The sequence below is a fragment of the Streptomyces tyrfis genome (genome assembly GCF_037034285.1).
GTDB lineage: Bacteria > Actinomycetota > Actinomycetes > Streptomycetales > Streptomycetaceae > Streptomyces.
In genome coordinates this window covers 1-57671 of the sequence record NZ_JBAGJZ010000051.1, presented here as the reverse complement: position 1 = coordinate 57671, position 57671 = coordinate 1, and the positions used below count along the sequence as shown (strand labels likewise).

Genomic DNA, 57671 nt, shown 5'->3' with positions numbered 1-57671 from the left:
CGCGGCGCCTGGTGTGCAGCGCGCCGGACCGGCGGCGCATCTCCTCGGGCGGCGGGGGCGGTGGGAGCCCGGGGCCGGCGAGTCGCAGCAGCCCCTTCGCGAAGGCCCTGGTCCTCGGGTCGCGGACCGGGTGCACGGCGTCCTCGGGCGCCGGCTCCCGCTCCCAGATCAGCGCGGCCAGCAGGTCGAGGGCCTCGTACAGATCGCCCTCGACGTCGATGTCGCCCGCCACCCAGGCGCGGGCCAGACCCAGTTCGCCCGGCTTCCAGAGCAGCCTGCGCAGGGCGCGCCGGCTGCGGAGGACGAGGACGGGCGCACCGGGCGGTCCGGACTCGCTGCCGTCCCAGGCCCGGATCCGGACCGGCAGCCTCTCCCCCAGAAACTCCTCGACGAGAGCGGTCAGCCGCAATGCGGCGTCTGCCATGGCGCACACCTCCGTGATGGTGTTCCCAATAGGCCCAAACACGCCCAAACATGCCCGAACGGGACCGGGCATGTCTGGAACCACGCCGAACACCCGCGGCGTCACGGCGAGGCACATCACCCTCAACAGTCCGCCGAACGCCACCCATCCCGCTACAGCGCAATGGAACGGCAAAAACCTGCATGGCACACGCATATGACGGCGCGCCACCCGCCCGGCGGCCCGCGCCGACGCCCCACGGCCCGACGCCCCCGCACGGCACCGCCCCACGGCCCGGCACGGAACGTCGCAGGGCGGTACGCCGCCGTCCGGGCACGCCGAAGGGGCCGCCCGCACCACGGATGGCGGGCGGCCCCTTCGGGCGTCGTGCACGGTCCTGCGCGCGTCGCGGGCGAGTGGACCCGCGACGGGGCGTCAGGAGGCGGCGGCCTTCTCGCCCTCGGGCTTGACGGCGGCCGGGGCCGGGGCCGGCTTGGCGGCCTCGTAGAACTCCTCGCGCGGCGACTCGATGGCGCCGAGCGAGACGACCTCGCGCTTCAGGAACATGGCGAGGGTCCAGTCGGCGAAGACACGGATCTTGCGGTTCCAGGTCGGCACCGCCAGGCCGTGGTAGGCACGGTGCATGTACCAGGCGAGACGCCCCTTGAGCTTGATCTTCATCTTGCCCAGGTTGATCATCGCGACGCCCTTGTGCAGCCCCAGACCGGCGACGGCGCCCTTGTTGGCGTGGCTGTACTCCTTCTGCGGGAAGCCCCGCATCCCGGAGATGACGTTGTCGCCGAGGACCTTGGCCTGGCGCAGCGCGTGCTGGGCGTTCGGCGGGCACCAGGCGTTCGGGTTGCCGGCCCGGCGGCCGACCATGTCCGGGACCTGGGCGTTGTCGCCCGCGGCCCAGATGTAGTCGGTGCCCTGCACCTGGAGCTTCTCGCTGGTGTCCACGTGGCCGCGGGGGCCCAGCGGCAGGCCGAAGCGGGCCAGCGCCGGGTTCGGCTTCACACCGGCGGTCCACACGATGGTGCCGGCGTCGACCTCCAGGCCGTTCTTCAGCACCACGTGGCCGTCGACGCAGGAGTCCATGGAGGTTCCGAGGAAGACCTCGATGCCGCGGGACTCCAGGTGCTCGCGCCCCCAGGTGCCCAGCTTCGGGCCGACCTCGGGAAGGATCTTGTCGGCGGCGTCCACGAGGACGAAGCGCATGTCCTCGCGCTTCACGTTCGTGTAGTACTTCGCCGCGTCGCGGGCCATGTCCTCGACCTCGCCGATGGTCTCCGCACCGGCGAAACCGCCGCCCACGAAGACGAAGGTGAGCGCCTTGCGGCGGACCTCCTCGTCGGTCGTCGAGTCGGCCTTGTCGAGCTGCTCCAGGACGTGGTTGCGCAGGCCGATGGCCTCCTCGACGCCCTTCATGCCGATGCCCTGCTCGGCGAGGCCGGGGATCGGGAAGGTGCGGGAGACCGCGCCCAGCGCGATGATCAGGTAGTCGAAGGGCAGCTCGTAGGACTCGCCGACCAGCGGCGCGACCGTGGCGACCTTGCGGTCCTGGTCGATGGTCGTGACCCGGCCGGTGAGGACCTCGGCCTTCGGCAGTACGCGCCGCAGCGGGACGACGACGTGCCGGGGCGAGATGTTGCCGGCGGCGGTTTCGGGGAGGAAGGGCTGGTACGTCATGTACGAGCGCGGGTCGACGACCGTGACGGTCGCCTCTCCGTAGCGCATCTTCTTCAGAATGCGTCGAGCTGCGTACAGGCCTACGTACCCACCGCCTACTACGAGGATCCTGGGACGCTCCGTGGTGCTCATGCCATCGAGTATCCACCCCGCCCCGCGGACCCCCTCGTGAGCCCCTTCACAAGGTATCTACCCCCCTCTGCTACACTTCGCCGCCCACGTGACCGAGGTCATGGCACGAAAGGGGAACCAGGAGGCGGGGACGGACGTTGTCCACCGCCTGTGAGCTGGCCCTTGTGCCCGTCGCCCGGGTGGACCACCGCCCCCGGTCCGCGCCCCGGCGAGACCCCCGCGGCGACCGCGGGCCGACACGGACCGACGCCCCGGCGGGGCGGGGGCACCCGTAAGGACGAGAACCGCCTCCCCCAGGCCCGAAATCCTTGTGAAGAAGTTCACGAACTTTGTCGCGAAGCGCCCCGGCGGACCTCCCCCGAGGGCCCCGGGCGGCTCTCGAAAGGGCAGGCCGGAGTACGCATGAGCGGCCCCGGCCGGAGCCGGGACGGGGGCCGCCGCACGGCCCGCGGGCGGCCGACCGGCGGCCCGGGAGGAAGAACCGCCGACCGCCGATTCCGCAGGGGGTCAGGCGTCGGCGTCCGCCGCGTACCAGGCGATGCCGTCGAGGATGTCGTGCTCGCTGACGACGACCTCGCGGGCTCCGGCCCGCCGCATCACGGCGAGCAGGATCTGCGCCCCCGAGGTGATCACGTCGACCCGCCCCGGGTGCATCGGGCCGATGGCCGCCCGCTCGGCGTGAGTGGAGGCGGCGAGCCGGGCAGTGATCTCCTCGACCTGCTCCAGGGAGATCCGGGAGTGGTGGATCGCCGCGGAGTCGTACGCGTCGAGCCCGAGGGCGATCGCGGCGACCGTGGTGACCGTCCCGGCCAGGCCGACGAGGGTGGCGGCCCCGGTGAGCGGAACGGTCTGCTCCGCGAGGTCGAGGGCCGCGTCGACGTCGGCGCGGACGGCGGCGATCTGACCGGGGGTCGGCGGATCGCTCACGACGCCGTCGTGCACCAGATGCCGTTCGGTCATCCGGACGCACCCCATGTCCACGGAGCGCGCCGCCCGCACATGGTCGTCGCCCAGGACGAACTCGGTGGAGCCGCCGCCGATGTCCACGACGAGGTACGGCTTGGCGAAGTGGTCGCGGCCCGCGAGCTCCCTGGTCGCGCCGGTGAAGGAGAACTCGGCCTCCTGGTCGCCGCTGATGACCTCGGGCTCGACGCCCAGGATGTCGCGCACGCCCCGGACGAAGTCGTCCCGGTTCTCCGCGTCGCGGGAGGCGGAGGTGGCGACGAAGCGGATCCGCCGCGCCCCGTGCTCCTCGATCAGCGCCGCGTACCGGCGGCAGGCGTCGAAGGTCCGCTCCAGGGCCTCGGGGGCGAGCCGGCCGGTGCGGTCCACGCCCTGGCCCAGGCGGACGATCTCCATCCGGCGGTCCAGCTCGACGAACTCGCCGGTGGACGGGTCGGCGTCGGCGACCAGCAGGCGGATGGAGTTGGTGCCGCAGTCGATCGCCGCGACGCGGGTCACCGGTCGCCGTCCTCGGGGCCGGCGGGGCCGTCGGCGTCCTCGCCGTCGACGGGGCGGGCGGCGAACCAGCCGCCGTCGGCGTCCGCCACCTGCCACCCGTCACCGGACGGCGGCTCCGCGGGCGTCACGCACGGCCCCTTGCGCCACCACTCCGGCAGCATCGCGATCGCCTCGTCGCCCAGCGGGTTCACCCCGGGGCCCGCCGCCAGCGAGTGCGCGACCAGCACGTGCAGGCACTTCACCCGGTCCGGCATGCCGCCCGCGCTGGGGAAGCCGGCCAGCACCTCGATGGCGTCGCGCCGGGCGATGTAGTCCTCGTGCGCGGCCCGGTACGCGGCGGCCAGCTCGGGGTCCCGTCCGAGGCGCTCGGTCATCTCCTTCATGACGCCGTTCGCCTCCAGCGTGCCGATCGCGGAGGCGGCGCGCGGGCACGTCAGGTAGTACGTCGTCGGGAACGGCGTGCCGTCCTCCAGCCGGGGCCGCGTCTCGACCACGTCGGGGTTGCCGCACGGGCAGCGGTGGGCGATCGCGCGCAGCCCGCGGGGCGGACGGCCCAGCTGCTGCTGGAACGCGGCGATGTCCGCCTCGGTGGGCTCGGTGGACTCGGTCTGCGGAGGAGGGGTTTCCATGCCTGCCTAAGTTCTGTTTCCGGTTCTGGCCTGCTGACACCCCACTATGCCCCACGCGCGGCGAGGCGTTCCGGGCCCGCCCGGGCCCGGGAACGGGCCGACGGGCGACCGGGGCCGGCGCGGGAGGGCGAGCGGGGGCGAGCGGGGGAACGCCCGGGAGCGAGCGGGAGCGGGGCGGCCCGCCTCGGCCCGCCTCGGCCCGGCTCGGCGGCGGGTCCGGGTCAGCGGCGGTCGGCGCTGTCGACCCCGTCCCAGAGGTTGGCGTGCCACGGCCGGCCGGACGTGTCCGTCTCGCCGTTGCGCTCCTTGACCGCGTCGGGGTCGATCACCGTGTAGCCCGTCTCCCCGGGGAGGAGGTAGTGGAGGTGCTTGCGGGCCAGCTGCTTGATGTACGCGTCGTCGTGGAGCCGCGCCTTCTCGTCGCGCAGCTGCTCGGTGCGGGCCCGGGCCTCCCGGGCCAGCCGCTCCTGGTCGGCGATCTCGTCCCGCTGCGAGACGTACTGGCGCATCGGGTAGGCGAGCGCGACCACCAGGGTGCAGACGACGAGGGCGAGGAAGGCCGCCCGGCCGGTGAGCCGGGAGCGGCGGTCCTGCCTGCGGCTCTGCGACCGGTAGACACGGGCGGCGGTCTGCTCGCCGAGCAGCCGCAGCCGGGTGGCGGTGGAGAACCGGTCCCGGTCCTTCGCGGCCATCGTCCCCGCCTCCCCTTCACACACGTCCGTCCCCGCACACGGTACGGGACCGGGTGCGGGGACGGACGGAGGCGGGGGCCCTACGGCTCTTGCGGGACCGGTGAACCGGCCCCGCCGCGCGGTCAGTCGGCCGGACGGAACCGGGGGAACGCCGAGCGGCCCGCGTACACCGCGGCGTCGTCGAGGATCTCCTCGATGCGCAGCAGCTGGTTGTACTTGGCGACGCGGTCCGAGCGGGCCGGGGCGCCGGTCTTGATCTGGCCGCAGTTCACCGCGACGGCGAGGTCGGCGATGGTGACGTCCTCGGTCTCGCCGGAGCGGTGCGACATCATGCACTTGAAGCCGTTGCGCTGGGCGAGCTCGACGGCGTCCAGGGTCTCGGTCAGCGAGCCGATCTGGTTGACCTTGACGAGCAGGGCGTTGGCCGCGCCCTCCTCGATGCCGCGGGCCAGACGCTCCGGGTTGGTGACGAACAGGTCGTCACCGACGATCTGCACCTTGGCGCCGAGCCGGTCGGTGATGACCTTCCAGCCCGCCCAGTCGTCCTCGTACAGCGGGTCCTCGATGGAGACCAGCGGGTACGCGGAGACGAGCTCCTCGTAGTACTCGGTCATCTCGGCGGCCGAGCGGGACTCGCCCTCGAACTCGTACTTGCCGTCCTTGTAGAACTCGGACGCGGCGACGTCGAGCGCGAGCGCGATGTCCTTGCCCGGGACGTACCCGGCTTCCTTGATGGCCTCGACGATGAGGTCGAGGGCGGCGCGGTTCGACTCCAGGTTCGGCGCGAAGCCGCCCTCGTCGCCGAGGCCGGTCGACAGGCCCTTGGTCTTCAGGACCTTCTTCAGCGTGTGGTAGATCTCGGCGCCCCAGCGCAGCGCCTCGGAGAAGGACTCCGCGCCGATCGGGGCGATCATGAACTCCTGGATGTCCACGTTGGAGTCCGCGTGCGAGCCGCCGTTGAGGATGTTCATCATCGGCACGGGCAGCAGGTGCGCGTTCGGGCCGCCGAGGTAGCGGAAGAGCGGCAGGTCCGACGCCTCGGAGGCGGCGTGCGCGACGGCCAGCGAGACGCCGAGGATGGCGTTGGCGCCGAGCGAGCCCTTGTTCTCGGTGGCGTCCAGGTCGAACATCGCCTGGTCGATCAGCCGCTGCTCGGTCGCGTCGTAGCCGACGAGCTCCGGGCCGATCTGCTCGATCACGGCGAGGACGGCCTTCTCGACGCCCTTGCCCTGGTAGCGGTTGGGGTCGCCGTCACGAAGCTCGATGGCCTCGAACGCACCGGTGGAGGCGCCGGACGGCACGGCAGCACGGCCCGTGCTGCCGTCGTCGAGGCCGACCTCGACCTCGACCGTGGGGTTTCCGCGGGAGTCGAGGATTTCCCGGGCTACGACGACGTCGATGGACGGCACGAGGCATCTCCTTCTGGGATATGACACTGGTTCTGCAGGGTCACTTTGGCCTTGCGACAAGAGCCTAACCGGCCCCGCCCGCTCAGCCCGACGACCGCCCGCCCCCTGGGACGAAAAAGGACCCGAGAGGTCACGTTCCGGACAAACGGGCAGAAGATTACAGATCAGTAACTACAACAGTTGAACGAGCGGCCCCGCACACGAGCGCCGCCCGCCGGCGGCGTGCGCGGGCGGCATACGCCCGGGCGCGCCGCGCTTCGTACTCGGGCGCGGCGCACACCCGGGCGCGGGGCGCGTGGGGCCGCGTCGGCGCGCGGCGCGTGCGCCGAGCAGAAACCCCGGCCCGGCGCGCAGGGGAGCGCGCCGGGCCGGGGAGTCCGGAGAGGAGAGGGGTCCGGACTACTTCGTCAGGTGGAGCTGCTGACCCGGGTAGATCAGGTCGGCGTTCTCGACGATGTCCTTGTTCAGCTCGAACAGCCGCTGCCAGCCGCCCTTGACGCCGTGCTCGGCGGCGATCTTGCTGAGCGAGTCGCCGGAGGCGACCTGGTACTCGCCGTCGCCCTTCTTGACCTTCTTGCCGGTCGGGGTGGTGACGGTCTTCTTCGACTCGGCCTGCGGCGCGGCGGGGCGGTCGGAACGGGAGGCGGGGGCCTGGCCGCGCTCGGCCTGCTGCGGCTGGGCCTGGGCCGACTGGCGCTTCGGCTGCGTCTGCTTCTTCGGAGCCGCCTGGGTGCTCTGCTTCTTCGCGGAGGTGTTGACGCCCGGGTCGACGCCGTCGTTGCGCAGGTTGCCGGCGGAGGCGCAGCCCCAGGCGCCCGGGCCCTGCATGGCGAGGAGGCGCTCGGCGGTGGCGATCTGCTGGGCCTTGGTGGCCAGGTCGGCGCGGGGGGCGTACTGCAGACCGCCGGCGGCGGCCCAGCTGGACTGCGAGAACTGCAGGCCGCCGTAGTAGCCGTTGCCGGTGTTGATGGACCAGTTGCCGCCGGACTCGCACTGGGCGACGGCGTCCCAGGTGGCGACGGAGGCGGCGGAGGCGCCGGTCGCGCCCATCAGCGGAACGGCGACGGCGGAGCCGGCGACACCGGCGAGCGTGGCGACACGGACGGCCTTGGACGGGCGGCGGTGCTTGCCCTTGCCGGAAAACAGCATGGAACGTCTCCTCACCGACGCCTACGAGGTGAGCTGTCGGGTTCGGGCGAGTGAGTTGCCCGGTCGCGCGTCCTAGCGCGCGACTTCACCCCAAGCCGGTCCTGACGCGTCTTTCGACGGTCCGGGCCGGCGCCTACCTGGTTCCCCCGCTCCTGCCTACGGCGCTTGACGCGTCTGTGTCCCTCCGACCGACGGCAGGATTCGGCGTGACGGTCGACGGGGCCCGCGGTGCGAGCGGTTCCGACCGTAAACACATATAACCCTCATATTCAAAGATGGACACATCGGACAATCATCCCGTACTTGCATCTGAGGAACCGTCGTTTTCGCAGGTCGGAGCGGACACGGACAACTTCGGCGAACGCGACACGCCAGCGAACGCAAAGAGACCCATGTCTCACTTACACATAAGCGGACATAGGTCTCTGAACTACCCCAGGATTTGAGGCCCCCTCAGCCGGTCGACCGGCCCTCTCAGTCGGCGTTCACACCGAGATCGAGGCTCTGGCCGGGGAGGATGAGGTCCGGGTCGTCGCCCACGACATCCTTGTTGGCGTCGTAGAGCGCGGGCCATCCGCCGGGAACTTTCTGTGCGTCAGCAATTGCCCAGAGATTGTCACCCGGACGGACGGTGTACGCGTCGTCGGCCGCCGGGGCGGCCGCGTCGCGCGCCCCGCCCTCGCCGCGCGAGGCGTGGCGGCCCGACTCGCGGTCGAGGCCGCCGTCCGAGTCGCCCCGGCCCTCCTCGGCGGCCGGCGCCCCCCGATGCCTGCCGCCCGCGCCCGACGCCTCGTCGGACTCCCCGGACGGAGCCGAGGGGGTGAGTGAATCCGTCATATCCCCTGATTCGGGCGAACGGTGCGTATCGGAGGGCGGGGTGGCCGACTCTCCGGACGGGGACTCCTCCGCCGTTCCTGTTCCGGCGTCCGCCCCCGCGGCGCCGTCCGACGGCGTGGCGCTCTCGCCGGACGGGGGCGCCGAAGCCTCGCCGGACGCCTTCCCGTGCTTCTGCGAGGCATCGTCCGCCGGCCCGGCGTCCTTCTCCGTCCCGGCGCCCTTCGAGGCTCCGCCGGAGGGGGCCGCGCCCGGGTCGACCCCCGGCTGCGCCCCGTTCACGGCGAGCCCGGAGAGGGTCGCGCAGCTCGGCCACGCCTTCGGCCCCCGGTCGGCCAGGACCTTCTCGGCCACGGCGATCTGCTGAGCGCGGCTGGCGAGGTCGGCGCGCGGGGCGTACGCCTCACCGCCGTACGCCTTCCAGAGTTCCGGGGTGAACTGGAGGCCGCCGTAGGAGCCGTTCCCGAAGTCGGCGCTCCAGGAGCCGCCGCTCTCGCACTCCGCGACCCGGTCCCAGGTCACGGAGTCGGCCGCCTGCGCGGCGCCCGCCCCCAGCAGCGGGAGGGCGATGGCGGATCCGGTCACACCCGCGGCGACGACGATGGCGGGTGCCTGACGGGGGCGGCGGTGTCTGCCGTTCGCGGAGCCCATGGGGTTGCCTTCCGTGTGACGGACGAGTTCTGACGAGCGACTGGTGAGTCGAACGGTGAACCTAACCGGACTCGAACGCGCGTCACAAGTCGATGCAGCACGGATCACGCGAACATCACAGAATTGACGTTCCGTCAGAAACGGGGGTCATGGCCGGGCCTCGAACTCCACGGGGAGGGTGCGCAGTCCGCGCATGATGAGCCCGCCGCGCCACCGCAGATCGGCGGGTTCCACCGCCAGTCGCAGGTCCGGCAGGCGGCGCAGCAGCGTGGCCAGCGCGGTCCTCCCCTCCAGCCGGGCGAGCGGCGCGCCCAGGCAGTAGTGGATGCCGTGCCCGTATCCGAGGTGCTGGTTGTCCCGCCGAGCGAGGTCGAGGGTGTCGGGGTCCGTGAAGCGCGCCGGGTCGCGGTCGGCGGCGGCGAGCACGACGAGCACCGGGTCGCCGGGGGCGATGTCCTGTCCGCCGAGGGCGAGCGGCTCGGTGGCGAACCGCCAGGTCGCCAGCTCCACCGGTCCGTCGTAGCGGAGCAGTTCCTCGATCCCGGTCTCCAGCAGCCCGTCGTCCCCCGCGTCGAGGGCGTGTTGCAGCCGTATGCGTTCTGCGGGGTTGCGCAGCAGCGCGTAGACGCCGTTGCCGATGAGGTTGACGGTGGTCTCGAAGCCGGCGAAGAGAAGGATGAAGGCCATGGCGGCGGCCTCGTTCTCGGTGAGGTGCTCGCCGTGGTCGCTCGCCCGGATCAGCCCGGAGATCAGGTCGTCCCCGGGGTTCTCGCGCTTGCGGTGGATGAGCTCCGCGAGGTAGCCGCGCATCTTCTTCACCGACCGGGCGACGCCGCCGCGCGGGCCGCCGCCGTGCCGGATCATCATGCCCGCCCAGTCCCGGAAGTCGTCCTGGTCCTCCGGCGGGACGCCGAGCAGGTCGCAGATCGCGTAGATGGGGAGCGGGAACGCGAAGTCGTGGATGAGGTCCGCCCGGCCCTCCGCGGCGAAGCGGTCGATGAGCCGGTCCGTCAGCTCCTGGACGCGCGGCGCGAACGCGGCGACCCGGCGCGGGGTGAACGCCTTGGACACCAGGCGGCGCAGCCGGGTGTGGTCGGGCGGGTCGATGTTCAGCAGGTGCGTCATCAGCTCCGCCTTGCGCTCGCCGGGGATGCCGGTCTTCCCCTTGGCGTGCGCGGGCTCGGCGTGGTGCGCCGGGTTCTTGGAGAGCCGGGCGTCGGCGAGCGCCTGCCGGGCGTCCGCGTACCGGGTGACCAGCCATGCCTCGACGCCGCTGGGCAGGGTGGTGCGGTGCACGGGGCTGTGCTCGCGCAGCCAGGCGTAGGCGGGGTACGGGTCGGTGGCGAACTCCCAGGTGAAGAGTTCGGGGGCGCCCGCCGGGCAGCCCGTGGGGCCGTCTCCGGGACGGTCTCCGGGGCGGTCTCCGGGGCGGTCTCCGGACCGGTCGGCGGGGCGGTCTCCGGACCGGTCGGCGGGAGGGCCCTCGGGCTCCTTCCCGGACTGATCGGCGACACGGCCCGCGGACCGGTCTTTTGGCTGGTCGGCGGGGCGGCCCTCGGGCTCTTTCCCGGGGCGGTCGGCGGGGGTGTGGTTCACCCTGTGACGTTATCCGTTGCCCTCGGCCGCCCGGATGGCGTCCCGGTAGGCGCGGCCCGCGGCCCTCAGCGCGGCCTCGGGGTCCACGCCGTCCTGTTCGGCGCGTACGGCGAGGGCGAGAAGTTCGTAGCCGATGCCCTCACCGGCGGGGAGCGGCACATCGAGCCCGGCGGCACGGACCCGGGAGGCGAGCTTCGCCGCCAGCGCCAGCCCGGGCTGGCCCAGCGGCACCCCGTCGGTGACGGAGGCGCGCCGCTTCTCGACGGCCTTGGTCCGCAGCCAGTGCGCGCGCACCTCCTCCGGGGTCTCGGCGGTCTCGTCGCCGAAGACGTGCGGGTGGCGGTGGATGAGCTTCTCGACGATGGTCGCGGCCACGTCGTCGACGGAGAACGGCTCGTCCTCCTCCCCCGGGCCGCCCTCCTCGGCGATCCGGGCGTGGAGGACGACTTGGAGGAGCACGTCGCCCAGTTCCTCGCGGAGCTCGTCGCGGTCGCCGTCCTCGATCGCCTCGACGAGTTCGTACGCCTCCTCGATGGCGTACTTGGCGAGGCCCTCGTGGGTCTTCTGCGAGGTCCACGGGCATTCGTCCCGGATCCGGTCCATGACCTGGACCAGGTCGAGGAGGCGCGCGCCGGGCAGGTCGTACGAGCCGGGCAGCAGCTCCAGGTCCGGCATCTCCTCCCGCCCCGAACCGGCGAGCCGGGCGAGCCCGTCGGTCAGCGGCCGGTTCCCCTCGCCGCCGGTGAGGACGACGACGCTCCGGCCGCCCGCGCAGGCGTCCACGAGCTCCCGCGCGGTGGGCGCGGCGTGGTCCACGGCGACGCCCGCCTCCCGCAGATACGGCAGCTGCGGGTTGTCCGGCTCGGCGCAGAGCACCTGGTCGGCGGCGTGCAGCGCCTGCCAGGCGGGCCAGGACAGGAGCCCGGGGGCCACCCGGTGGCTGGCGGTGAGCAGGACGATACGGCCGGGGGCTTCGGCGCGGCCGAGGTCTTCGGCGCGGCCGGGGGCTTCATCGTTCACCGTTCGAATCTACCTCCGGCCGTGCTGCGCTACGCGCCGGACTCCGGGGCCGCGTCGGCGGGCTTGGTGACCTGGGTGATCCAGGGGGCCTGGTAGGCGGCGAGCTGGGCCTGCTCGTCGTTCCAGGTGCCGTAGCGCGGGTTGACGTCGACCTTCAGCGCCTTCGACGCCTTGCCGAGGGCGTCGCCCACGAGCTTCTGCCCCTCGGGCTGCCGCAGGTCGGCGCCGAGCGCCTGGGCCAGCTTCGTCAGCTGGACCTGCTCGCGCAGCACGGCGTCGATCTGGCCGGGCGCGACCCAGCTCTGCTGGAGCATCGCCGCCCGCAGCCGCTCCTCTCCCCCGGACTGGGCGACCGCGGCCTTCCGCATCTCCTGGACCTCGTTGCGGTCGACGGTCACGCCCGCGTCCCGCGCGGCCCGGTCCAGGACCCGGTCGAAGATCAGGCTGTGCAGCTTGGCCCGGCCCAGCTGCCCGGACTTGTCGATGAGCTGGGCGGCGTCCGGGGAGTCGCGCTGGGCCTCGCGGACCGCCGCCACCTGGCCCTGCACGGCGGACACCTCGATCCGGTCGCCGCCGACGAGGGCCGCGGCTCCGGGATGGGCCTGGCTGCCGCAGGCGGTCAGCAGCGGGGCGCCGGCCAGCAGGGCGGCGGAGACGACGAACGCGGTGCGACGGCGGCGGTGCAAAGGAACCTCCCGGGGAGACTTTGTGCATCAGCGCACAAGACCTTGCGGTGATCGATGGTAGGCAGTGGACGTGATCGGGGCCACTGGTTCGACCAACGATTCCGGGAGAGTTGGGGATGTGGTGCCCGCCGGGGCGTCGCGTCACGGCCCCGGCGGACCGCTTCCGTCCACGGGACGGGCGGGGCCGGCCGCCGCCCGCGCACCGGGTTCGGGCGCCGTCCGGGCTCAACATGATCACGCGCGAGACGACGAACGTGATCGGGACGGCCGCCGCCGCCGCGACGAGCGGCGCGTACCGGCTGCCGAACCCGGCGAGGTCCACCAGCACCCAGACGCCGCCGGTGGTGATGAGGAAGTTGGCCGCGTTGGTGAGCGGGAAGAGCAGGAACTTCCGCCAGGTGGGGCGGGTCCGGTAGGTGAACCGGCAGTTCAGGAAGAAGGAGCCGGTCATGCTCAGCACGAACGCGGCCGTGTGGGCGGCGAGATACGGCAGAGGGTTCAGCAGCAGGAGGTAACAGCCGTAGTAAGTACCCGTGTTGACCACGCCGACGAGTGCGAACCGGGCCATCTGCGCGGTGACCGTCATCGCCGCGCGGACTCCCGCCGCCGCGCCTCGCCCGCCGCCGGCCCGGTGTTGGCGGCCTTCACCAGGAAGTGCGGGCGCCGCTTCACCTCGTAGTAGATGCGGCCGACGTATTCGCCGATCACCCCGACCAGCACCATCTGGACCCCGGCGAGGGCGGTGACCACGACGAGGAGCGTGACATAGCCGGGGGTCTCGACGCCCTCCACCAGTGCGACGCCGACGATCCACGCGGCGTACGCGCAGGCGACGGAGAGCAGCAGCAGGCCGAGGTAGAGCGCGGCGCGCAGCGGTTTGTCGTTGAAGGAGAGCAGCCCGTCCAGGCCGTAGTTGAGCAGCTTTCCGAACGTCCAGGCGGAACGGCCCTGTTCGCGGACGGCGTTCTGGTAGCCGAACGTGGTGGTGCGGAACCCCACCCAGGCGAACAGGCCCTTGGAGAACCGGTTGTACTCGGTGAGTTCGAGCACGGCGTCCACGGTGCGGCGCGACAGGAGCCTGAAGTCCCCGACTCCGTCGACGAGTTCGACGTCGACCATGCGGTTGATCAGCCAGTAGTAGGCGCGGGCGGCGAGGGTGCGGGTGACGGCCTCGCCGTTGCGGGTGCGGCGGGCGATCACCTGGTCGTAGCCGTTCGCGTGCTCCTGGAGCATCCGGCCCACCAGTTCGGGCGGGTGCTGTAGATCGGCGTCCATGATGACGACCGCGTCCCCCTCGGCGTGCTGGAGACCGGCCAGCATGGCCGCCTCCTTGCCGAAGTTGCGGCTGAAGGAGACGTAGCGGACGCACGGGTCGGCGGCGGCGAGTTCCTGGAGGATCGCGGGCGTCCGGTCCGCGCTGCCGTCGTCGACGTAGAGCAGCCGGAACTCATGGCCCAGCCGGGCCATTTCGTCCGTCACGCGCCCGTGAAAGCGCTCCAGGATCTCTTCCTCGTTGAAACAAGGCACCACCAGCGAGATCAGCACAGACGTACACCAACCCGCCCACATGTCGGAACTTGACGCTCCGAATGACCGGTGGGCGTCCATCAGGTGAACTAGCCCGTTTCGTAAGGGATTTGGGTGTTCGATGCTGGCATATTCCCGCGTATGCCGATGTCTCGCCCCCGCCGGCGCGCGGGCTCGCTCGCCGCGCTGATCACCGCCGTCGCCGTGTGCGCGGGCGACGCCGCGGCGCGCTCCTTCCCGTTCGGGTCGCACACCCGCAGCGTCAACGACCTGGGCAACCAGTTCGTCCCGTTCCACGCGAGACTGTGGGACCTGCTGCACGGGAACGCCGACGGCGGGCTGCTGTTCAACTGGTCGTCGGGGTTCGGGACGAGCTTCCTGCCGGATCTGGGCACCTATCTGACCAGCCCCTTCGCGCTGCTCGTCGGCGTCTTCCCGCGCGAGAGGATCGACCTCGCGGTCTATGCGGTCACCGTCCTGAAGACGGCGTCGGCCGCCGCGGTGATGGCCCTGCTGCTGCTGACGCTGCGCGGCGGCCGGTGGTGGGCGGCGGGGGTGCTGGGCGGCTCGTACGCGCTGTGCGGCTGGTCGGTCATCGAGGCGTCGTACAACCCGATGTGGCTGGACGGGCTGATCGCCCTGCCGCTGCTCTGCCTGACCGCCGAGTGGGCCCGCACGGGCCGGCGCCGGGTCGCCGCTCCGCTGCTGGTCGCGGTGGTGTGGGCGGCCAACTTCTACACGGCGTACATGGCCACGCTGGGGGCGGCGCTGGTCCTCGGGCTGCGGCTGTTCACCGAGCGGGCGGACCGGCGGACGACGGTCCGGGCGCTGGGGCGGGCGGCGCTGACGGTCGTCCTGGGCATCGGGATCGCGGCCCCGGTGCTGCTGCCCGTGTACCTGGGGACGAAGCACGCCTACCCGGGCTGGAACCGGACGTTCGCGCCCGCCGCCTGGCCCGATGTGTTCGCCCGGCTGCTCCCCGCCACGTACAGCTTCTTCACCCCGGCGCTGTTCGTCGGCACGGGCACCCTGCTGCTGGCGGGGACGCTGGCGTTCCGGCGGGCGGCGCCGCGCCGCGAGCGGTGGGCGTGGCCGGCGCTGGTCGCGGTGGTCGCGCTGTCGTTCCAGTGGGGGCCGACGCATCTGCTGTGGCACGCGTTCACCACCCCCAACGGCAGCCCCTACCGGCAGACGTTCGTGCTGGCCGGACTGGTGGTGATCACCGCCTGGATCTCGGTGTCGTACGGCTGGCCGGAGCGCCGGGCGCTGCTGGGCGGGGCCGCGGTGCCCTGCCTGGTCGCGGCCGGGGCGGCGTCCAGCGCGCTGGTCACGGGCTGGACGTACCCGCTGTTCGCGGCCGGTCTGCTGGCGGCGGTCGCGGCGCCGGCCGTGGCCGGGAGGGGGCGGCGGTTCGCGGCGCTGGCCGCCGTCCTGCTGATCGGCGCCCAGGTCGGCCAGGCCGCGGCGACCACCGCGTACGGCGACTGGCAGAAGCGCCGCCGGCTCGACCGCTACGCGCCCTGGGGCGAACGGCAGCGGGACCAGGCGGCGGCCGTCGCCGACGCCGAGGGCTGGCCGCGCTACCGCACGGATCCGGGCCGACAGCAGGCCACGGCCAACGACCCGTTGCTGGTGGGCGGTCAGGGCGGCGCGTACTACAGCAGCCACACGCCCGCCGTGCTGACCCGCACGCTGCTCGCGCTGGGCGGCGGCTGGACGTCGAACGGCCGGGCCGTGCAGAGCCTCGACAACCCGGTCACGGACGCGGTCTTCTCCGTCGGCGCGCGGCTGCGCACCACCCGCGCGCCGGAGCGCACGGCGGGCGCCCCGGCGCGCTGGACGGTGGCGACGCACCGCGCGGAGGTGCCGCCGCTGGTGACGGTACGACAGCCGGGCGGCCCGGCGGCGTACGGCCGCTCCCCCTTCCGGAACCAGGAGAAGCTGCTCGGCTCCACGGTCTACACGGTGCCGAGGACGGTGCTGCGCACGGCGGACGGGACCGCGGTGACGAACCGGAACGGGCGCGACTACCGGGTGCGCGGCGGCGGGTACACGCTGAGCGCGACGTGCCCGGCGGGCTCGGAGGCGTATCTGTGGGCGCCGGACCTGTTCGGCACGGCCCGCGTCGGCGACGGCCCGATGGTCGTCCTCAAGGGCGAGCTCCCGGCCCGGCGCGCGGCGATGGAACGGCTGGGGACGCTCGGCGGTGCCTCCTCCGTGCGGATCGCGCTGGCCCCGGTGCGCGAGGGGTCGGTGCCGGTGGACGCGATCGGCTGCCTGGACCGGGCGCGGCTGGCGTCGGCGGTGGCCGGGCTGAGGCGCACCGGCGCGACGGACGTCCGCGTCACCTCCCACGGGATCCGGGCCGCGCTGCCGCCCGGCAGCACCGGAACGGCCGTGATCGCCGCGCCCCGGATCGCGGGCTGGAGCTGCCAGGGACGGCCCGCCGACAACCGCCTGGGCCTGGTCGCCACGCCGGTGCCGCCGCACGGCGGGGTGATCGACTGCACGTTCCGGCCGCCGGGCCTGCGCGCGGGCGCGGCGGCGGGGACGGGGTCGGCGCTCGCGCTGATCGCGGTCACGGCGTGGGGTGCGCGGCGGCGCGGGCGGTACGCACCGGAGGGGCGGCCGGCGCCGGCCGGGCCGCCGGAGCCGGGCGCCGCGGACGCGCCGGCCGTACCGAATGCGCCGGGTGCGCCGGCCGTACCGGACGGGCGTTGAAGCGTGTCGCGGAAGGCCCTGAGACAGGGCCTGGGCCCTGTCTCAGCCGCCCACGATCGCGACCGGGGCGTCCCAGGCGTTCCGGTCGATGGTGAGCGTGCCGCCGGTGTGCGTCACCTTCTTGTTGACGGCGTACTGGTGGCCCCGGCGGTGCCCGGTGTACAGCGTCGGCGCGTACGGGAACCCCTTGGTGGTGGAGTAGACGTCGTCGTAGCGGGCGTACCAGAGGATCTCGGGCAGGTCCGTGCGGTCCTTCGCGCCGGCCACGACGGCGGCGCTGGAGTCGCTGAAGCCGTAGAAGCCGGTCCAGTACCCCTTGGCCTTGACCGTCTTGTCGAACGACCGGATGTACGCGAGGACGGTGTTGACGCAGGAGGTGTTCTTCGGGTCGAAGTACTCCATGTCGAGGTAGACCGGGCTGCCCGGCTTCATGCCCAGCGCGGCCTCCTTCGCCACCGCGTCCTTGGCGTCGGCGGCGCCCAGCGGGACGGCGTCGGCCGCGGTCATCTTCTCCGGGTTGGCGCTCTTCTGGCACGGCGGCTGCGCCCCGACGTACAGCGGGACCAGCTTCCAGCCGACGGCGCTGACGGACTTCACCCAGGAGGCGGTCAGGTTGGGCTGTGCGCAGCCGCGGTTCTTCCCGCCGACGTACACGGCCGCCCCGTGGTAGACGGAGGAGCCGTACCAGCCCTTCATGGTGGTCAGCGACGGCGCGGTGCAGGTGTCGAAGACATGCCCGGTGTAGATCTCGGGGGCCGGCCGGGAGGCCGTGGTGGCGGTGGCGGACTCGGCCGCGAAGGCGCCGCCGACGAGAACGGCGGCGGCCGCCGCGGCGAGGGAGACGCGGCGGTGCTTCTTGGACAGGCGGTGAGAGGGCACAAAGACCTCGGCGGTGCTCGATGAGGTGAGAGGAAGAGTGTGAGGCCGACGGGGCAGGCGGGGTCGTCAGCCGCCCCGGCGGCAGAACACGATCTCATGTCGTCGGGGGCCCGACCGGCACTCCGTGACATTCCATTGCGCAACTTTGGCGTGTCCATTACCTCCCGGCTCGCCGGGCGGTCGCGCCCGTCGACAGCCCTCAGGCGCTGTGGGTCCGCGCCGTCCGGGGGTCGAGTCGCCGGCGCAGTTCCACCGGGAGCGGGTGGTGCGGCCCGTAGGCCCGTTCCGCGTCGTACAGCAGTCCCTGGAACTGGACCCGCGCGCCCGCCTGGTCGCCGAGCGCGAGCAGCAGCAGCCCGATGCGCTCCCGGATCTCGAAGGAGCGGGCCGGGTCGCCGCCCGTGGCCCGGTGGTTCTCGCAGTACGGGAGGACCGCGCGGTACTCGGCGAGCGCGGCGGCCGGGTCACCGAGCTGTTCCAGGCACTGGGCGGCGTCCTGGCGGAACCGGAGCAGTTGGGCGTCATGCGGTCCGGCCTGCGCGGCGCGGTCGTCGACGAGGCGGCGCAGCTCGGGCAGGGCGCGGCGGTACTGGCCGTCGTCCATCAGCGTGGCCGCGTACTGCTTGCGCAGGATGTGGACCACGGCCGAGCCGTCGCCGTGCTGTTCGGCCGCGACCGGGAGGAGGGAGCCGAGGAGGTCCACGGCCTGGGTGACGCGCCCCTCACCGAGCAGCCGCTTGACGTCGTCGACGGCGGCGGCCACATCGGTCGGGCCCGGCCCGGGGTCCGCGGACGGCGGCGTGGACGCGGACGCCGACGAGGCCGGGGACGCGGCCGGAACCGACGGAGGCGGCGACAGCGGCGGCGACGGGGCGGCGCCGCGCTCGGGCCAGGGGGCGTGCGGGCGCAGGAAGGGCCGGGTGGGGTCGAGCGGCCGGGCGGGCAGGCCCGCGCCCCGGACGGGGAGCAGCGGGGCGAGGTGTTCGTACACCTCCTGGGCGTCGGCCGGGCGGTGCCGCGGGTCCTTGGCGAGCAGGCGGAGCACCAGCGCTTCGAGCGGTTCGGGGATGTCGGGCCGCACCTGGCGGACCGGCAGCGGCGGTTCGTGGAGGTGGCGGTGGAGCACGCCGAGGGCGGTGGAACCCGCGAACGGCACGTCGCCGCTGAGGAGCTCGTGGAGAAGCACCCCGAGGGCGTACAGGTCGGTGTACGGCCCGACGGGGCCGCCCATCGCCTGCTCGGGGGCCATGTAGGCCGGGGAGCCGATCGGGGAACCGGTGTGGGTGAGGCGGGTGGTGTCGGCCCCCAGCACGGAGGCGACGCCCAGGTCCAGGACGGTGACGGCGCCGTCCGGACGCACGATCACATTGCGGGGCTTGAGGTCCCGGTGGACGATCGGGACCGCGTGCACGGCGCACAGGACGGCGCACAACTGGGCGGCGACGGACACGGACCACTGCCAGGGGTACGGGTCGTGCTCAGCGAGGTGGTCGGCGAGGTCCGCCCCCTCGACGTACTGCATGACGAGGTACAGGTCCTCGCCGTCGCTGCCCGCGTCATGGACGGTGACCAGGCCGGGGTGGTCGACCTGCGCGGTGACCCGGCACTCGCGGACGAAGCGGCGGCGCAGCTCGTCCGCGCCCTGGCTCCCGGCGGGGCCGGCGACCCGGTCGGGACGGAGCAGCTTCACCGCGACCCGCCGGTCCAGCCGCTGGTCGTAGGCCGTCCAGACCTGGCCCATGCCGCCCTGTCCGATGACGGTCGCCAGTTCGTACCGCCCGGCGACGACGCGCCCGCTCACCGTTCCTCCTCCTTGCGGAGGTAGGCGCTCAGCTCGTCCAGCTCGGCACGGACCTGATCGATGCGCTGGGACTGCTGCGGAGGCGCCGGACGCGGCGGCCGCGATGGCTCGGACGTCCGCGACGGATGCGGTGGCCGTGACGGATGCGGAGCGGGGGCCGGTGCGGCGGCGGAGGCGGAATGCGGGTGCGGCACGACGGGTGACCGCGGCGCGGCGGGCGACTGCGGCGCGGCGGGCGACTGCGGCACGACGGGTGACTGCGGCGCGGCGGGCGACTGCGGCTGATACGGCTGCGGAGGCGTGGGAGCCGGGGCGGGCGCGGGGAAGGGCACGGGTGTCGCGGCGGCCCCGGGGGCGGGAGCGGTGGGCGGCGCGGGAGCGGTGGCCCCGGGAACGTGCGCGGCGGGCGGCGCGGGAGCGGTGGGCGGCGCGCCCATCGACCGCATGAGCGGGTATCCGTATCCCGGTACCGTCGGGTCGCCGTACCCGATCACGGGCCTCGGCCGTGTGAGCCGCTCGTAATGGCGGATGTCCTCGACCACGTAGTACCCGACCGCTGCCGCCAGCACCGCCAGCAACAGCGATATGAGGACGTAGTCGATGCCGGCGGGGTCCTCGTCCCCGTCCCTGCCGAGGATGGGCAGGAGTACGCAGACGAACAGGAAGCCCGCCCCGGTCAGCCACCAGTCGGTCCGTCGGCGGCGCACGATCGCGAGCCGGAGCAGCGGGGTCCACAGCAACAGGCCGAACGAACACACCGCGAGCACGATGAACAGCACACGCATCGAGACGATCCAGGCCCTGCTGGGGACCCGACGCGGCGGCGTCGGGAGATGACCCGGGGCGTACATGGCTGCTCCTGGAGACCTGATCGTGGAACGTCCGCGCACACACTCCACCGTGTACGCGGATCCGAGCGTAAAGGGCGACACCGACAACCGGCGCCGGGTTGTGCGGAACCGTTGTGGTTCCGATCACTTCCGCGCGCCCGCTCACGTCCGCGCGCCTGTTCGCTCCGGCGCGCCCGTTCACATCCGCGCGCCCGCTCACTCCAGCACATCCTTCCGCTCCGGCGCACCCGTCCGCTCCGGCGCACTCGTTCACATCCGCGCGCCCGCTCACTCCAGCACATCCTTCCGCTCCGGCGCACCCGTCCGCTCCGGCGCACTCGTTCACATCCGCGCGCCCGCTCACTCCAACGCGATCGTGCCGTCCGTCAGTCCGTCGTACATCCCCTGGACCAGCCGGCCGCCGAGCCTGCCGATCAGCCTGAGCGCCTCCTCGAAGTCGGCCAGCGCGCGGAACCGCTCCCCGTACCCGCGTTGTTCCGCGAGGGGCAGGCGGGGCAGTTGGAGGCGGCGGGCGTCGAGCCGGGTGGCGGTGGAGGCGTAACTGCTGGCCTGGCGGTTGTTGGCGGTGCCGCGCAGGAACCCGGCGAGGAACCAGGGGTCGAGGGCGGCCGGGTCCGGGCGCAGCAGCTGGAGGTTGCGGCCCAGGGCCGCCCCGGCGGTGGCGTCGTCGACGACGCGGACGACGGAGCCGCCGCCGAGCACGGGCACCACGACGTCACCGGCTTCGACCAGGACCGGTTCCTCAACGGGGCCGTCGGCGGGGAGGCTGCCCGAGGGGGCGGCGGAGCCGAGGACGTCGTGCTCCGTGAGGACGGGAACGGAGGCGTGGGCGGGGCCCGCGCCGGAGCCGCCGGTGTACAGCCGGAGCGCGCCGGCGCGGGCGAGTTCGCCGACGGTGGTGAGCGGCCAGTGGGCCGGGGCGGCGGGGGCCACGGGCGGCGGGGGGAGGGTGCCGGTGAGGCCGAGCGTCTCGGTCAGCCGTTCCCGTACCCGGATCAGTTCGGCGGGTCCGCTCGTGGCCGCCGGCGACGGGAGATGGCGGGCGGGGGCCAGGTCGACGTCGTCGTCGAGGAGTTCGATGACGGGAACGACCCGACCGCCCTCCCCCCGGCTCCCGCCCGTGCCCTCTCCTGCGCCTTCGCGCCCGGCGGCCCCCTCGCCCTCCCCCACGAACGACTGCCAGGCGCCGAGCACGGCGGCGTGCACCGCCTGCCAGTCGAGCCGGTCGCGCCCGCCGACCGGGGCACCGGCCGCCTGGCCCGGCGCGACCGGTTCGGCCGGTTCGGCGGTGTCGACGAGCAGTACGTGCGGCGAGGGGCGTCCCCCGCTCCCGGGCCTGCGCAGCACCCAGAGGTGGAGCGGGATGCCGTACGGGGGTGCGGCGCCGGCCGGGAGCGCGATGACGGCGCGCAGGGCGCCGCGCCGCAGCAGATCGGCGCGGATACGGCGCCCGGAGCGGCGCGACGCGGCGGCGGGCGGCATCAGGAGGACGGCGACGCCACCTTCCCGCAGGCGGGCCAGGGAATGCTGGACCCAGGCGAGTTCGGACTCGGTGCGGGCCGGGAAGCCGTACTCCCAGCGCGGGTCGTAGGCGAGTTCGTCGTGGCCCCAGTTGCGTTCGTTGAACGGCGGATGGCAGAGCACCACGTCGACGGCGAGCCGCGGGAAGGCATCAGCGAGGAGGGTGTCGCCCGTACGGACGCGAACGGCGCGGCCGGTACCGGCACCGACGTCAGTACCGGCACCGGCGTCGGTGTCGTCGTGGAGCGCGAGGCGGAGCGCGGTGAGCGAGGCGAGGTCGGGGTCGGACTCCTGCGCGTACAGGGCGTCGCGGCGACCGGCCGCGCACAGCAGGGCGCCGGTGCCCGCCGCGGGGTCGAGGACGGTACGGGCGGGCCGTTCCCCGGCGTCCGCCAACGCGGCCATGAGCGCGGCGAGTCCGGGGGGTGTGAGGGTGTACTGGCGTGGATTGGCGTCCAGTTGACGGCCCAGCAGGAACTCGAACGTGTCCCGGGCGCCGTTCTCGGCGGCGAGTTCGGCGACACCGCGGAGCAGTGCGACGGACGGGAGCAGCTCCGCGCGCCCGGGGATGTGAACCGCCCGCCCGCGTTCCTCGGCGGGCCCGAACCGTTCGGCGAGCACGTCGTCGAGGACGAGAGACAGCACCCCGGCCATCGCCTCGTCGGGCACGGCGGCGATCTCCCGCCAGGCGGCGGGGTCGTCCCGCAGCACCAGCAGGGCGCAGCCGGCGTGGACCAGGGCGGGGACCGGGCCGAGCGGATGTCCGACGAGTTGCTGCCAGACCCGTTCACGGAGCGGGATCTCGGCGAGTTTCCCCTGGTCACGCAGCCATTGCTCGACCTCGGACAGCAAGAAGGACGGACTGGTCTCGGTGCCGCCGACAGGCTTGGGGAAGTCCGCGTGACGGCGCCGCCAGTTGCTGACGGCGGCGCGCCCCACACCCGCGAGTCGGGCGATCCCGGCAGCGGTCACCTCTGTCGAGTTCTCCGGCACTGACTTTCTCCTGGTCCTGGCCCTAGGGGTGTCTGACACATACCTGCGGCGTCGCGGGGGCCGGCACGCTCGCGGCGTTGCCGAACCGCCCACGTGGCTCCGCCACGCAGACACTCCGGCGCCTTGCGATCGCACGCACCGGACCCCGCTCCTTCTCCCGCACTCATTTATCAGACACCCCCCAGTCCTGGCCTTCGTCGTGGTGCGGTGACGGCGAGCATACCGATGCCGCTCACACGAAACCGATTCACAGCGTGCACCAACTCGTTCATTGTGAATCGTGTTGACTCGGTTCACAAGCTCTGATCTTATTGACTCGCTGCCACACGACCTCGGCGCACCGATCCACTCACACGCTTCCTTTCATCCCACCCTTCACCGGAGGGCACACTTATGTCTGAATTCACGCAGCCCCCGCACCCCCAGCAGCCGTACGCCCCTGCCCAGACACCGGGCGTGGGCCCCGCGCGCAACGGACTGGGCATCGCAGCGCTCGTCCTGGGTGTCATCGGTGCGGTGTCGGGCCTGATCCCGCTCCTGTTCTGGCTGGCGGGCATCCTCGGCGTCATCGCCCTGATCCTGGGCCTGGCGGGCCGGGGCCGGGCCAGGCGGGCCGAGGCCACCAACAAGGGCGTCGCCACCTTCGGCGCCGCCCTCGGCCTGATCTCCCTGATCCTGGCGGTGGTCGGCGCGGTGATCACGTTCAAGGCCGTGGGCGACGCCGTGGACGAGATCGACAAGGCGGTGTCGGGCACCACGGCCTCCGCGAAGCCGAGGCCCGGCGGCGACGGCGCCAAGGGCGGCGCCGACAAGAAGAAGGACGACGGCAAGGCGCTGACGGCCGGCGACTCGGCCGCATACGACGACCAGCTGACGGTCACGGTCGGCGACCCCGCCCCGTACACCCCGGACGAGTACGCCGTCGGACACAGCGACGGCAACAAGGCCTACCGCGTCTCCGTCGTCATCGAGAACGCGGGCAAGAAGAAGTTCGACGCGGACCTCGTCACCGTCTCGGCCCGGGCCGGCGAGAACAGCGTGGACGCCGAGCAGATCTTCGACGACAAGGTCGGCGGCGGCTTCAGCGGCACGATCCTGCCGGGCAAGAAGGCCACGGTCGAGCTCGCCTTCGACACCCCCGCGGACGCCCGGAACCTGACCGTGGAGGTCAGCCCCGGATTCTCCTACGACGCCAGCCAGTGGGACCTGAAGCTCTGACGCACTCCCAGGCTCCGTCCGCCCCCTGCTCCACTTCCTGCTCCGCTCCCTGCTCCACCTCGTCTCCGCCCCCGTCCCCTATCCCCGTCCCCCTCCCCACTCCCCCTCCGCTCCGTTCGACATCTCCGGAAAGTCCTCCGCCATGCGCCTTCTCGCCCGCACCACCGTCAACACCCTCTGCGCCCTCACCCTGCTCAGCCTGGCCGCCTGCGGCACCGACGGCTCCTCCTCGAAGCCCGCCGGCCCCTTCGCCGACCTGTCGGGCCCCGAGGTCGTCAACAAGGCGATCAAGGCGACGAAGAAGGCGAAGTCCATGAACATCACCGTCGAGACGAAGACGGAGGACGGCCCGGTCACCGCCCACCTCACCGCGGCTCTCCCCGGCGACTGCGCCGGGACCATGTCCATCGGCCCGGCCGGGACCATGGAGATCCGCAAGACCGGCGGCACGGTCTACACGAAGTTCGACGAGGCACTGCTGCGCGAGCAGTCCAAGGGCGAGCCCGCCGCGGACGTCGACGCCGCGGTCAAGATGCTCGCGGGCCGCTGGATGAAGTCGAAGGCCTCGGACCCCGACAGCAAGGACATGCTCGAACTCTGCGACCTGGCCACGATGTTCAAGGATTTCGAGGCCAACGACAACGCGGCCGAGAAGTCCGGTGAGACCACCGTCGACGGCAGGCGCGCCCTGCGCCTCGTCGAGAAGGACGACGAGGGCACCTACACGATGGCGGTGGCCACGGAGGGCGAGCCGTACATCCTCGGGGTCGACATCAAGGGCAAGGACCCGGTGAAGATGACGCTCTCCGACTTCGACAAGCCCGTCGAGGTGAAGGCGCCCGACGCCAAGGACATCGTCGACCCGGAGAAGCTCGCCGGCTGACCGCCCGGCTCTCACCACCCCCGGACCGACCCACCGGTGGACGCGCGGGGGCGCCCATCGGCGGGCGGACGGACGGCGCCGGCGGGCGGGGGGACGCCGGTGCCGTCCGTCCGCCCGCCTCGGCTGATCAAGGATTGGCCCCGAGCGGGGCCCGGTGTCCGTCACCCACCGCAGGCCCGCCCCCGGAAAGGCCCCTCGGATCCCGCGACGTCTGCACCGATACACATGCCAATGCACATGCCGAGGTCTACCGGCCGTCACCCGAGCCCAGCACAATCACCCGTATGACGACCGCCACGGGTGCGCCGCCGCCCACGCACAACACGCCCGTCGCGCTCGCCCGGGGGTTCCTGACCGGCGGCGTGGCCGGAACGTCACTGGCGGCGCTCGTCGTGGGCGCGGTCGTCGAGAACGTGCCGCTGTTCGCCGCGGGGCTGGTTCTGCCCGCGGTCTACGGGCTGCTGTTCTTCCTCGCCGGTATGCCGAGGCGTGCCCGGGAGGCGGCGGTGGCGCCCCGCACGGCGCTCGCGCTGATCGAGAGCCGGGAGGCCATCGGGGGCGAGTCGAGCGACATACCGGTGCGGTTCGAGCTGACCGTCGTACCGGACGACGGGCCGGCGTACCGGGTAGAGATCACGCAGGACATCAACCTCGTGGAGCTGCCCGACTACCGGCCGCGCGGCGTCCTGGTGGTCCAGTACCCGCCGGACCGGCCGTGGCGGGTGCGCATCGTCAAGCGGCCGACGCCGGAGTGGGAGGACCGGGCGGCCTCGGCCCGCCTCGACCCGGCGCCTGGGACGGCCAGGGTGGTCGAGCCCCCGCAGGGCCGTGCCTTCGGCTTCGTCGTGCTCCTCGGCCTGCTGCTCGGTGCGGTCGTCGTGGTCCTGCTCTTCCGCGCCGACCTCTTCGACCGGGGCGACACTGCGAAGCCGCCCTCGGCCGCGCGGCCGTCCGTCTCCTCCACGTCGTCGACCGCGGTTGTGTCGTCGGCGTCCGGAACGGTCGCCCTGGGCCCGGGCCAGTCGTTCCTGGACAAGGGCGAGCTGGACCGGGCCCTCGGCTCGCTCACCAGAGGCGGGGACACACGCCAGGCGCTCACCGTCGTCGTGCAGGAGCGCCTGCTGTCGGTCGCGTTCTCGCCGACCGACACGCAGACCCCGGGGTTCGGCCCCCGCACACTGCCCTATGACCGTTTCCCCGCCCTGGTCGAGGAGGCCACGACCGCTCTCGGCGTCCACTCCCCACGGACCTGGCAGATCGTCGCTGACCGTCTCACCGGTTCCCTCGTCATCAGGGTCGTCGTGACCGGGCCCGAAGGAACGGCGTCACTGGAGGCGGACGGACGGGGCAAGGTGGTGCGGCGCGCCCCCGCGCGGTGAGGCGCCCTGGCACCGCACTGTTCCGGACGGCAGGGGTGTGCTCGGCGGCCGTCCCCGAAGCGGCAGGAGGAAGGACGGATGGACTGGCACGGATATCTAGTGCTGTGGTGTGGCGTGTTCGGCGCGGTCGCACTGGTCGGGTACGGGAGGTCGCTGGCCGGGATGACCCGGGCGCAGCGGACGGTCCGGGCGAGGGGGCGGATCGAGCGGGTGGGGGAGCCCTGGCACGGAAGCTCCCCGAACGACGGGATAGCGGTGGTCGTCTCCTTCCAGGACCCCTCCACCGGGCGGGAGTTCACCGTCACCAACGACGGTGGGCGGGGCGAGAGGATCAGCGCGGCCTGGACGGGCCGGGAGATCGGCGTCCACTACCCGCGCGGAAGACCCCACGCCTTCCGGTTCACCGACGACCTCTCCGCGGGCGGGCGCGGTCTCGGCCCGCCGACCTTCGCGGTCTTCCTCGTCTACGCCGGTCTGGTCGCCGCCGCCGCGATCGACTGGGGCTGGCCGTGGGCGCTGCTCGGCTTCTGCGGGCCGTGGGCCCTCTCCGGCGTGTACCACCTGCCCGGGAACGTACGCGACAGGAACCGCCGTCTCGACGCGCTGGCCGCCATGGCCGCCGTACCCGGCCGTGTCGTCGCCGTGCTGCAGAGCGTCACCGTCGACGCCGACGACGGACACACCTCCACCCGCGTGGTGCCGGTCGTCGCCTTCACCACCCTCGACGGTACGGCCGTCACGGCCTACTGCGAGTCAGGACTGCCGGACCCCGCCGGATCGCGGGGCCTGGATGTCACGATCCACTACGCCCCCGACGACCCGGCCGTCTTCGTCCTGGACGTCGAGGCCGAACGCCGTTCCTGGAAGTGGGACATGGTCGTCAACGCCGTGGGCCTTCTGGTCGTGGCGGCGGCGGCCGTGGTGGGGGCGGTCGCGCTGTGACACGGGAGCGGGGTGGCCCCCGGAAGCCGGGCCGGCCTCCCGCCGTGGATCCGCTCGCGTTCGACCGCGACGACCTGCGTCCACGGGTGGACCGGAGGTACTCGAACCGCCCGGCCCGGGCAGTCCCGAGAACGCCTTTCTGGCCCCGCACCCGCCGGCCCGGGTGACGGTGCGCGCCGAGGCGGTCCGCCCCGTGGCCGCCGCAGTCGAGCGCGCCCGGAAGGCCGGCAGCGCATCTCCTTCACGTCCGCCGACGCGGACGGTCACTCCGGCGTGAACTCGTACTGCAGCTCGTACAGGTGCCCCGCCTTGACCATGACGGTCGCCTCGATGGGGCGCCGCTCGTCAGCGGGCCGGGCCGGCCGGCGGTCCAGCGGCTCGACGCCGACGCCTGCTCCGGGCGCGGGCTGTGCCTCGTGGCCGGAATCGCCGACGGCTTCGGAGTCGATCAGCACATCGTGGGCAAGACCGTGTGGGCCGCCTTCAAGAACCCCGGCCCGTCCCTCGCGCCATGACGCCTCCGGGCCCCGCCGCGTACGTGCGTACGCACTCGCGGCGGGGCCCGGCAGCGCGGGCGGGGGCGGCTACGAGCCCAGGATCGTCGTCAGGAACTCGCCCGTCCACGCCAGCAGTTCGCGGCCCACGACCGGCTTGCCGCCGATCCTGGACGTGGTGGGGCGGGGGACCAGGATCTGGTGGACGGCGGGCTTGACGACCGACTTGGGGTGGAGGCGCTTGAGGCGCAGCTCCTGGGACTCGCGCAGTTCGACCGGGGCGAAGCGGATGTTGGGGCCCTGGAGCACGATCTCGCCGACGCCGCAGGCGCGGGCCAGCATGCGCAGGCCGGCGACCAGGAGGAGGTTCTCGACCGGTTCGGGGAGCTTGCCGTAGCGGTCGGTGAGTTCCTCGCGGACGGCCCTGATGTCGTCCTCGGAGTTGGCGGACGCGATGGCCCGGTACGCCTGGAGGCGCAGCCGCTCGCCGGGGGCGTAGTCGTGGGGGACGTGGGCGTCGACCGGGAGCTCGATCTTGACCTCCAGCGGCGGTTCCTCCTCGACGCCGCCTTCGAGGGAGGCCCGGTAGTCGGCGACGGCCTCGCCGACCATGCGGACGTAGAGGTCGAAGCCGACGCCCGCGATGTGGCCGGACTGCTCGCCGCCGAGGAGGTTCCCGGCGCCGCGGATCTCCAGGTCCTTCATGGCGACGTACATGCCGGCGCCCATCTCGGTGTGCTGGGCGATGGTGGCGAGGCGTTCGTGGGCGGTCTCGGTGAGCGGCTTCTCCGGCGGGTAGAGGAAGTACGCGTAGCCGCGCTCGCGGCCCCGGCCGACGCGGCCGCGCAGCTGGTGGAGCTGGGAGAGGCCGAAGTTGTCGCCGCGTTCCACGATCAGGGTGTTGGCGTTGGAGATGTCGATGCCGGACTCGACGATCGTGGTGGAGACCAGCACGTCGAACTTCTTCTCCCAGAAGTCCACCACCACCTGTTCCAGGGCCTGTTCGGACATCTGGCCGTGCGCCGTGGCGATCCGCGCCTCGGGGACGATCTCGCGGAGCCGGGCGGCGGCGCGGTCGATCGACTCGACGCGGTTGTGGATGTAGAACGCCTGGCCCTCGCGGAGCAGTTCGCGGCGGATGGCGGCGCCGATCTGCTTCTCCTCGTACGGGCCGACGAAGGTGAGGACCGGGTGGCGCTCCTCCGGGGGCGTGGTGATCGTCGACATCTCGCGGATGCCGGTGACCGCCATTTCGAGGGTGCGGGGGATGGGGGTGGCGGACATGGTGAGGACGTCCACGTTGGCGCGGAGCTTCTTCAGCTGCTCCTTGTGCTCGACGCCGAAGCGCTGCTCCTCGTCGACGACGACCAGGCCCAGGTCCTTGAACTTCGTCTCGGAGGAGAACAGGCGGTGGGTGCCGATGACCAGGTCGACGGAGCCCTCGCGCAGCCCTTCGAGGGTGGCCTTGGACTCGGTCTCGGACTGGAAGCGGCTGAGCGCCCGTACGTTGACCGGGAACTGGGAGTAGCGCTCGGTGAAGGTGCCGTAGTGCTGCTGGACGAGGAGGGTGGTGGGGACGAGGACGGCGACCTGCTTGCCGTCCTGGACCGCTTTGAACGCCGCCCGGACCGCGATCTCGGTCTTGCCGTAGCCGACGTCGCCGCAGATCAGCCGGTCCATCGGGACGGACTTCTCCATGTCCGCCTTGACCTCGGCGATGGTGGAGAGCTGGTCCGGCGTCTCCGCGTACGGGAAGGCGTCCTCCAGCTCGCGCTGCCAGGGGGTGTCCGGGCCGAAGGTGTGGCCGGGGGCCGCCATCCGGGCCGAGTACAGCTTGATCAGGTCGGCGGCGATCTCCTTGACGGCCTTCTTGGCGCGCGCCTTGGTCTTGGTCCAGTCGGCGCCGCCGAGCCGGTGCAGGGTGGGGGCCTCGCCGCCGACGTACTTGGTGACCTGTTCCAGCTGGTCGGTGGGGATGTAGAGGCGGTCGCCGGGCTGGCCGCGCTTGGCGGGGGCGTACTCGACGAGGAGGTACTCGCGGGTGGCGCCCTGCACGGTGCGCTGCACCATCTCGATGTACCGGCCCACGCCGTGCTGTTCGTGGACGATGTAGTCGCCGGTCTCCAGTGTCAGCGGGTCGATCGTCTTGCGGCGGCGGACCGGCATCCGGCCCAGGTCCTTGGTGGCGGTGCGCTGGCCGGTGAGGTCGGTCTCGGTGAGGACGGCGAGCCGCAGCCCCGGGTCGACGAAGCCGTGGTCGAGGGCGCCGCAGGAGACATGCACCACGGACGGCGAGACCTCGGCCAGGTCCGGGTCGAGGCGGGCCGGGACGCCCTCCCCGCCCAGCACCTCGACGGTGCGGGAGGCGAGGCCCTGCCCCTCGGTGACGTAGACCGCGCGCCAGCCGTCCGCGAGCCAGCCCTTGGTGTCGGCGAGCGCGCGGGCGGTGTCGCCCCGGTACGCCTCCGGGGCGTGCATGCCGAGCTTGAGGGTGTCGTCCTCCTCGTCGGCGGCGTCGGCGGCGAACGGGGAGACCGACCACCACATCATGCCCAGCTCGCGGGCCCGGTCCCGGATGTCCGCGATGCCCCACAGCGAGGCCGCGCCGACATCGATCGGGGCCTCTCCCCCGCCGGCGGTGGCCGCCCAGGACGCCTGGAGGAACTCCTGGCTGGTGGCGACGAGGTCGGCGGCCCGGGTGCGGACCCGCTCCGGGTCGCAGACCAGCGCCATCGACCCGGCGGGCAGCACGTCGAGCAGCAGCTCCATGTCGTCGACGAGGACCGGGGCGAGGGACTCCATGCCCTCCACCGCGATGCCCTCCGCGATCTTGCCGAGGAGTTCGCCCAGCTCCGGGTGCTGTTCGGCGAGGGCGGCGGCCCGCTCGCGGACCTCGTCGGTCAGCAGCAGCTCACGGCAGGGCGGGGCCCACAGGCCGTGCTCGGCGACCTCCAGCGACCGCTGGTCGGCGATCTTGAAGTAGCGGATCTCCTCGACGTCGTCGCCCCAGAACTCCACCCGCAGGGGGTGTTCCTCGGTCGGCGGGAAGACGTCCAGGATGCCGCCGCGCACGGCGAACTCACCGCGCTTCTCGACCAGTTCGACCCGGGAGTACGCGGCAGCCGCGAGCGCGTCGACGACGCTGCCCAGATCGGCGCTCCGCCCGGTGCGCAGCGCGACCGGCTCCAGGTCACCGAGGCCCTTGACCTGCGGCTGGAGCACCGAGCGGATGGGCGCGACGACGACCTTGACCGGGCCGGTCTCCGGGTCGTCCGCGCTGGGGTGCGCGAGCCGGCGCAGCACCGCCAGGCGGCGGCCCACGGTGTCGGAGCGGGGCGAGAGCCGCTCGTGCGGCAGGGTCTCCCAGGACGGGAACTCCGCGACGGTGTCCGGCGGCAGCAGGCTGCGCAGCGCGGCCGCCAGGTCCTCCGCCTCCCGGCCGGTCGCCGTGACGGCGAGCACGGTCCGGCCGGTCTCGCGGGCCAGCGCGGCCACGGCGAAGGGGCGGGAGGCGGGCGGGCCGACGAGGTCGACGTGCATCCGGTGGCCGTCGCCGGCGGCCTTCACCGCTTCGGAGAGTGCCGGGTCACGTACGACGACATCCAGCAGACCGTGCAGACTCATGAAGGGCTTCCGTCCGGGTAACGAGGGCAGTCCTGGCGGCCGGCTGCTGCCAGGATCGAGGGCAACGCGAATGACCCGGCACGTGGGTACGAGGGACGGCTTCCGGGTCGGACCGGGCCTGGCGGGGGCCGGAACGCACGGGTCACGGGGCGGCGGAGAGCGCCCGCGCGGCACGCGGACGGCCGACGGCCGCACCCCGGACGCGCGTGCCCGCCCTCACGGGTCCGGCGTGATCCAGGAGCCATCCCCCGGCGGGCCGGGAGAATCCCAGCCTACGACTCCCCTGTGACAGCCGCGCCCGCAATTGTCCGGAGCCGGGCGCGGACGACGGCCCGGCGACCGCCCGGCGACGCTGGCGAGGGCGCGCGTCTCCGTCCCGGAGCGGCGGGCGCGGACGGCGGTTCCCGGGCGTCCGGCGGGCCCCGCCCCGACCATCCGTCGCGCGCACGGCACCGTTCGTCCCCGGACAACACACCGTTCGTCTCCGTCTCGCACACAGTTGTGTTCGAGGCCCTCACAGAAATGATCTCAGCGTCTACGCTTTGGCCGAAAGATTACTCAAACAGTTGCACGGGCAGTGAGTACGGCAGCCGTCGGCAGACACTCACGGGCGATGCCCGGGGGTACGCGGCCGCGCAGGGACCAGGCAGCGGGGGCACACATGGGCGAGAACGAGATGTCCATATTCGGGGTCTCGGAGGCCGAGGAGGAGATCTACCGGCACTTCCTCCGCGCCCCCGGAACCACGATCGACGATCTGCATCTCCTGCTGCGCACGGACCCACAGACCGCGCTCGCCTGCGTCGACCGGCTCCGGGAACTGGGCCTGCTGCGCACCGACGGTCCCGGCGCGCGCGTCTTCCCGACCGATCCCGAGGTCGCGGTGGCCCGGCTCACCGACTTACGTCTGCACGCCCTGCACCAGGAGCTCCAGCGCGTCACCCGGTCCCGGCACGTCGTCGACGGTCTGCGCGCGGAACAGGGGGCGCGAAGACCGCCGCCCCCGGGCATCGAACAGCTGGAGGGACTGGCCCAGATCCGCGACCGGATCGACGACCTCGCGTTCTTCGCCCGGGACGAGATCCTGTCCGTGGAGCCGTACACCAAGCTGTCGCCGGAGAACATCGCCCGCTCGCGACCGCTGGACCTGCGCTGCCTCCGGCGCGGCGTGAGGATACGGAATGTCGTGATCCGCGCCGCGCTGGGAGACCCGGCGACCGCCGCTTATCTGCGGGAGCTGGCCGAGAACGGGGCCATGATCCGGGTGACCGAGCACAGCGCCGAGCGGCTGCTGGTCTACGACCGCAAGGCGGCGCTGGTCCCGCTGGACCCGTACGACACCTCGCGCGGCGCGCTGCTGGCCCACCGCAGCGGCTTGGTGCGCAACATCATCGCCCTGTTCGAGAAGATCTGGGACCAGTCCGACGACCTCGCGCGGGTGGGCGACGCGGACGGCGGGAAGCCGGACGCCCGCCTCTCGGAGATCGAGCAGCGGGTGCTGGTGTCCATGTGCACGGTCGGCAAGGACGAGGCGGGCGCCCGCGACCTGGGCGTGTCGGTACGGACGTACCGGCGGTACGTGGCCGATCTGATGCACACCCTGGGCGCGGCCAGCCGTGCCCATGCCGCTCTGCTGGCCCGGGAACGCGGCTGGATCTGACCGCCCGCCGCCGCGCCGCCGCGCCGGGCGTCACGGTTCCGGCGCCCGGCCGTCCCACGCGCCGTCGGGCACGCCGTCCCCCGCGCCGTCCCGCGTGCGGCCCCCCGTTCCGTCCGGCGCCCGGCCGTCGAGCGCCCAGCCGTCGAGTGCCCGGTCGGCGAGGGCATCGGCGGCGGCGCGACGGACCGTGCGGCCGTCGACGACGTGGGTCAGGGCGACACGCAGGGCGATCCGGTCGGGGCCCACGGACCGGGGGGCGCAGACCCAGTGGGCGGGGAGCAGGCTCAGCAGCCGCACGACGGTGGTCTCGCCGGTCGGGGCGGCGTCGTCGCGGCGGACGGCGACCAGGTCGACATGGCCCCGGCCGGGACCGCGATCGTGCCCGGAGCACGGGCCGGGGCACGGGCACGGGTCGGGGCACGGGCCGGGGCCGGGGCCGGGGCCGGGGCCGGGATCACGACCCTGGTTCTGCGGCTGGGGCCGGCTCCGGTCCTGGTTCTGGTTCCGGTCCTGGTCCTGGTTCCGGTCCTGGTCCTGGTTCCGGTCCTGGTCCTGGTCCTGGCCGTGGGCGCGGCCCGGGCCGGGGCCGTGTGCCGTCTCCCCGGCGGGGCGGGTCACCGGGCGCCCCCTTCCGGGGCCAGTAACCGCCGGGCGGCCGACGCCATGGCCGCGATCCCGGCGGGCAGGGCGGCTCGCACGTCCGGGGCGAACTCGGGCGCATGGTTGGGCGGCACCGGCGGTCCGCCCTCGCGGGCCCGGCGCCACTGGCGTACCCCGGTGACACCGAGCAGCCAGTACACCGTCGCCACGCCGTCCGCGCCGAACCGGGCGAAGTCCTCGGTGGCGGTGAGCGCGGCGCAGTCGGCGACCCGTTCGGGGCCGAACAGCTCCTCGTGCGCGCGGCGCACGACGGCCGTGGCCGCCGGGTCGGTCAGCAGGGCGGGCGAACGGGCGGTGACGGTGAAGTCCGGGTCCCGGGGGCAGCCGGAGGCGGCGCTCTCGGCCCGGACGATCCGCAGCGCGGCGGCCGTCATCCGCTCCACCGCCTGCTCGGACGACGCCCGTATGCACAGGGTGAGTTCGGCCTTCTCCGGGATCACGTTGCCGGGTCCTCCGGCGCGCAGCGCGCCGACCGTCAGCACCGCCTGCTCGGCGGGGGCGGTCTCCCGGGAGACGACGGACTGGAGCCGCAGCACCGTGGCGGCCGCCGTGAGGACCGGGTCGACGGTGAGGTGCGGGGTGCCGGCGTGGCCGCCGCGCCCGTGCAGGGTGATGTCCACCGCGGCGCCGGCCGCCATCAGCGGCGTGCCGAAGTCGGCGGCGTGCGCGAGGGTGCCCGCGGGCGCGGGCGAGGTGTGCTGGGCGAGGACCGCGTCCGGGGCGCCGAACCGCTCGTAGAGGCCGTCCGCCAGCATCTCCCCGGCGCCGGTCAGGGTCTCCTCGGCCGGCTGGCCCGTGACCAGGACGGTGCCGCGCCACTCGGAGCGGGTGCGGTCGAGGTCGGCCGCCGCCCCGGCGACGGCGGCGAGGTGCAGGTCGTGGCCGCAGGCGTGCATCACGCCCGGTACGACGCTGGCGTAGGCGAGACCGGTGCGCTCGGTGACGGGCAGCGCGTCGAGTTCGGTGCGCAGCATCACGGTCGGGCCGTCGCCGTTGCGCAGCACGCCGACGAGCCCGTGTCCGCCGCCGACCCCCCGGGTGACCTCGCAGCCGCTCGCCGTCAGGCGGGCGGCGAGCAGGTCCGCGGTGCGTTGCTCGGCCCCGGACAGCTCGGGGCGGGTGTGCGCCTCCAGGTACAGCTCGATCGCCGGGCGCAGGACCTCGCGCTCCACCGCCGGGGCCGCGGGCCGGGCCGCGGGCCGTCCCGCGTCCGCCGGGGAGGGGTCGGGGGAAGGACGCGTGAACGGGGCCGGGGGCGAGCTGCCGGGTGGGGTGGGGGCGCCAGGAGGGGGGGTGGGGGCGCCAGGAGGGGACGGGAGGGTCTCCCGCATGTCAACTCACCTCGTTCCGCTGGGCGGGCGGGGCTGTCGCCCGCGCCCGCCGGGCACGTGTGGGGCCGGCCGCATCAGACTGCGCCGCCCCGGCTTCAGGAGGGCGGCGTTCCGCTGTCAGGGGGTGCCAGCGAACTGACAGTGAAACCGGGGCCGATCTGACAGCGGCGTTCGCTGCAATGGCGTCAGCGCAGGGGAACGGAGCCGGAGCCGCCGGCCCGTCCCCGTGACTCAAGGGAGAAGACCATGGCCCCCAAGACCGAGCTCGCCACCCTCGCCGACGAGATCCTGGAGCTGGAGTCGGAGACCTTCGAGATCTCGGACTACTCGGACGCCGCCGAGGTCGTGCTCGCCGGTTCGACGTCCTGCTCCTCCACGTCGACCTGCTCCAGCACCACCAGCACCACCTCCTGCTGCGCCTGATCGCGTCTTCGATCGCGCGCCTTCCGCACGTCCGCAAGCCCTCTCCGCGCCGCGAGCGCGGAGGGGGCTTGTGTGCTGCGGGGGCCGGGGCGGGCGCGGCCCCCGCCCCGCGCGCGGGGGCCGGACCGGTCACGGGAGCCGGACCGCACGCGGGAGCCGGACCGGTCACGGGAACGGGTGCGGGACGCGTTTGATCCCGGACTCCGGCAGGTCGTCGGCCCGCCGCCCGGCCTTCCGCAGCGCGGTCCGCAGCCGGGGCATCAGCAGGACGCGCTGCCGCGTCCAGCCGAAGTCCAGCGGCAGCAGGCCGGGGACCACGGCGGCGATGGTGTGCAGTCCCATCCGGCGCTGCTCGGGGGTGGTCTGGTCGACGGCGATGACGTCGTGCCCGGCGGCGACGAGCTGGTCCCGCAGCAGGTTCAGGTCGTCCAGCAGGTCCCCGGTGCGGGGGCGCCGGGGCTGCCAGTCCGCGAAGGCGTCGGCCAGCGGGCGGACCTCGACCGGCTTCAGGTACTCCTCGGCGTGCACGGCCATCTCCGGCAGCCCGTAGAGCTGGGCGTGGTCCTTGAGCTGCCGCACCAGGCCGAAGTCGGCGGCCATGGCGGTGAGTTCGGCGTGCCGCTCGGCGACCTGGTAGGGCAGATGGGGGATGTAGGTGAGGACTTCGGAGAGCGCCGACTCGACGGTGGCCTCGGGGTCGAACCCGGCGGCGGCGGCGAACGACAGCGTCCCGTACCCGCCGTCCCGGCGTACCGCGAGGGCGGTGACGACGGGCACGGCCAGGTCCATCCGGGTGTCGAAGGCGTGGACGTCGTAGCCGTGCAGGGCGGCCCGGTCGATCATGCTGCGGACGTCCGGGGAGCGGCAGGTGCCGAGGTCGATCGCGGTGAGCGGGGTGCGGCCGTGCCAGGCCAGCAGGAAGGCGTCGCGCTCGACGATCTCCAGCAGCCCGTAGAGGATCGCCTCCTCCAGACTGCCGCCGGTGGCGCAGCCGTTGGAGCATTCGAAGACGAAGTTGTCGGCCTCGACCCCGGCGCTGTAGTGGGCGAGCCGGGCGGGCACCAGGACCGGGCGGTCGTCGCGCAGGGAGTGGCCCCACACCCAGGGGATGGGCCGGTCGGGGTCGAACGGGGAGACCATGGGGTCGGTGGCGTAGGTCTCGGGGGCGTAGAAGCCGCAGGCGGCCGGGTCCAGGGCGCGGTCGGCCAGTTCGCGGTAGCTGCCGATCACGGGCGAGGTGCCGCGCCGGCGCGTGGTGCCCGCGTACCGTTCCAGGCCCTCCAGCTGGGCGAGGACGCGGCTGGTGTCGTAGCCGTTGGCCTGCCCGCTCCAGGTGACGTCGTTGAGCCCGGCGTAGCCGCGTACGAAGTGGGTTCCGGCGGCCGGTGCGGTGGTGGTGGACGTCGGGTTGATCCAGAGGTCGGAGCCGAGGGTCCCGCACACCGGGTTGACGAGCGCGGCGGTCGGCAGCGGGTACGAGGACAGCGGCCGCAGCCGGTAGCCGTCGGGGTCCGGCTTCGGGGCCGGGCCCAGGTCCATGCGGGCCGCCTCGGCGGTGTCGGGGACCTCCTGGACGCAGGCGGGGCAGAGGGGTTCGGGCAGGACCGGGAAGGTCGCGGTGGCGAGGGTCACCAGGTCGACCCGGGTGACCCGGGGCAGCGCACGGTCGGCGGCGGTGACGTCGGTCAGGTCGTGGCCGCCGTCGTGGACCGCGCGGTGGACGGCCCACACGGCGTCGATCGCGTAGGGGGTGAGGACCGGCCAGTGGACGGCGCCTTCGGGGCGGTGGCCGAGCTCCAGGGCCTCGCGCTCCGAGCGGCTGCGCAGCCGCTGCCAGCGCATGGCGAGGCACTGGCCGCAGGCGGCGGCGTCCGGTGCGCCGCCCCAGGGGCCCAGCAGCACGGCCCGGGAGGTGAGCTGGACGTTGGCGGCCGGGCGGACGTCCGCGTACGGGTCGGGGCTGCCGTGGCCGAGCGTGTCGGCGGCGCCGAGCGGCACCACCGACGGCGCGGGCACGGCCGACCGGTCGGCCGACTGCCCGTGGCGGGCGGTCAGTCCGGCCTGGAGGTCGGCACGGGCGGCCTCCAGCGGCGTCTCGCCGCGCACGGGCGGCACGGCGGGGGCGGGTGCGGGGGCCGTCATGACTTGTCGCTCCAGCGGAAGGTCTTGAGCGCGATCGCGCCGAGGACGAGGGCGAAGCCGGCGAGCACCGCGCAGTCCAGCCAGATGTCGCCGGTGGCGCCGCCGCCGGTGAGGGCGCGGGAGATGCCGTCGTTGAGGTAGCGCAGCGGCAGCACGCGGGAGAGGTTCTGCATCCAGCCCGGCATGGCGTCCAGCGGGAAGAACGAGCCGGACAGGAACGCCATCGGGATCATCAGGCAGTTGGCCACGGCGGCGACGGCCTCGGGGGTCTTCGCGTAGCTGCCGACGATGACGCCCAGGGCGAGGAAGGCGGTGATGCCGATGACGAGGACGGGCAGGGCGAGCGGCCAGCGGCCGTCCAGCTGGAGGCCGAAGGAGGGCAGCAGCGCCACGGACACGAAGACCACGGACTGCACGGCGCCGATGCCGAGCGCCAGCACGTAGCGGGAGGCGAGGACGGCGGAGACCGGCGTCGGGGTCATCCGGATGAGGCGGAGGATGTCGTCGCGCCGCCACTGCATGAGGACGAAGCCGACGCCGAACACGGCGGCGTTGCCGACGCCCCAGGAGAGGACCCCGGGGGCGATGTAGTTGATGTAGGGCTTGCCGCTCTGCTCGACGGTCTGGCCGTGGAAGATCAGTCCGAAGACGACCAGGAAGATGAGCGGGAAGGCGAAGGTGAAGAAGAGCGTGGTCTTGTCGCGCGTGTAGGCCCGGTATCCGGCCTGGCTCAGCGCCGCGTATGCGCTCATCGGGGGCGTCTCCGTATCACTGCTGGGGTGCGAGGGGTGCTGGGGGCGGGGGTCGCCCGGGAGGGGGCGGGGCGGGGGTCGCCCGGGAGGGGGCGGGGCGGGGCCGGCCCGGTGCGGTGCGCGGGCCGGCGGGCGGGGCGCCCGGGGCCGGCGGGACCGGCCCGGGGCCGCGGGGGCGGGGGCCGGGGCGGGCTACGGCCGCGGGGAGCCGGTGCCGTCGGCGGCGCCGGTGAGCGCCAGGTAGACGTCCTCCAGGTCGGCGGTGCGGGTCTGCACGCCCCGGAGTCCGGCCAGGGCGTCGATCGCGGCCAGGACCTTGCCGGATTCGAGGGTCTCCAGCACCAGGGCGCCGGGCTCCTCGGTGACCTGGTCGACGCCCTCGATGGCCCGGGCCTGGTCGAGGGTGAGCCGGTCGTCGGGGACGACCAGCCGGGTGGTGGGGGCGGCGGCGGCGATGAGGTGGGCGGGGCTGTCCAGGGCGACGACGGAGCCCTCGACCATGATGGCGACCCGGTCGCACAGCGCCTCGGCCTCGTCGAGGTGGTGGGTGGTGTAGACGATGGTGCGGCCCTCGCCCTTGAGGTCGCGCAGCACCTGCCACAGGGCGCGGCGGGCCTGTGGGTCGAGGGCGGCGGTCGGCTCGTCCAGGAAGATCAGTTCGGGTTCGTGGACCAGCGCGGAGGCGATGGCGAGGCGCTGGCGCTGGCCGCCGGAGAGGTCGTCCACCCGGGTGTCGCCCTGCTCGGTGAGGCCGACGGACCGCAGGGCCCGCTCCGCGGCGGCGTGGTCGGTGCGGTAGAGGGCGGCCATGGTGCGCAGGTGTTCGCGGGCGGTGAGGCGGACGAAGAACGCGGAGGTCTGGGTCTGCACGCCGAGCCGGGGCAGCAGCGAGGGGTTGCGCGGCCAGGGACTGGCGCCGAGCACGGTGACCGTGCCGGAGTCCGCCTTGCGCTGGCCCTCCATGATCTCGACGAGGGTGGTCTTGCCCGCCCCGTTGGGGCCGAGCAGGCCGAAGAACTCGCCGCGCGGCACGGTGAGGGACACCCCGTCGACGGCGTGCCGCGCGCCGTACGTCTTGCGCACGGCGTCGAGGACGACGGCCGCGCCGGCGCGGGCGTCGTCGTCCGGGCCGGGCTGGTTCCCCGGGGAGGCGGTGGGGACGGTGGGGCTCATGGAACTTCTCTCCTTGTCCGCCGCTGATCGGCGGGTCGGACCTTCGGGGGACGGCCGGCGGGGGCACCGGGCGAGGCGGTCGGGGGCGGTCTGGGGGCGGGGGCCGGCCGGGGCGTGGCCGGCCGGGTGCGGTCGGCGGATGTCAGGGGGCGGTCAGCAGATGGTGGGCGGCCGCCACGACGGCGGCGGCGATGCCCGCGAGGGCGAGCACCGCGCACAGCCCGTAGGCGCGGTAGGCGGTACGGGCGTGGCGCGGGTAGTCACCCGCCGCGGGGTCGCGGCGGGCGGCGAGCCGCAGATAGGCGCCGGTGGAGGCGGCCAGTTCGGTGGCCCCGCACAGCTGGCTCGCGATCCGGTACCCGTCGAGCGGCGGAAGCGGGACCAGCATGGCCAGCGCCTGCACGCTGCCCAGGAGCAGCAGGGCGCCGAGCGCGTCGTGGGTGGCGGCGTCCAGCGGGGCGAACAGCCACAGACCGCAGAACGGCAGCAGGAAGAGCAGGTTCATCACCGCGCCGGCGAGCGCCGTCTGAATGCGTTGCCAACGGGAGCCCAGATAGAGGTAGTTATCGACTGTGCAGTACATGATGACCACCGGCAGCCGCCAGCGCAGGCCTATTTCGGCCACCGTGCCGCCGTGGTGCCGGGCGACCACCCCGTGAGCCAGTTCGTGCAGCGCGGTGCTGAACCAGAGCAGGGTGGCGGCGCCCACCAGCAGCACCGGATTGGTGAACAACTCCCTTGTCGCCACGAGCAGTTCACCGGATCTGACGGCGACCACGGCCTCCATCGCCAGGACCAGGGCCAGCAGCGGCGCCAGCCATCCGGGCGACAGCAGGAAGCCCACCGCCCGGTGCAGCCGGTCCGTGGTGGCGTCCGCGTCGGCGACCAGCCGGACGCTGCCGCGCAGCACCCCGCGCGCCGGCCGGCCGTCGGCGGCCCCCGGCCCGGCCCCCGGGCGCCCGGACGGCCCGGCCCCGCCCCCGACCCCGGTCCCGCGACCGTCGGCGGGCCCGGGGGCGGCCCCCGTCCCGCCCGGTCCGCCGGCCAGCAGTCCGCGGGTGCCGAGCATCCGCAGGATCTGCTGCCAGCGGGCCGCGTCCAGCCGGCGCCCGTACTCCCGCGCGTACTCCTCGCCGATCTCCCCCAGGCTGTGCCGCCCGTCCATCCGGGCGATCAGGAAGTGCTCCTTGGGGCCGACCCGGAAGGAGCCGCCGGTGGCGGTGTCCTTGATCAGGTGCACGGTGGCCGCCCCGTGCAGCAGGGCGTCGCTCAGCAGCACCTGGGGCCTCAGTTCGGGCCGGTACTCCGCGAGGCCCTCGACGGCGCCCGGCGGGGCGGCGCTCATCCCGTCTCCCGCAGCGCCCGGCCCAGGACGTGCGAGAGGTACGCCTCGTCCCGGATCGTCACATGCAGCCGGTTGTTGGTCATATGCATGTACGGGGAGAGCAGCAGCGGCAGCGAGGCCGCCGGGTCGGTGACCAGTTCGTCCCGCTCGCCGTCCCAGGAGCGGAAGACCAGGTCCCCGTCGAGGGTGAGCTCGACCGCCCGGTTCCGCAGTTCGACGCAGTGCTCGGCCCATCCGGCGAGGAATCCGGGCAGCCCGGCGGCGCCTTCCGCGTCCTGGCCGGGCCCGAACGCCTCGCCGTCCCGGTCGGCGACGGCGGCCACGGCGGCCCGGATCCGGGCGAAGCGGGCGGCCAGTCCGGGGGCCATGGCGGCGTAGTTGCGGTCGTACTCGTCGCTGCCGATGAAGCCGGTGCCGGGGAACGCCCGGTGCCAGAACTCGTAGTAGCTGTCCAGGTAATCGGCCAGTTCCCGACGGTCCGGCAGGAACGCGGCGGCCATCACCATCATCAGCTGCGCCGAGGTGCCCAGCAGCACGGTCCGCAGATGCAGGTTCTTCGTCCGGAACGCGTCGATGACCAGGTCGCTGGAGCGCCGGAAGTGCCATTCGGCCAGCTCGATCCCGGCCGGACCGCCGTACTTGCCGTACTCCGGCTCGTACGGCTCGGCGCTGCGCGAGTTGTTGGGGCGCAGCCGCATCCGGCCCTGCTCGTCGGTGTAGTGGCCGCGTTCGGCGCCGGGGAACTCGATGTCGAACAGGGTGTTGTAGAAGTCGTTGAGGAACCCGGAGTCGACCTCGTACAGGGCGGGCCGCTCGGCCAGGAACGCGTCGACGGCGGCCTCGGTGCGGCGCCGGACCTCGGCCTCGGCGTCCGGGGAGGAGGGCCTGATCCGCAGCCGGACGTGCGGGCCCTCCAGCCAGTAGTTGATGAAGAAGTAGCCGTCGAGCAGGCCGTCCGCCTCCAGCTCCTCGATCAGCGGGCGGACGCACTGGGTGAGCATGGGGCGGGGGTTGGCGGCGTAGAAGATGTGTGTGGCCTGCCAGGCGCCCGCCCGGCGGGTCCGTACGTCGGCCGTGGTGGTGGGTGGTGCCGGGTTCATGACTGGTTGCTCCTTCGGGCGGGGGCGGCGGTCTCCACCGCGAGTTCGGCGACATGGCGGCCCCGGCCGGAGACGGTGTGCAGTCCGTCCTCGTCGGGCAGCATCTCCCGGAACACGATCCGCGCCCCGGACGTCTTGATCAGGGCCTCGAACGCGGCCAGCGAGAGCGGGCTGTCGAAGTCGACGTAGGCGGGCTTGCCGCCGGTCGCGCCGCGCGCCCCGCTGTCCGCGACGGTGGCGAAGACCCGGTCCGGGAGCCCGTGGGCGCGGCGGAAGGCGTGCCAGCCCAGGAACCAGGCGTCGTCCCCGGCCCCGGGCGCGCGCAGCGGCAGCACGGCGGCGGGCGCGCTCCAGCTGCGCCGGCTGAGCACCACGCTGCCGTGCCGGACCCGCGGCCGGGTGGTGACCCCGCCGGCCGGCGCGCCCTCGGGGACGCCGCCCCACACGTTCAGCGGGGACATCGAGGTCGGGGACAGCAGCAGCAGGGTGCGGGGCAGTTCGGGCAGGGCGAGCGGGACGAGGTAGCCGAGGTAGACCGGCACGACCTCCTTGCCGAGCCGGGTGGAGCGCAGGACGAGCCGGTCCGCCTCCAGGTCGTGGACGAGGTGGAGGTCGTCCAGGTGGATCCGGTTCGGGGCGGGCAGGGTGCCGCGTTCGCCGGGGCAGACGATCTCGTACGCGGTGAGCCGGCCGTGCAGGTTGAGGTTGCTGGTGACCGGTCCGCCGGTGACCTCCGCGAGGACGGCGTCGTCGGGCAGCAGGTCCGCGGTGGCGGCGAGGAGCTGTTCGTCGAGGCCGTCGAAGAGGTGGGTGAACCTGCTGAACGGGAAGGAGACGCCGCCGTAGGAGCGGTTGAGGACGACGAGCGGGTCCCCGGGCCGGTCCACGATCTGCACATGGTGCGCGAGCGGGGTGAACTCGGAGCGCAGGGTGTCGAGTTCGCCGGCGACCTCGTCGAGGAGGTCGCCGCCCACCTGGATCTCCGGGGCGGCCGGGTCCGCCTCCCAGGCCGCCCACCGGGCGCGCATCCGTTCCACGAAGGTCTGCCGGGCCGTGTCCAGGGCCTTGAGCTGCGGCAGGGAGAGCCAGTTCTCCTCCGGGACGTAGTCGCCGTTCTCGTCGAAGGCGGTGCGCTTCGCGGTGAACGACATGTACTGGTCGAAGAAGTCCTCGTGGAAGTCGTGGACCAGCTTCAGCAGGTCGTCGCAGCGCCCGCCGCGCCCGTGGCGGGCGAGGAAGAAGCCCTTGAACGTGACACGCTGGGGAAGCGTCAGGTCGAAGGCGGGCAGGACGCGTTCCACCGCGCCGAGCGGCCCGGCGGCCAGCTCCTCCCAGGCGGGGGCGGAGAGTTCGGTGCGGCGCCCGGCCGCCACGTCCTCGTAGAGCAGGGTCTGCGGAACGCGCGCCCGCTCGGCGCCGAACTCCTCCTCCTGGAGGGCGCGCAGCGAGGTGCGCAACTCTCCCATGAGGGCGCGGCGTTCGGCCGGTTCGGCGTCCGCGAACCGTTCGACGCGGGAGGCGGGGCCGTCGAGGCGTCCGGCCAGCCGGTCGGCCCAGGGGCGGCCGAGGTCGCGCAGCGAGCCCTGGAAGGCGCGCAGCGGGTCGGTGTCGTGGACCTCGGTGCGCAGGCACGGCACCTGCACCATGCCGACATCCAGGAGCGCCTGGAGGTACTGGGCGCACTCCTCCGGGCCCGCGCCCCGGTCCTTCGCGAGCCAGTCGGCCAGTTCCCCGTAACGGAGGGTGTCGCGGTTCTCGAACAGGCCGAGGAGGCGTTCCAGGGTGCCGCTGCGGCGCAGGAAGAACAGCCGGTCCTTCACCGCGTCGAAGGTGACGGCGGTGTCCTCGTCGCCCTGGGTGACCCAGCGGCGCACATAGCGGACCCGGTCGTCGTCGCGCCCCCAGCCGGAGGCCGGGGCGACCGGCAGGTCCGCCCGGCGGACCGGGTCCGCGATCAGGGCCTCGGCGAGCCGGCCGACGGCGGCGACGTTCAGCCGCAGCCGCCCCTCCCAGGCGTCGTCGACCCGGACCCGCAGCCCGCGGCGCGGGTCGCCGTCGCCGCGGCCCGGGTCGGTGAAGGTCCCGAGGGCGACCCCGGTGAACGTGGAGAACGGGCTGGTCTTGCACGCCGTGCGGTAGAGGTACGAGAGGAGCGAGCGCTCGATCTTGCGCCGCTTCTTGTCCGGGGGCACGGCGGGGTCGGCGCCGATGTACGCGTCGAGCTGGGCGTCCAGGGCCGGGGAGGCCAGCAGCAGCCCCTTGCGCAGCCGCTCCTCCCCCGCCAGCCGGCGCAGCGCCTCGCGGGCGCGGGCGGTCTCGGCGGCGAGCAGGCCGGCGCCGGCCGCGCGGTGCTCCTCCAGGCGGCGGCGTCCGGTCAGCCAGGCCTCCAGTGCCGTGCCGGCGGTCTCGTCGAGGCCGCGCACCAGGGTCAGGGCCAGGTCGGCGGCCCCGGGGCTCGGCAGCCGGTTGTTGAAGACGTCCCGGCGCAGGGCGAGCAGGGCGCGGCGCAGGCCCTCGTCGTCGCTGCCGCCGACCAGGTCGTGCAGCAGGTCCCCGAGCCGTTCGCCCTCGGCGCTCGACAGCTCGGTGGCGCGCAGGACTTCGTCCGCCCAGCGGCGGCTGTCCGGGCAGCGCAGCCCGCGCACGCTGTCGACGGGCAGCCCGGCGACCCGCAGCATGAAGCGGGGGCGGGTGACCGTCGCGGGCGCGGCGGCGGGGGCGGGTGCGGCGGGCGCGGGTGCGGCTGGGGCCGGGTGGTCCGGCGTCATGGCGGGGTCTCCCCTTCTCGTTCCGGTCGTCGTCTCGTCGTCGGTCAGGCGATCTCGTACCGGAAGTCGGCCGGGGCGGGCCGCTCGTTGCCGATCATCATGATCAGCAGCGGCGCCTCGCCGGTCCCGTCGAGGCCGAGTTCCTCGATGTACGAGATGTTGTCGAAGCCGAGCGCGACCCCGCAGCCGATGCCGACGGCGGACGCGGTGGTGTAGGCGGTCTGGGCGATCGCCCCGACGGCGGCGTTGACCAGGCGGTATCCCCGGTCCCCGACCGCGTCGAGGACGGCGTCGGTGCGGACGGTGGGCACCAGGACGGCGGCCGCCTGCTCCAGGTTGTAGTTGGACAGGAAGTAGTTCTTCTGCAGGAAGGCGCCCGGGTCGCCCGCCTTCACCAGCCGCAGCCCGTGCGCCTCGGGGTCGTACTCGTAGGCGCCGGGCTCGATCCCCTCGACGTGGCAGACGAACGCGTAGAGCTTCGCGAGCCGCTGCGCGCCGGTGTCCCCGCCGATCCGCGAGCCGGCCACCGAGGCCGCCAGGCAGGACGCCAACTGCTCGCCCGTGATGGGGCGTTGGGCCTCGAAGCGGCCGAAGCTGCTGCGCCGCCCGCGCAGCGCGGTGCGCACGTCGGCGTCGAGCGGCGGGCAGGCGGGCAGCGGCGTCGCGGGGCGCTTTGGGTCGGCGGGGTGCGCGACGGCGGGGTCGAGCGCCTCGGGGGCGGGGCGGGCGGCGGCGTCGGCGGCGGTGACGGCCTGCATCCGCCGGAGCGCGTCGAAGGTGAGGACGGTCCGCGAGCGCTCCTGGTCGCGGTGGCGCACGGACACCGGGGCCGGGGCGGGGGACGCCGGGCCGGCGCCGGCCCACTTCAGCGGGACGACGGCGAAGACGCCCTCGTCCGCCGTGTCCACGCCGAGCAGCCGCCCCAGCCGCTCCTCGTCGAACCAGAGCGCGGGCTCGACGGCGAGGCCGCGCGCCCCGGCCCACATCCGCCAGGTCTGGACGCAGGCGCCGAGGTCCATGGACACGGCGTGGAAGGAGAAGTTGTTGTACTTGAAGGCGTTCTGCCAGTACTTGATGGTCAGGACCAGGTACTGGTCGGTGTCCGGCCCCGGCGCCCCGTCGCCCAGCGCCGCCCGCACCTCGCCGGTCACGTCGCCGGTCAGCAGCCGCCGCATCGCGTGGTGCCGGGTGGAGTAGTAGTGCACGCCGGGCGGTACGGGGCCGCTGGGCCCGGAGACCCAGTGCACGGCGACCGGGTAGAGGCCGCCGCCGGACGCGGAGCCGCGGGACCAGTTGGCGAGCGGGTAGTACGGCAGGGCGCTCAGGTCGGTGTTGGCCTGGACGCCGAGGCGGCGGCCGGTCAGCCCGTAGGAGTCGCGGAGCATCCCGGAGAGCAGCGCCAGGTCGAACGCGCCGTCGCCGCCGGTGTCCTGGGCGAGGCCCCGGTCCAGGTCCGCGTGGGCCGGGTAGTCGCAGTCGGGCAGCGGCAGGCTGTCGGTGCCGGGGTAGAACTTCGTCTTGCGCGGGCCGTCCGACCAGTTCGGCACAAAGTCGGCGGGGTCCATCGGGACCCGGCCGCGCTGAAGGATCGCGGCGGCGTATTCATGGGCGTACCCCATGGCGGGCTCCTCGGTCAGGGAAGGCGGTACGGGCAACTGGGCGGGGCGGATCGGACGGGCGGCGCGGGCCGGGCGGCCCCGGGCGGCGCGGCGCGGGGGCGCCGTCCGGGGCGGGGCGGTGCGGAGCCGGCGGTCATGGGAAGGGGTGCGGGGCCGGGTTGAGGTCGGCGTCGGTCAGGTCGTGCCCGCGCAGCCCGGCCGCGCGCAGCGCGGTGCGCAGCCGGTCCATGCCCAGGGCGCGCTGGCGGCTCCAGCCGAAGTCGATCGGCAGCAGCCCCGGCACCAGGACGCTGACCGTGGTCAGCCCCAGTTCGCGCTGTTCCGGCATGGTCTGGTCGACGACGATCACGTCGAACCCGGCGTCGGTGACGGCGTCCACGCACCGGGTCAGGTCCTCGCGCAGGTCGTCGGAGACCGGCAGCGCCGACCCGTCCCCGTACAGCGCGTCGAAGGACCGTTTCGGGGGTCGGGGCGCGCCCGGCTCGCCGAGCAGGAAGTCCGCGTGGCGGCCCATCTCCGGCAGGCCGTACACCAGCGGGTGGTCGTGCAGCGCCTCGACCCGGTCGAAGTCGGCGGCCATGGCGCGCAGCCGGGCCAGGTCGCGTTCGGTGCGGCGGGGCAGGTTCACCGCGTCGGTGGCGATCTCGCACAGCGCCCCGGCCAGGGCCGCCTCCGGGTCGAGCCCGGCCCCGGCGCCGAAGCACATCAGGCCCGGCCCGCCGTCCCGGCGCACCGCCACGCCCGTCACCACGGGGACGGGGAAGGAGATCCGGGTGTCGAAGAAGCGGGCCTCGTAGCCGTACATCTCCAGCCGGTCGATCATCTGCCGGGTGGCGGGGCGGCGGCTGGTGGCCGCGTCGATCTCCGGCAGCGCGGCCCGCCCGTACCAGGCGAGCAGGAACGCGTCCCGCTCCACGACCTCCATCAGCCCGAAGTAGACGGCCTCCTCCAGGCAGCCGCCGGAGGCGCAGCCGTTGGAGCTCTCCTGGACGAAGCGGTTCTCCAGGCCGGGCGCGTGGTAGTACGTGAGGACCTCGGGCACCAGGACCGTGCGCCGGTCGCGCAGGGACCAGCCCTGGACCCAGGGGATCGGGCGGTCCGGGGCGAAGGGCACGACCCGGGGGTTGGCGCGGTGGAAGTCGTCCGAGTACAGCCCGCACACCCGGGGGTCCAGCGCGTGCTCGCCCCGGGCGCGCAGGGCGTCCAGGGAGGCCTTGGTCCCGGCCCGCTTGGCCCGCGACCGCATCCCCGCGTACCGTTCGAGCCCCTCCAGCACGCCGATCCGCATGCTCTCGGCGAAGGTGTCGGCGTGGCCGCCCCAGAACGTCTCGCGCAGGTACTCGCCCGAACGCATGGAGAAGCAGCCGATGGTGGCGGACGTGGAGGTGGAGGAGACGTCCTGGACCACCGACGGGCCGAGCGAGCCGCACACCGGGTTCGCGTACGGCTCCATCGGCAGGTCGTACGTCTCGATGTCCCGGACCCGGAAGCCGCCGGGGCGGCGCTTGGGCGCGGGCCGCAGGGTGAGCGCCGCCGCCCGGGGGGTGTCGGGCTCCGGCGTGGCGCAGCGCGGGCACTCCGGGTCGGGCACCAGCGGATAGTGACGGACCGTCAGGGTCTCCAGGTCCACCAGGTGCACGGCCGGGCGCACACCGGTTCCGGGGCCCTCGCCGGCCAGCCGGGCGGCGACCAGCCCCGCCAGGGCGTGCGCGGCGAACGGGGTGACGTACGGGGAGTCCCCGGCGGCCCGGGTGCCCGAGCCCAGCTCCAGCGCCTCGCGCAGCGCGACGGAACGCACCGCCTGCCAGCGCCGCTCCAGGCACCGGACGCAGGTCCGGCCCCCGCCCCGCCCGCCGTCGCCCCTGCCGTCGCCGTCGCGCGGAGCGAAGGGGCCGACGACGGCGTGCCGCCCGTAGAAGCGCACGGGCACGGCGGGGCCGAGGGCGTCCTGACCGGCCTGAGCGCCCTGACCGGCCGGGGCATCCTGACCGGCCGGGGCGCACGCGGCCGAAGCGGCGCCCGCAGCCGGGGCGCCCGCGCCGGCCGCCGCGTCCCCCGCCCCGTCGGCGAAGGCGTCGCGCACGCCGAGCGGCGCCACGTCCAGCGGGGGCGGTGCTCCGTGCCGGGCCAGCGCGTCCCGGAGCGCCGCCGCGAGGGCGCGCGCGGAACGGACCGGCGCCGAGTCCTCCCGGACCGGGGTGTCAACGGACATCGGGCCCGCCCTCGCCGTCCGCAGCGCCACCGGACACGCCCGCGTCCGCGTTCCCCACGGCCCCCGCGCCCGCCGCGCCGCCGCCGTCGACGGTGAGCAGCACCCGGGCCGTGCGGATGCCGCCCCCCGCGAGGTCGGCCGGGGTGGTCGGCACGTACAGGGCGTCGCGCCCCGCGTCCGCGAGCCGGTCGAGGATCGCCTCGAACGTGGTCTCCGGCCCGTCGACCTGGACCGGGCCGCCGGTCACCGCGACGGATCCGGCCGCCAGGTCGGACACCAGCGGGTCGCCGGTGTCGACCGGGGACTCCGGGTCCTCGGCGGCCAGTTGGGCCTGCCCGAGCAGGTCCCGCAGCGCCGCGCAGGCCGCCGCGCGCCGGGACAGGCCCGCCACGACCGCCCAGCGGCCCTGGCCGTTCCCGCCGTCGGCCTCCCGGGCCAGCACCGCCTGCGCCGAGGTGCGCCCGCCCTCGCCCAGGTCCAGCAGTTCCACCGCGAGATCCAGGTTGGCCGCGGACTTCAGCAGGAACACCAGCTCCGGGTCGTCCCCGTCCACGGCGACCGGGCGGACCTCGGTCGTGCCCCGGAGCGCCCGCAGCAGCGCGTCGTGCGCCAGCGCCGACATCAGACCGGTGCCGGCCGCCTCCCGGTCGTCCGCGCCCGCGCCCGCGCCGGCGGTCGTGGCGAGATGGACGCGCTCCCGGTTGTGCGCCCCGAAGGTCCGTACAGCCGCGGCGGGCACCCGCACCGGCTCCTTGCCGATCAGCGAGGTCGCCACGGTCCAGGCGTCCGGGAGCGCCCCGGTGCCGCCGTCGGTGGTCAGCGCGTCAGGGCCCAGCACCCGGTCCGCGCCCGCGCCCCCGGCCGCTTCCAGTGGCACCAGGTGCTCGACGTACGCGGTGGCCGCCGCGTACAGCGCCCGCATCCGCGCGCCCGCCAGATGGTGCACGTCGAAGGCGGCGATCCGGCGCCGCTCCCCGGCCCCGAGCGCCATCTCGACCCGGCTGATCTTCAGCGGGGTCTGGGTCAGCGCCTCGTCGTCCCAACGCCGGAGGATCCCGGCGTGCGGGCGGACCAGCGCCGCGCTGTACCGGTTCAGTTCGTCGACCATGGCCTCCGCGTCGCGGGCGGTCTCCACGGTCGGGGTGACCGGCAGCGCCAGGCCGTCGGGCAGGGCGGCGGGCCCGCGGTCGTCCGGACCGGCGGCGCAGCGCCGGCAGCGGGGGTGCGGCCGGAGCGGCTCGGCCGTCACGTCCAGCGACGCCAGGTCCTGGATCAGGACCTGGCCGTCCGTCTCGGCGGGCAGCGCGCCGGTGGTGAGGCGGAAGACCTCGTAACCGAGGAGGTTGCCCACCATCGCGGCGACCGGGCCGGACAGGGTGTCCGAGGACGCCGGGGCGGCGCCCGCCGCCTGGCTCCACAGCTCGGCCGCCTCGCCCGCCGACACGTTGCCGCCCAGCCGCAGCACGGCGCAGGACCAGCAGCCGGTGGAGGTCGCGGTGGAGAGCGGGCCCACGACCAGGCGCTCGCCGAACAGCCACGCCGGGATCAGGGTCCGGCCCTCGGGCACCCCGGCGGCCAGCAGCCGGTGGGTGCGCGGCCCGGCCCCGGCGCCGGTCACCACGACCACGTCGTACCCGTCGAGGCCGTCCCAGCCGACCTCCGCCCCGGCGGCGATCCGGTCCGTGCGCGCGGCGACCCGGCCCGCCTCGGCGGTGACGTCCGCGAACTCCGCGGTGGCGCCGATCCGCACGCAGCCGTTGCGCAGCAGGCTCAGCGCGCACCAGCGGGCGGTCTCGTCGTCGCCGAGGACGGCGACCCGGGTGGCGCGGAACCGGGCGAAGCGCTCGGGCGCGCCGTCGGCGTAGTGGTCGACGTAGGCGATCTGGGCGGCGAACCGCTCCGCGACGTCCTCGGGCACCGCCTCGGGCCCGGCGCCGGGCTCGGGCACGTCGCGGGCGAACTCCCGCTCGTACAGCGTCTTGACGAGTTCCGCGGCCATCGCGCGCTGGGCCGGTCCGAAGCCCGCGCAGAGGTCGGCGAGCCGGTGGTGGCCGGTGAGGTGCGGGACGACGAGGGAGGCGAAGCGGTAGGCGGTGCGGCCGGCCAGGTGGAATCCGCCGTCGGCGTTGTGGAAGAGCACCCCGCCGGGGGTCTCGGTGAACAGCACGTCCCGGCGGACGCGCGGCCGGGTCGCGGCCAGCGCGTCGAAGGTCGCGGTGGACGCGGGGGCGGGCGACGCGGGGGCGGCGCCGGTGGTCCCGGGAGCGTTCCCGGCGGTCGTCCGGGGGCTCTCGGGGGTGCTCTCGGCGGTCTCGGCCATGGGGGTCACACCTTCTCTGTGCGGCGGATGCGTTCCTGGTCGGTTCTTCGCGCGTGGGCGCGGAGCAGTGCGTGGATCCGGTACGGGCCGGGCGGGCCGTCCTCCAGCAGCCCGGCGTCGGCGAGCCGTTCCAGGACGGCCTCGCCGACGGCCGGTACGTCCTCGGGCGTGACGCCGCCCCCGGGCGCGGCGGCGACCCGGAGGAACGCCTCGGACAGCCGAGGGTCGAGCCGGTTCAGCGCCCCGTCGAGGACGGCCGGCACGGACAGGCCGGGCGAGTCGGTGAGGGAGAGCCGGGCCAGCGGATCGTCCCCGAGCCAGTCCACCGCGTCCCCCAGCCGCAGCGCCGGGCGGGTCAGCAGACGGGCCGTCAGAATGCGCAGGGCGAGCGGGAAGTGGCCGCAGAGCTCGGCCAGTCGGCGGGCGGCGTCCCGTTCCGCCTCGACGCGTTCGCCGCCCAGCACGGAGAGCAGCAGCGCGTACGACTCGGCCGGGGTGAACGCGGAGAGCCGCTGCACCCAGCCGCCGTGCGTGGCGACGAGCCCGGCGAGCCCCATCCGGCTGGTGACGATCACGGCCCCCTGCGCCCGGGCGACGGCGGGCAGCAGCGGGCGCACCTGGTCGGCGTCGACCACGTCGTCGAGGACGAGCAGGACGCGGCCGCCGTCCGGTGCGGCGGCGAGCGCGGCGGTCGCCTCCGCCGTGACGGCTGCGGGGTCCCGGGCCTCGCCGTCCGGCCGGGTCATCCGGATCAGCGCCCGGCCGCCGGGGAAGCGGTCCCGCACCAGGTGCGCGACCCGGTGGGCGAGGGCCGACTTGCCGATGCCGGGGGCCCCGGACACCAGGACGGTGGGCGGGTGCTGGACGGCGTCGTCGAGGGAGGCGGTGAGGCGTGCCGTCATGGCGGCGGTCTCGGCCTCCCGCCCGGTGAAGTTCGGCACCGAGGGCACGGCGGTCGCCCCGGGCGCGGCCGGACCGGCGGCGGCCCCGGGCGCGGCGGTCCCGGGCACGGCGGTTCCGGGAACGGCCCCCGCGACGGTCGCCCCGGGCGCGGCCGGGCCTGCGGGGAGCGCGGGCGCGGCGGCGGAGGCGGCGGGCGTCGCGGGCCCGGCGGCGGTCGCGGGAGCGTTCGCCGGACCGACGGACACCGGATGCGCGCCGACGGACACCGGATGCCCGCCGACGCCGGGAGCCGACCCCGGGAGACCGGGACCCGGGAGACCCGGCCCCGGGACCGCCGGGACGCCCGCGTCCGGTCCCGTCGCCGCTGCCCCCGCCGGTCCCGTCCCCGGGCTCGTCCCCGACGCGCCGGGCGGCAGCGCCATGGGCCCGGCGGGCGGGGCGGCGGGCGGGGGCCCTTCGAGGACGCGCGCGCCCAGGGCCGCCGGGCCCGGTATCCGCGCCATGGTCCCGGACAACAGCGGCGCCCGGCCGTCCCCGCCGCCCAGGTCCTCGCCGCGCAGGATCGCGAGTTCCAGCTGCTGGAGGGCGGGCGAGGGATCGACGCCCAGTTCGTCGAGGAGGAAGCCCTTGACCCGTCGGTACTCCGCGAGGGCCTGGGTCTGCCGTCCGGTGCGGTAGAGCGCCTCGATCAGCTGCTCGTGGAGCCGCTCATGGCCCGGGTATACGCGCGTAGCAGTCCATAGTTCGACCAGGGCCTCGCCGTACCGTCCCAGTCCCAGCAGCAGGTCGCAGACCCGTTCCACGCTCCGCAGCCGTTCCTCCGCCAGGCGCGGCACCTCGTCCCGGTGCAGCACGTCGGAACGCACGTTGGCCAGCAGGGAGCCCTGCCACAGCGACAGCGCTTCCTTCAACTCGCACAGTTCCGCCTCCGGGTCGTGCGACAGCACCACGGCACGGCGCACCTGTTCCCGGAAGCCGAGCAGGTCGAGGGTGTGCGGCTCGGCGGTGATCCGGTAGCCGCCCGGCACCGCCTCGATCGAGGTCTCGGTCACCCCGTGCCGGGTGAAGAGCCGGCGCAGCCGCAGTACGCAGGTCTGCAGCGCGGCCTTGGCGGTGGCCGGCTGTTCCTCGCCCCACACGGCCCGCTGGAGGTAGTCGGCGGACACGACGGAGTTGGCGTGCAGGAGGAGCGCCGCCAGCAGGATCGTCGGCTTCGACGGCTGGAGCACGACGGCTTCGGGGCCGTCCGTGAGGGTCAGCGGACCCAGCAGCTGAAACCGCATCACCGCGGTCTAGTCCCAGCCGTTGACCAGCTTGCACACCTGAACCGGTGCGGCGGGCAGGGGAAGTTGGGCGACGACCGCGTCCAGGTACGTACAGATCCGGTCCACGGCCGGCGCCGGGAGGCGCCCGGCGGTCGCGGCCTCCGGGGCGGCCACGGCGGATTCGGCGGCGGTGGCGCCGGCCGGGGCGGCGCTCGCGGCCGCGGTGCCGGCGGGGAACGCGAACGCGGCGAGCGCGAGGCCGGCGACGGCGGCTGCGCGTGCGAGGGCGGCCGACTGACGTGAAAGCGAAGAACTGAACACGTTTTCCCCTTCGTCTGCTGCGTCCTGCCAGGGGTTCCCGGCAGGAAGACGATGCCAGCGGGGAGGGGGCGCGGGCGGGCCCGGTCGTGTCAGCTTGCTGCACGGTACGCGGCAGCTTCGTGCAACCGCCGCTCGCGCGCGAGGCGTCCGGGCGGCCCGGTCACGGCCGCGTCCCCGGCGCCTCCGAAGCGCGCGACGGCCCGGGCCCCGCAGCGCGAAACAGCCGGGAAAACGACAAAGACCCCTGAAGGGGGAACGATGCCGGCCCCGGGGAACGACACGGGCCCCGGGGCGCTTGGAGGAACGCCCCGGGGCCGGATCACCCGTCATCCTACGTCGGGCCGCCGCCCGCCCCGGTCGGGGCGGGCGGCGGTGTCCGGCGGCCGGGAGCGGTCGCCCCGGGCCGCGCCGCCCGTCGGCTCGGCGGGCCCGTTCTCGGCTCAGTCGGAGGAGATCGCGTTCAGGACGTTCATCCGGCCCGCCCGGAAGGCCGGGACCAGGGCCGCGAACAGGCCGACGAACGCGGATCCGACGAAGACCGTGAGGATCGTCGGCCAGGGGATCTCCAGGAGGACGAGCCCCTCCATGGCCAGCAGCTTCTGGGCCGCCGTACCCCAGCCCATGCCGAGCCCCAGCCCGAGCAGGGCGCCGAAGACCGCGATGACCACGGACTCCAGCCGGATCATCCGGCGCAGCTGGCGGCGGGAGAGACCGATGGCCCGCAGCAGGCCGATCTCACGGGTCCGCTCGACCACGGACAGGGCGAGGGTGTTCACCACACCGAGGATCGCGACGATGATCGCGAGCGCCAGCAGGCCGTAGACGATGTTCAGGAGCTGACCGATCTGGTCCCCCATCATCTGCTTGAAGTCGGCCTGGTTGCGCACCTCGTACTGCGGGTACGGGGCGAGGGCGTCCTTGAGCCCGTCGTACGCCTCCTTCTCCTTGCCGTCCACGGCCTTCGCGAACATCAGCATGTTGCCCGGCATGGCGTCGGCGGGCAGATAGCGGGCGGCGGTGGTGATGTTGGTGTAGAGCGCGCCCTTGTCGACGTTCGACTCGTCGGAGGTGATCGCGGCGACCTTCAGCTTCGCCGTCCTGCCGCCCAGGAACTCGACGGTGATCCGGTCGCCCACCTCGATGCGGTGGTCGGCGGCGTACTTCTCGCCGACCGACATGGCGTCCTCGCCGTACGCGTCGTCGATCTTCCCGGCGACCGTCTCGCGGCGCAGGTCCTGCGGGTAGGTGGGGTCGGCGGCGGACAGGCGGCCCCGCTCGGTGCTGCCGTCGGGGTTGGTGAAGCGGACGCCGACGGACTTGTAGGAGGTGAAGTGCTCGATCCCCGGCACCTTCTTCATGGACTTCACCGCCTGGTCCACGATGGGCGAGCCCGGGCCCCCCAGCGGCTGGACGATGAAGTCGGCGCCGACCGACCGGTCGACCTCGTCGGTGGCCGAGGCGACCATCGAGGAACCGACGACGGAGAGGCACGCCACCAGGGCGAGGCCGATCATCAGGGCGGCGCCGGTCGCCCCGGTGCGGCGCGGGTTGCGCAGGGCGTTGCGTTCCGCGAGCCGCCCGACGGAGCCGAAGCCCCGCAGCAGGACCGCGCTGAGCACCCGGACCACGAGAGCGGCCAGCAGCGGGCCGATCACGATGAAGCCGATCAGGGTGAGGACCACACCGAGGCCGAGCCACATCGAGCCCTGGCCCGAGGCGTCGGCGCGCGTCGCCGCGAACAGCGCGGCGCCGCCGCCGAGGGTCAGGACTGCGCCGATCGCGCCCCGGACCCGTCCGGCGCGCGCGTCGGCGGGCGTCCCGGAGTCGCGCAGCGCGGCCATCGGGGAGATCTTCCCGGCGCGGCGGGCCGGGATGTACGCGGCGACGACGGTGACGACCACGCCGAGCACCAGCCCGACCACCGGGGTCGTCCACACGACGGTGAGGTCCCGGGTGGACAGTTGCATGCCCATGGCCCCCATGAGCTTCATCAGCCCGACGGCGAGGCCGACCCCGGCGCCGACGCCGAGGACGGAACCGAAGACGCCGAGCAGCAGCGCCTCGACGAGCACGGACTGGTTGACCTGCCGGCGGCTCGCCCCGATGGCCCGCATCAGACCGATCTCGCGGGTGCGCTGGGCGACCAGCATCGAGAAGGTGTTGACGATCAGGAAGACGCCGACGAGGAGGGCGATCCCGGCGAAGCCGAGCATCGCGTACTTCATGACGTCGAGGAAGGACCCCATCGAGTCCTTGCTCTGGTCCGTGGACTCCTTCTGGGTGCGCAGCTCGTACCCGGTGGTATCGCCGAGCGAGGCGGCCACGTTCTTCTTCAACTCGGCGTGGGACACCCCGGGTTCGGCGTTCACATAGACGCCGCTGAAGACGTCGGGGGCGCCGAGCAGCTTCGTCTGCGAGGTGACGGTGTCGAAGTAGACGACGGCCGCGCCGGGGTTGGTGACCTTGAACGCGGCGATGCCGCTGATCCGGGCCTCGATGTCGCCGTACGGGGTGATGGTGCGCAGGGTGTCGCCGAGCTTCAGGTGGTGCTTGTCGGCGGTGTCGGCGTCGACCATCACCTCGGCCGGGCCGTGCGGGGCGCTGCCGGAGCTGATCTCCATGGCCCGCTCGGTGTTCTTCGTCCAGTTGCCCGCGATCGTCGGGGCGCCCGTCGTCGAGCCCATGTTCTTGTCGTGGGCGTCGACGACGGTCACGGACGAGCTGCTGACGACGCCCTCGGCGTCCTTCGCGCCGGTGGCCGCGGCGGCCTTCACGACGGCGGAGGCGGGCACGCTGGCGGGCCTGCCGTTCGCCGGCCCCCCGTCGGCGTCCTTCTTCGGACTGATGGTGACGTCGGCCGCCGTCGCCGCGAAGAGCTTGTCGAACGTGGTGTTCATGGTGTCGGTGAAGACGAGCGTCCCGCACACGAACGCCACCGACAGCAGGACCGCGACGGCGGAGAGCGCCATGCGTCCCTTGTGCGCGAGGAAGTTGCGTCTCGATGTCTTCCAGATGCTCACGACGTCCGCCCGCGCGAGTCGAAGTCCTTCATGCGGTCCAGGACCTGTTCGGCGGTCGGGTCGCGCATCTCGTCGACGATGCGTCCGTCGGCGAGGTACAGCACCCGGTCCGCGTAGGAGGCGGCCACCGGGTCGTGGGTGACCATGACGATGGTCTGGGCCAGCTCGTCGACGGACTTGCGCAGGAAGCTCAGCACCTCGGCGCCGGCCCGGGAGTCCAGGTTCCCGGTCGGCTCGTCACCGAAGATGATCTCGGGCCGGGCGGCGAGCGCCCTGGCCACCGCCACGCGCTGCTGCTGCCCGCCGGACAGCTCGGTGGGCCGGTGCTTCAGCCGTCCGGCGAGACCGACCGTCTCCACGACCTGCTGGAGCCAGGCCGCGTCGGGTCTGCGACCGGCTATGTCCATCGGCAGCGTGATGTTCTCCAGCGCGTCGAGCGTGGGAAGCAGGTTGAACGCCTGGAAGATGAAGCCGATCCGGTCGCGGCGGAGCTGGGTGAGCTTCTTGTCCTTGAGCCCGGTGATCTCCGTCTCGTCCAGGAAGATCTGACCGGACGTCACGGTGTCCAGCCCGGCCAGGCAGTGCATCAGCGTCGACTTGCCGGACCCGGACGGGCCCATGATGGCGGTGAACTGCCCGCGGTCGATGTCGACGTCGACATGGTCCAGCGCCACAACCCGGGTCTCGTCCGCGCCGTACGCCTTCACCACCTGTCGCGCCCGCGCGGCGACGGCCGTACGCCCTCCAGTACCCCCGTGCCTGGGAATGGTCACAGCCGTTGTCACGGTTTTTCTCCTATGTCGTTCGATGTTCGGATGGCGCGGTGCGCGTCTACAGCCTGGTGTGTGCGAGGGGTGCGGCGCGCTGGTGCGCGGCCCCGTCTTCGAGTGGGGTTTTCCCCACCCTCCTCCGGCTCCGCGTCCGCCCCCGGCCCCGTCCCGGCCCGGTGGGGCCGGCCGGGCACGCGATGGGGCGGCACGCTGCGACAACGCTATGGAACGACCCGCCGCCGTCACGTCCTCCGCCGGGACGAACCGCCCCTGGGGATATGTGAGGGGAGGCCCTTAAGGGCGGGCTTCCGCCCACGAAGCCCCGATCCGGGAAGTCCCGGCCGGGGAAGACGCCCCGCGAAGGCGCGGCCCCTGAGAACGTCGTCCGGGAAGGCGCCGTCCGGGAACATGAGGGCGCCCGCCGGGCTCACGGTCGGTTCCGTGTGCCGGGCGGGCGCCGGTCGGTGCGGTCGAGCCGGTCCCGGGGCAGTCCCTCGTCAGCCCCCGGGCGGCCCGGAATCGGTCCGGGTCAGCCGGGAATCGGTCCGGGTCGACTCGGAATCGGTCCGGGTCGGCCGGGAATCGGTCCGGGTCGGCCGGGAATCGGTCCGGGGTCGGTCCCCCGGGCCGGTTCCGGCTCGGCCTCCTCGTGTGTGTCGGTCTCCTTGTCGGTCTCCTTGTCGGTCCGTGCCCGTGTCCGCTT

39 protein-coding genes, 2 pseudogenes and 1 riboswitch (1 of these 42 running past the window's edge) are annotated in these 57671 nt (G+C 73.9%); of the genes and pseudogenes, 7 read left to right on the top strand and 34 right to left on the bottom strand.

The window, feature by feature from the left end; genetic code table 11:
* The 13 genes and pseudogenes from WA762_RS29685 to WA762_RS29625 form a co-directional block, all read right to left on the bottom strand.
* Positions 1–424: the start of a cyclopropane-fatty-acyl-phospholipid synthase family protein gene (locus WA762_RS29685; RefSeq protein WP_335939742.1), read on the bottom strand. It extends 890 nt beyond the left edge of the window; 424 of the gene's 1314 nt are visible here — the first part of the coding sequence; the start codon lies at positions 422–424; its stop codon lies beyond the left edge, outside the window.
* Positions 425–838: 414 nt separating this feature from the next.
* The gene (locus tag WA762_RS29680) at positions 839–2224 is read right to left on the bottom strand and encodes an NAD(P)/FAD-dependent oxidoreductase (protein WP_335939740.1); all 1386 of its coding nucleotides are present in this window, start codon (positions 2222–2224) and stop codon (positions 839–841) included.
* Between the two features lie 507 nt (positions 2225–2731).
* Positions 2732–3685 (bottom strand): Ppx/GppA phosphatase family protein, encoded by a 954-nt coding sequence (locus WA762_RS29675; protein WP_335939738.1) that lies wholly within the window; start codon positions 3683–3685, stop codon positions 2732–2734.
* Entirely contained in the window at positions 3682–4314 is a 633-nt protein-coding gene (locus tag WA762_RS29670; protein WP_335939736.1) for a DUF501 domain-containing protein, read from the bottom strand. The genes WA762_RS29675 and WA762_RS29670 overlap by 4 nt, the downstream gene beginning before the upstream one ends.
* Positions 4315–4535: 221 nt before the next feature.
* The gene (locus tag WA762_RS29665) at positions 4536–5006 is read right to left on the bottom strand and encodes an FtsB family cell division protein (protein WP_335939734.1); all 471 of its coding nucleotides are present in this window, start codon (positions 5004–5006) and stop codon (positions 4536–4538) included.
* 122 nt (positions 5007–5128) lie between these two features.
* Positions 5129–6415 carry a phosphopyruvate hydratase gene (gene eno / locus WA762_RS29660; protein WP_335939733.1) on the bottom strand — a complete coding sequence of 429 codons (1287 nt, stop codon included), beginning with the start codon at positions 6413–6415 and terminating at the stop codon, positions 5129–5131.
* Between the two features lie 399 nt (positions 6416–6814).
* Positions 6815–7564, bottom strand: a complete 750-nt coding sequence (locus WA762_RS29655; protein WP_335939731.1) for a transglycosylase family protein — start codon at positions 7562–7564, stop codon at positions 6815–6817.
* Positions 7565–7567: 3 nt separating this feature from the next.
* Positions 7568–7738: riboswitch (cyclic di-AMP (ydaO/yuaA leader) on the bottom strand.
* Positions 7739–8038: 300 nt separating this feature from the next.
* Positions 8039–9049 carry a transglycosylase family protein gene (locus tag WA762_RS29650; RefSeq protein WP_335939729.1) on the bottom strand — a complete coding sequence of 337 codons (1011 nt, stop codon included), beginning with the start codon at positions 9047–9049 and terminating at the stop codon, positions 8039–8041.
* 147 nt (positions 9050–9196) lie between these two features.
* Positions 9197–10645: a cytochrome P450 family protein gene (locus WA762_RS29645; protein WP_335939728.1), complete on the bottom strand. Its 1449-nt coding sequence runs from the start codon at positions 10643–10645 to the stop codon at positions 9197–9199.
* Between the two features lie 9 nt (positions 10646–10654).
* Complete coding sequence (locus WA762_RS29640; RefSeq protein ID WP_335939727.1) at positions 10655–11665, bottom strand: nucleoside triphosphate pyrophosphohydrolase; 1011 nt, start codon at positions 11663–11665, stop codon at positions 10655–10657.
* 29 nt (positions 11666–11694) lie between these two features.
* A complete protein-coding gene (locus WA762_RS29635; protein WP_335939725.1) occupies positions 11695–12351 on the bottom strand; it encodes a SurA N-terminal domain-containing protein in 657 nt (218 codons plus the stop codon).
* 214 nt (positions 12352–12565) lie between these two features.
* Positions 12566–12937 (bottom strand): annotated as a pseudogene (locus WA762_RS29630) (GtrA family protein); the annotation flags it as partial.
* The gene (locus WA762_RS29625; protein WP_335939723.1) at positions 12934–13896 is read right to left on the bottom strand and encodes a glycosyltransferase family 2 protein; all 963 of its coding nucleotides are present in this window, start codon (positions 13894–13896) and stop codon (positions 12934–12936) included. The gene WA762_RS29625 and the pseudogene WA762_RS29630, both read right to left, overlap by 4 nt.
* A 123-nt stretch (positions 13897–14019) precedes the next feature.
* Between WA762_RS29625 and WA762_RS29620 the strand changes: the two genes are divergently transcribed.
* The gene (locus WA762_RS29620) at positions 14020–16599 is read left to right on the top strand and encodes a YfhO family protein (protein WP_335939722.1); all 2580 of its coding nucleotides are present in this window, start codon (positions 14020–14022) and stop codon (positions 16597–16599) included.
* A 42-nt stretch (positions 16600–16641) separates the two neighbouring features.
* Here the strand turns inward: WA762_RS29620 and WA762_RS29615 are convergent, their stop codons facing one another.
* The 4 genes from WA762_RS29615 to WA762_RS29600 all read right to left on the bottom strand — a co-directional run bounded on the left by WA762_RS29615 (position 16642) and on the right by WA762_RS29600 (position 22644).
* Complete coding sequence (locus WA762_RS29615; protein ID WP_335939720.1) at positions 16642–17478, bottom strand: glycoside hydrolase domain-containing protein; 837 nt, start codon at positions 17476–17478, stop codon at positions 16642–16644.
* 199 nt (positions 17479–17677) lie between these two features.
* Positions 17678–19279 (bottom strand): serine/threonine-protein kinase, encoded by a 1602-nt coding sequence (locus tag WA762_RS29610; protein ID WP_335939718.1) that lies wholly within the window; start codon positions 19277–19279, stop codon positions 17678–17680.
* On the bottom strand, positions 19276–20130 hold the full coding sequence (locus tag WA762_RS29605; protein WP_335939717.1) for a hypothetical protein: 855 nt from the start codon (positions 20128–20130) through the stop codon (positions 19276–19278). The genes WA762_RS29610 and WA762_RS29605 overlap by 4 nt, the downstream gene beginning before the upstream one ends.
* 339 nt (positions 20131–20469) lie before the next feature.
* Positions 20470–22644: an N-6 DNA methylase gene (locus WA762_RS29600; RefSeq protein WP_335939715.1), complete on the bottom strand. Its 2175-nt coding sequence runs from the start codon at positions 22642–22644 to the stop codon at positions 20470–20472.
* Between the two features lie 393 nt (positions 22645–23037).
* Here WA762_RS29600 and WA762_RS29595 point away from each other — a divergent pair, with 393 nt between their 5' ends.
* The 4 genes from WA762_RS29595 (at position 23038) to WA762_RS29580 (ending at position 27066) form a co-directional block, all read left to right on the top strand.
* The gene (locus WA762_RS29595) at positions 23038–23862 is read left to right on the top strand and encodes a DUF4190 domain-containing protein (RefSeq protein WP_335939713.1); all 825 of its coding nucleotides are present in this window, start codon (positions 23038–23040) and stop codon (positions 23860–23862) included.
* Between the two features lie 142 nt (positions 23863–24004).
* Positions 24005–24745, top strand: a complete 741-nt coding sequence (locus WA762_RS29590) for a hypothetical protein (RefSeq protein WP_335939712.1) — start codon at positions 24005–24007, stop codon at positions 24743–24745.
* A 284-nt stretch (positions 24746–25029) separates the two neighbouring features.
* On the top strand, positions 25030–26124 hold the full coding sequence (locus WA762_RS29585) for a hypothetical protein (RefSeq protein WP_335939710.1): 1095 nt from the start codon (positions 25030–25032) through the stop codon (positions 26122–26124).
* A 78-nt stretch (positions 26125–26202) separates the two neighbouring features.
* Complete coding sequence (locus WA762_RS29580) at positions 26203–27066, top strand: DUF485 domain-containing protein (RefSeq protein ID WP_335939709.1); 864 nt, start codon at positions 26203–26205, stop codon at positions 27064–27066.
* A 263-nt stretch (positions 27067–27329) separates the two neighbouring features.
* Here WA762_RS29580 and WA762_RS29575 read toward each other — a convergent pair.
* Together WA762_RS29575 and mfd are read right to left on the bottom strand one after the other, a co-directional pair.
* Positions 27330–27416, bottom strand: a pseudogene (locus WA762_RS29575) (GntR family transcriptional regulator); the annotation flags it as partial.
* 234 nt (positions 27417–27650) lie between these two features.
* A complete protein-coding gene (gene mfd, locus WA762_RS29570) occupies positions 27651–31184 on the bottom strand; it encodes a transcription-repair coupling factor (protein ID WP_335939707.1) in 3534 nt (1177 codons plus the stop codon).
* A 661-nt stretch (positions 31185–31845) separates the two neighbouring features.
* Here mfd and WA762_RS29565 point away from each other — a divergent pair.
* Positions 31846–32844 carry a helix-turn-helix transcriptional regulator gene (locus WA762_RS29565; RefSeq protein WP_335939705.1) on the top strand — a complete coding sequence of 333 codons (999 nt, stop codon included), beginning with the start codon at positions 31846–31848 and terminating at the stop codon, positions 32842–32844.
* Positions 32845–32874: 30 nt separating this feature from the next.
* Here the strand turns inward: WA762_RS29565 and WA762_RS29560 are convergent, their stop codons facing one another.
* The gene (locus WA762_RS29560; RefSeq protein WP_335939703.1) at positions 32875–33462 is read right to left on the bottom strand and encodes a hypothetical protein; all 588 of its coding nucleotides are present in this window, start codon (positions 33460–33462) and stop codon (positions 32875–32877) included.
* Positions 33459–34835 carry an amidohydrolase gene (locus WA762_RS29555; RefSeq protein WP_443080713.1) on the bottom strand — a complete coding sequence of 459 codons (1377 nt, stop codon included), beginning with the start codon at positions 34833–34835 and terminating at the stop codon, positions 33459–33461. The genes WA762_RS29560 and WA762_RS29555 overlap by 4 nt, the downstream gene beginning before the upstream one ends.
* A gap of 246 nt (positions 34836–35081) precedes the next feature.
* On the opposite strand from WA762_RS29555, the gene WA762_RS29550 reads away from it, so the two are divergent.
* Positions 35082–35258 carry a thiazolylpeptide-type bacteriocin gene (locus tag WA762_RS29550; RefSeq protein WP_073790073.1) on the top strand — a complete coding sequence of 59 codons (177 nt, stop codon included), beginning with the start codon at positions 35082–35084 and terminating at the stop codon, positions 35256–35258.
* 165 nt (positions 35259–35423) lie between these two features.
* Here the strand turns inward: WA762_RS29550 and WA762_RS29545 are convergent, their stop codons facing one another.
* From WA762_RS29545 to WA762_RS29485, 13 genes are all read right to left on the bottom strand, one after another.
* A complete protein-coding gene (locus tag WA762_RS29545) occupies positions 35424–37400 on the bottom strand; it encodes a TOMM precursor leader peptide-binding protein (protein WP_335939698.1) in 1977 nt (658 codons plus the stop codon).
* Positions 37397–38152, bottom strand: coding sequence for an ABC transporter permease (locus WA762_RS29540; RefSeq protein ID WP_335939697.1), 756 nt, complete (start codon positions 38150–38152; stop codon positions 37397–37399). Before WA762_RS29540 ends, WA762_RS29545 begins: the two co-directional genes overlap by 4 nt.
* Before the next feature lie 192 nt (positions 38153–38344).
* Positions 38345–39325 (bottom strand): ABC transporter ATP-binding protein, encoded by a 981-nt coding sequence (locus tag WA762_RS29535; RefSeq protein WP_335939696.1) that lies wholly within the window; start codon positions 39323–39325, stop codon positions 38345–38347.
* Positions 39326–39467: 142 nt separating this feature from the next.
* Positions 39468–40670, bottom strand: coding sequence for a M50 family metallopeptidase (locus tag WA762_RS29530; RefSeq protein WP_335939695.1), 1203 nt, complete (start codon positions 40668–40670; stop codon positions 39468–39470).
* On the bottom strand, positions 40667–41770 hold the full coding sequence (locus WA762_RS29525; RefSeq protein WP_335939693.1) for a lantibiotic dehydratase C-terminal domain-containing protein: 1104 nt from the start codon (positions 41768–41770) through the stop codon (positions 40667–40669). Before WA762_RS29525 ends, WA762_RS29530 begins: the two co-directional genes overlap by 4 nt.
* A complete protein-coding gene (locus WA762_RS29520; RefSeq protein ID WP_443080712.1) occupies positions 41767–44538 on the bottom strand; it encodes a lantibiotic dehydratase in 2772 nt (923 codons plus the stop codon). Before WA762_RS29520 ends, WA762_RS29525 begins: the two co-directional genes overlap by 4 nt.
* A 44-nt stretch (positions 44539–44582) precedes the next feature.
* Positions 44583–46157: a nitroreductase family protein gene (locus WA762_RS29515; protein WP_335939691.1), complete on the bottom strand. Its 1575-nt coding sequence runs from the start codon at positions 46155–46157 to the stop codon at positions 44583–44585.
* 133 nt (positions 46158–46290) lie between these two features.
* Positions 46291–48369 (bottom strand): TOMM precursor leader peptide-binding protein, encoded by a 2079-nt coding sequence (locus tag WA762_RS29510; protein ID WP_335939689.1) that lies wholly within the window; start codon positions 48367–48369, stop codon positions 46291–46293.
* Positions 48359–50689 carry a TOMM precursor leader peptide-binding protein gene (locus tag WA762_RS29505; RefSeq protein ID WP_335939687.1) on the bottom strand — a complete coding sequence of 777 codons (2331 nt, stop codon included), beginning with the start codon at positions 50687–50689 and terminating at the stop codon, positions 48359–48361. Before WA762_RS29505 ends, WA762_RS29510 begins: the two co-directional genes overlap by 11 nt.
* Positions 50690–50694: 5 nt before the next feature.
* Positions 50695–52875, bottom strand: a complete 2181-nt coding sequence (locus WA762_RS29500; RefSeq protein ID WP_335939685.1) for a BTAD domain-containing putative transcriptional regulator — start codon at positions 52873–52875, stop codon at positions 50695–50697.
* A 9-nt stretch (positions 52876–52884) separates the two neighbouring features.
* Positions 52885–53178, bottom strand: a complete 294-nt coding sequence (locus WA762_RS29495) for a hypothetical protein (RefSeq protein ID WP_335939684.1) — start codon at positions 53176–53178, stop codon at positions 52885–52887.
* A 440-nt stretch (positions 53179–53618) separates the two neighbouring features.
* Positions 53619–56198 (bottom strand): ABC transporter permease, encoded by a 2580-nt coding sequence (locus WA762_RS29490; RefSeq protein WP_335939682.1) that lies wholly within the window; start codon positions 56196–56198, stop codon positions 53619–53621.
* Positions 56195–56983, bottom strand: a complete 789-nt coding sequence (locus WA762_RS29485; RefSeq protein WP_335939680.1) for an ABC transporter ATP-binding protein — start codon at positions 56981–56983, stop codon at positions 56195–56197. Before WA762_RS29485 ends, WA762_RS29490 begins: the two co-directional genes overlap by 4 nt.
* Positions 56984–57671 lie beyond the last annotated feature (688 nt).

Excerpts from the sequence above, each read along its gene's own strand:
- WA762_RS29505 (WP_335939687.1), bottom strand. The coding sequence starts at position 50,689 with ATGGCCGAGACCGCCGAGAGCACCCCCGAGAGCCCCCGGACGACCGCC.
- WA762_RS29550 (WP_073790073.1), top strand. The coding sequence starts at position 35,082 with ATGGCCCCCAAGACCGAGCTCGCCACCCTCGCCGACGAGATCCTGGAG.
- WA762_RS29540 (WP_335939697.1), bottom strand. The coding sequence starts at position 38,152 with ATGAGCGCATACGCGGCGCTGAGCCAGGCCGGATACCGGGCCTACACG.
- WA762_RS29655 (WP_335939731.1), bottom strand. The coding sequence starts at position 7,564 with ATGCTGTTTTCCGGCAAGGGCAAGCACCGCCGCCCGTCCAAGGCCGTC.
- WA762_RS29555 (WP_443080713.1), bottom strand. The coding sequence starts at position 34,835 with ATGCGGGAGACCCTCCCGTCCCCTCCTGGCGCCCCCACCCCCCCTCCT.
- WA762_RS29680 (WP_335939740.1), bottom strand. The coding sequence starts at position 2,224 with ATGAGCACCACGGAGCGTCCCAGGATCCTCGTAGTAGGCGGTGGGTAC.
- WA762_RS29590 (WP_335939712.1), top strand. The coding sequence starts at position 24,005 with ATGCGCCTTCTCGCCCGCACCACCGTCAACACCCTCTGCGCCCTCACC.
- WA762_RS29530 (WP_335939695.1), bottom strand. The coding sequence starts at position 40,670 with ATGAGCGCCGCCCCGCCGGGCGCCGTCGAGGGCCTCGCGGAGTACCGG.
- WA762_RS29620 (WP_335939722.1), top strand. The coding sequence starts at position 14,020 with ATGCCGATGTCTCGCCCCCGCCGGCGCGCGGGCTCGCTCGCCGCGCTG.
- WA762_RS29670 (WP_335939736.1), bottom strand. The coding sequence starts at position 4,314 with ATGGAAACCCCTCCTCCGCAGACCGAGTCCACCGAGCCCACCGAGGCG.
- mfd (WP_335939707.1), bottom strand. The coding sequence starts at position 31,184 with ATGAGTCTGCACGGTCTGCTGGATGTCGTCGTACGTGACCCGGCACTC.
- WA762_RS29650 (WP_335939729.1), bottom strand. The coding sequence starts at position 9,049 with ATGGGCTCCGCGAACGGCAGACACCGCCGCCCCCGTCAGGCACCCGCC.
- WA762_RS29605 (WP_335939717.1), bottom strand. The coding sequence starts at position 20,130 with ATGTACGCCCCGGGTCATCTCCCGACGCCGCCGCGTCGGGTCCCCAGC.
- WA762_RS29665 (WP_335939734.1), bottom strand. The coding sequence starts at position 5,006 with ATGGCCGCGAAGGACCGGGACCGGTTCTCCACCGCCACCCGGCTGCGG.
- WA762_RS29545 (WP_335939698.1), bottom strand. The coding sequence starts at position 37,400 with ATGACGGCCCCCGCACCCGCCCCCGCCGTGCCGCCCGTGCGCGGCGAG.
- WA762_RS29565 (WP_335939705.1), top strand. The coding sequence starts at position 31,846 with ATGGGCGAGAACGAGATGTCCATATTCGGGGTCTCGGAGGCCGAGGAG.
- WA762_RS29525 (WP_335939693.1), bottom strand. The coding sequence starts at position 41,770 with ATGAACCCGGCACCACCCACCACCACGGCCGACGTACGGACCCGCCGG.
- WA762_RS29515 (WP_335939691.1), bottom strand. The coding sequence starts at position 46,157 with ATGGGGTACGCCCATGAATACGCCGCCGCGATCCTTCAGCGCGGCCGG.
- WA762_RS29500 (WP_335939685.1), bottom strand. The coding sequence starts at position 52,875 with ATGCGGTTTCAGCTGCTGGGTCCGCTGACCCTCACGGACGGCCCCGAA.
- WA762_RS29580 (WP_335939709.1), top strand. The coding sequence starts at position 26,203 with ATGGACTGGCACGGATATCTAGTGCTGTGGTGTGGCGTGTTCGGCGCG.
- WA762_RS29595 (WP_335939713.1), top strand. The coding sequence starts at position 23,038 with ATGTCTGAATTCACGCAGCCCCCGCACCCCCAGCAGCCGTACGCCCCT.
- WA762_RS29585 (WP_335939710.1), top strand. The coding sequence starts at position 25,030 with ATGACGACCGCCACGGGTGCGCCGCCGCCCACGCACAACACGCCCGTC.
- WA762_RS29520 (WP_443080712.1), bottom strand. The coding sequence starts at position 44,538 with ATGACGCCGGACCACCCGGCCCCAGCCGCACCCGCGCCCGCCGCACCC.
- WA762_RS29510 (WP_335939689.1), bottom strand. The coding sequence starts at position 48,369 with ATGTCCGTTGACACCCCGGTCCGGGAGGACTCGGCGCCGGTCCGTTCC.
- WA762_RS29535 (WP_335939696.1), bottom strand. The coding sequence starts at position 39,325 with ATGAGCCCCACCGTCCCCACCGCCTCCCCGGGGAACCAGCCCGGCCCG.